Annotated in this window: 54 protein-coding genes and 1 pseudogene (1 of these 55 only partly in view); 24 read left to right on the top strand and 31 right to left on the bottom strand. The window is 34.1% G+C overall.

The window, feature by feature from the left end; translation table 11 throughout:
* The 5 genes and pseudogenes from CGEO_RS01665 to CGEO_RS01645 form a co-directional block, all read left to right on the top strand.
* Positions 1-263, top strand: partial view of a TonB-dependent receptor domain-containing protein gene (locus CGEO_RS01665; protein ID WP_075539830.1) — the 3' portion only. 1957 nt of this gene lie to the left of the window's left edge; the window shows 263 of its 2220 coding nt (coding positions 1958-2220); its start codon lies off the left edge, out of view; it ends in the stop codon at positions 261-263.
* Between the two features lie 11 nt (positions 264-274).
* Positions 275-2509 (top strand): TonB-dependent receptor domain-containing protein, encoded by a 2235-nt coding sequence (locus CGEO_RS01660; protein WP_075539831.1) that lies wholly within the window; start codon positions 275-277, stop codon positions 2507-2509.
* Positions 2510-2964: 455 nt separating this feature from the next.
* Positions 2965-3526: pseudogene (locus CGEO_RS10345) on the top strand (MotA/TolQ/ExbB proton channel family protein); the annotation flags it as partial.
* Positions 3527-3610: 84 nt separating this feature from the next.
* Complete coding sequence (locus CGEO_RS01650) at positions 3611-4009, top strand: ExbD/TolR family protein (RefSeq protein WP_075493620.1); 399 nt, start codon at positions 3611-3613, stop codon at positions 4007-4009.
* Between the two features lie 2 nt (positions 4010-4011).
* Positions 4012-4812, top strand: coding sequence for a TonB family protein (locus CGEO_RS01645; protein WP_075539832.1), 801 nt, complete (start codon positions 4012-4014; stop codon positions 4810-4812).
* A 44-nt stretch (positions 4813-4856) separates the two neighbouring features.
* Here the strand turns inward: CGEO_RS01645 and hemJ are convergent, their stop codons facing one another.
* The 3 genes from hemJ to CGEO_RS01630 all read right to left on the bottom strand — a co-directional run bounded on the left by hemJ (position 4857) and on the right by CGEO_RS01630 (position 8986).
* Positions 4857-5288 carry a protoporphyrinogen oxidase HemJ gene (gene hemJ, locus CGEO_RS01640; RefSeq protein ID WP_075493624.1) on the bottom strand — a complete coding sequence of 144 codons (432 nt, stop codon included), beginning with the start codon at positions 5286-5288 and terminating at the stop codon, positions 4857-4859.
* Between the two features lie 127 nt (positions 5289-5415).
* Positions 5416-8238 (bottom strand): excinuclease ABC subunit UvrA, encoded by a 2823-nt coding sequence (gene uvrA, locus CGEO_RS01635; RefSeq protein ID WP_075493626.1) that lies wholly within the window; start codon positions 8236-8238, stop codon positions 5416-5418.
* A 1-nt stretch (position 8239) separates the two neighbouring features.
* On the bottom strand, positions 8240-8986 hold the full coding sequence (locus CGEO_RS01630) for a sulfite exporter TauE/SafE family protein (RefSeq protein ID WP_340627425.1): 747 nt from the start codon (positions 8984-8986) through the stop codon (positions 8240-8242).
* 105 nt (positions 8987-9091) lie between these two features.
* Between CGEO_RS01630 and CGEO_RS01625 the strand changes: the two genes are divergently transcribed.
* The 9 genes from CGEO_RS01625 to CGEO_RS01580 all read left to right on the top strand — a co-directional run bounded on the left by CGEO_RS01625 (position 9092) and on the right by CGEO_RS01580 (position 19768).
* On the top strand, positions 9092-9532 hold the full coding sequence (locus CGEO_RS01625; protein ID WP_075493628.1) for a DUF302 domain-containing protein: 441 nt from the start codon (positions 9092-9094) through the stop codon (positions 9530-9532).
* Between the two features lie 140 nt (positions 9533-9672).
* Positions 9673-11262, top strand: a complete 1590-nt coding sequence (locus CGEO_RS01620; protein WP_075539833.1) for an anthranilate synthase component I family protein — start codon at positions 9673-9675, stop codon at positions 11260-11262.
* A gap of 378 nt (positions 11263-11640) precedes the next feature.
* Positions 11641-13248, top strand: coding sequence for an anthranilate phosphoribosyltransferase (gene trpD, locus CGEO_RS01615; protein ID WP_075531405.1), 1608 nt, complete (start codon positions 11641-11643; stop codon positions 13246-13248).
* A 228-nt stretch (positions 13249-13476) separates the two neighbouring features.
* Positions 13477-14247 carry a phosphoribosylanthranilate isomerase gene (locus tag CGEO_RS01605; protein WP_075539834.1) on the top strand — a complete coding sequence of 257 codons (771 nt, stop codon included), beginning with the start codon at positions 13477-13479 and terminating at the stop codon, positions 14245-14247.
* 98 nt (positions 14248-14345) lie between these two features.
* Positions 14346-14552: a hypothetical protein gene (locus CGEO_RS01600; RefSeq protein WP_133147225.1), complete on the top strand. Its 207-nt coding sequence runs from the start codon at positions 14346-14348 to the stop codon at positions 14550-14552.
* 515 nt (positions 14553-15067) lie between these two features.
* Positions 15068-15844 carry a substrate-binding periplasmic protein gene (locus tag CGEO_RS01595; RefSeq protein ID WP_075493642.1) on the top strand — a complete coding sequence of 259 codons (777 nt, stop codon included), beginning with the start codon at positions 15068-15070 and terminating at the stop codon, positions 15842-15844.
* A 1078-nt stretch (positions 15845-16922) separates the two neighbouring features.
* Positions 16923-18101: a tryptophan synthase subunit beta gene (trpB, locus tag CGEO_RS01590; protein WP_075539836.1), complete on the top strand. Its 1179-nt coding sequence runs from the start codon at positions 16923-16925 to the stop codon at positions 18099-18101.
* Complete coding sequence (gene trpA, locus CGEO_RS01585; RefSeq protein ID WP_075539837.1) at positions 18094-18843, top strand: tryptophan synthase subunit alpha; 750 nt, start codon at positions 18094-18096, stop codon at positions 18841-18843. Before trpB ends, trpA begins: the two co-directional genes overlap by 8 nt.
* A gap of 10 nt (positions 18844-18853) precedes the next feature.
* Entirely contained in the window at positions 18854-19768 is a 915-nt protein-coding gene (locus CGEO_RS01580; protein WP_075539838.1) for a hypothetical protein, read from the top strand.
* A gap of 735 nt (positions 19769-20503) precedes the next feature.
* On the opposite strand, the gene CGEO_RS01575 is transcribed toward CGEO_RS01580, so the two are convergent.
* The 6 genes from CGEO_RS01575 to CGEO_RS01550 all read right to left on the bottom strand — a co-directional run bounded on the left by CGEO_RS01575 (position 20504) and on the right by CGEO_RS01550 (position 27263).
* Positions 20504-21952 (bottom strand): Ppx/GppA phosphatase family protein, encoded by a 1449-nt coding sequence (locus CGEO_RS01575; RefSeq protein WP_075539839.1) that lies wholly within the window; start codon positions 21950-21952, stop codon positions 20504-20506.
* Between the two features lie 11 nt (positions 21953-21963).
* A complete protein-coding gene (locus CGEO_RS01570; protein WP_242647980.1) occupies positions 21964-23223 on the bottom strand; it encodes a sensor histidine kinase in 1260 nt (419 codons plus the stop codon).
* 11 nt (positions 23224-23234) lie between these two features.
* Positions 23235-23906: a homeostatic response regulator transcription factor HsrA gene (gene hsrA / locus CGEO_RS01565; RefSeq protein WP_075493652.1), complete on the bottom strand. Its 672-nt coding sequence runs from the start codon at positions 23904-23906 to the stop codon at positions 23235-23237.
* A gap of 77 nt (positions 23907-23983) precedes the next feature.
* Positions 23984-24301 carry a dihydroneopterin aldolase gene (locus CGEO_RS01560; RefSeq protein WP_075539840.1) on the bottom strand — a complete coding sequence of 106 codons (318 nt, stop codon included), beginning with the start codon at positions 24299-24301 and terminating at the stop codon, positions 23984-23986.
* A gap of 15 nt (positions 24302-24316) precedes the next feature.
* The gene (plsY, locus tag CGEO_RS01555) at positions 24317-24931 is read right to left on the bottom strand and encodes a glycerol-3-phosphate 1-O-acyltransferase PlsY (RefSeq protein WP_075493656.1); all 615 of its coding nucleotides are present in this window, start codon (positions 24929-24931) and stop codon (positions 24317-24319) included.
* Positions 24932-24974: 43 nt separating this feature from the next.
* Positions 24975-27263 (bottom strand): ATP-binding protein, encoded by a 2289-nt coding sequence (locus CGEO_RS01550; RefSeq protein WP_075539841.1) that lies wholly within the window; start codon positions 27261-27263, stop codon positions 24975-24977.
* 88 nt (positions 27264-27351) lie between these two features.
* Here CGEO_RS01550 and CGEO_RS01545 point away from each other — a divergent pair, with 88 nt between their 5' ends.
* Positions 27352-28260 (top strand): methylenetetrahydrofolate reductase, encoded by a 909-nt coding sequence (locus tag CGEO_RS01545; RefSeq protein ID WP_075493660.1) that lies wholly within the window; start codon positions 27352-27354, stop codon positions 28258-28260.
* Between the two features lie 629 nt (positions 28261-28889).
* Here the strand turns inward: CGEO_RS01545 and CGEO_RS01540 are convergent.
* Positions 28890-29486 (bottom strand): peroxiredoxin, encoded by a 597-nt coding sequence (locus CGEO_RS01540; protein ID WP_075539842.1) that lies wholly within the window; start codon positions 29484-29486, stop codon positions 28890-28892.
* A 178-nt stretch (positions 29487-29664) separates the two neighbouring features.
* On the opposite strand from CGEO_RS01540, the gene CGEO_RS01535 reads away from it, so the two are divergent.
* The 6 genes from CGEO_RS01535 to CGEO_RS01510 all read left to right on the top strand — a co-directional run bounded on the left by CGEO_RS01535 (position 29665) and on the right by CGEO_RS01510 (position 33022).
* Positions 29665-29949, top strand: coding sequence for a DUF362 domain-containing protein (locus tag CGEO_RS01535; protein ID WP_075539843.1), 285 nt, complete (start codon positions 29665-29667; stop codon positions 29947-29949).
* A gap of 132 nt (positions 29950-30081) precedes the next feature.
* Entirely contained in the window at positions 30082-30495 is a 414-nt protein-coding gene (ndk, locus tag CGEO_RS01530) for a nucleoside-diphosphate kinase (protein WP_075493665.1), read from the top strand.
* Positions 30496-30513: 18 nt separating this feature from the next.
* The gene (locus CGEO_RS01525; RefSeq protein WP_075539844.1) at positions 30514-30870 is read left to right on the top strand and encodes a DUF177 domain-containing protein; all 357 of its coding nucleotides are present in this window, start codon (positions 30514-30516) and stop codon (positions 30868-30870) included.
* Positions 30871-30882: 12 nt separating this feature from the next.
* Positions 30883-31029 (top strand): 50S ribosomal protein L32, encoded by a 147-nt coding sequence (rpmF, locus tag CGEO_RS01520; protein WP_075493669.1) that lies wholly within the window; start codon positions 30883-30885, stop codon positions 31027-31029.
* Positions 31029-32039 carry a phosphate acyltransferase PlsX gene (gene plsX / locus CGEO_RS01515; protein ID WP_075493671.1) on the top strand — a complete coding sequence of 337 codons (1011 nt, stop codon included), beginning with the start codon at positions 31029-31031 and terminating at the stop codon, positions 32037-32039. Before rpmF ends, plsX begins: the two co-directional genes overlap by 1 nt.
* Complete coding sequence (locus CGEO_RS01510; protein WP_075539845.1) at positions 32036-33022, top strand: beta-ketoacyl-ACP synthase III; 987 nt, start codon at positions 32036-32038, stop codon at positions 33020-33022. Before plsX ends, CGEO_RS01510 begins: the two co-directional genes overlap by 4 nt.
* 1410 nt (positions 33023-34432) lie before the next feature.
* Here CGEO_RS01510 and lysM read toward each other — a convergent pair.
* From lysM to lpxB, 20 genes are all read right to left on the bottom strand, one after another.
* On the bottom strand, positions 34433-34861 hold the full coding sequence (lysM, locus tag CGEO_RS01505) for a peptidoglycan-binding protein LysM (protein ID WP_075539847.1): 429 nt from the start codon (positions 34859-34861) through the stop codon (positions 34433-34435).
* A gap of 184 nt (positions 34862-35045) precedes the next feature.
* Entirely contained in the window at positions 35046-36122 is a 1077-nt protein-coding gene (serC, locus tag CGEO_RS01500; protein ID WP_075493677.1) for a phosphoserine transaminase, read from the bottom strand.
* A 9-nt stretch (positions 36123-36131) separates the two neighbouring features.
* Positions 36132-37301, bottom strand: a complete 1170-nt coding sequence (xseA, locus tag CGEO_RS01495) for an exodeoxyribonuclease VII large subunit (RefSeq protein WP_075539848.1) — start codon at positions 37299-37301, stop codon at positions 36132-36134.
* Entirely contained in the window at positions 37298-38014 is a 717-nt protein-coding gene (gene ubiE / locus CGEO_RS01490) for a bifunctional demethylmenaquinone methyltransferase/2-methoxy-6-polyprenyl-1,4-benzoquinol methylase UbiE (RefSeq protein ID WP_075493681.1), read from the bottom strand. Before ubiE ends, xseA begins: the two co-directional genes overlap by 4 nt.
* 10 nt (positions 38015-38024) lie before the next feature.
* Positions 38025-39431 carry a CYTH and CHAD domain-containing protein gene (locus CGEO_RS01485; protein WP_075539849.1) on the bottom strand — a complete coding sequence of 469 codons (1407 nt, stop codon included), beginning with the start codon at positions 39429-39431 and terminating at the stop codon, positions 38025-38027.
* A 61-nt stretch (positions 39432-39492) separates the two neighbouring features.
* A complete protein-coding gene (locus CGEO_RS01480; RefSeq protein ID WP_075493685.1) occupies positions 39493-39903 on the bottom strand; it encodes a Fur family transcriptional regulator in 411 nt (136 codons plus the stop codon).
* A 62-nt stretch (positions 39904-39965) separates the two neighbouring features.
* The gene (dxs, locus tag CGEO_RS01475) at positions 39966-41789 is read right to left on the bottom strand and encodes a 1-deoxy-D-xylulose-5-phosphate synthase (protein ID WP_075539850.1); all 1824 of its coding nucleotides are present in this window, start codon (positions 41787-41789) and stop codon (positions 39966-39968) included.
* Positions 41790-41817: 28 nt separating this feature from the next.
* A complete protein-coding gene (hisC, locus tag CGEO_RS01470) occupies positions 41818-42915 on the bottom strand; it encodes a histidinol-phosphate transaminase (RefSeq protein ID WP_075493689.1) in 1098 nt (365 codons plus the stop codon).
* Positions 42912-43991 carry a prephenate dehydratase gene (gene pheA, locus CGEO_RS01465; RefSeq protein WP_075531364.1) on the bottom strand — a complete coding sequence of 360 codons (1080 nt, stop codon included), beginning with the start codon at positions 43989-43991 and terminating at the stop codon, positions 42912-42914. Before pheA ends, hisC begins: the two co-directional genes overlap by 4 nt.
* Positions 43992-45197 (bottom strand): diaminopimelate decarboxylase, encoded by a 1206-nt coding sequence (gene lysA / locus CGEO_RS01460; RefSeq protein WP_075531363.1) that lies wholly within the window; start codon positions 45195-45197, stop codon positions 43992-43994.
* 57 nt (positions 45198-45254) lie between these two features.
* Complete coding sequence (locus CGEO_RS01455) at positions 45255-46316, bottom strand: LptF/LptG family permease (protein WP_075493695.1); 1062 nt, start codon at positions 46314-46316, stop codon at positions 45255-45257.
* Positions 46303-46863 carry an aminoacyl-tRNA hydrolase gene (gene pth, locus CGEO_RS01450; RefSeq protein ID WP_075531362.1) on the bottom strand — a complete coding sequence of 187 codons (561 nt, stop codon included), beginning with the start codon at positions 46861-46863 and terminating at the stop codon, positions 46303-46305. The genes CGEO_RS01455 and pth overlap by 14 nt, the downstream gene beginning before the upstream one ends.
* A 4-nt stretch (positions 46864-46867) precedes the next feature.
* The gene (locus CGEO_RS01445; protein ID WP_075493699.1) at positions 46868-47404 is read right to left on the bottom strand and encodes a 50S ribosomal protein L25/general stress protein Ctc; all 537 of its coding nucleotides are present in this window, start codon (positions 47402-47404) and stop codon (positions 46868-46870) included.
* A gap of 65 nt (positions 47405-47469) precedes the next feature.
* The gene (locus tag CGEO_RS01440) at positions 47470-48633 is read right to left on the bottom strand and encodes a type IV pilus twitching motility protein PilT (protein ID WP_075539851.1); all 1164 of its coding nucleotides are present in this window, start codon (positions 48631-48633) and stop codon (positions 47470-47472) included.
* Between the two features lie 9 nt (positions 48634-48642).
* Positions 48643-49635 carry a transaldolase gene (locus tag CGEO_RS01435; protein ID WP_075493703.1) on the bottom strand — a complete coding sequence of 331 codons (993 nt, stop codon included), beginning with the start codon at positions 49633-49635 and terminating at the stop codon, positions 48643-48645.
* Positions 49628-50251: a phosphoserine phosphatase SerB gene (gene serB, locus CGEO_RS01430; protein ID WP_075493705.1), complete on the bottom strand. Its 624-nt coding sequence runs from the start codon at positions 50249-50251 to the stop codon at positions 49628-49630. The genes CGEO_RS01435 and serB overlap by 8 nt, the downstream gene beginning before the upstream one ends.
* A gap of 32 nt (positions 50252-50283) precedes the next feature.
* Positions 50284-51000 carry a UDP-2,3-diacylglucosamine diphosphatase gene (locus tag CGEO_RS01425; RefSeq protein ID WP_075493707.1) on the bottom strand — a complete coding sequence of 239 codons (717 nt, stop codon included), beginning with the start codon at positions 50998-51000 and terminating at the stop codon, positions 50284-50286.
* Positions 51001-52008: an N-acetyl-gamma-glutamyl-phosphate reductase gene (gene argC, locus CGEO_RS01420; RefSeq protein ID WP_075539852.1), complete on the bottom strand. Its 1008-nt coding sequence runs from the start codon at positions 52006-52008 to the stop codon at positions 51001-51003. It abuts the gene before it with no gap.
* Between the two features lie 8 nt (positions 52009-52016).
* Positions 52017-52505 (bottom strand): transcription elongation factor GreA, encoded by a 489-nt coding sequence (gene greA, locus CGEO_RS01415; RefSeq protein ID WP_075493711.1) that lies wholly within the window; start codon positions 52503-52505, stop codon positions 52017-52019.
* A 26-nt stretch (positions 52506-52531) separates the two neighbouring features.
* Positions 52532-53605 (bottom strand): lipid-A-disaccharide synthase, encoded by a 1074-nt coding sequence (lpxB, locus tag CGEO_RS01410; protein WP_075493712.1) that lies wholly within the window; start codon positions 53603-53605, stop codon positions 52532-52534.
* A gap of 75 nt (positions 53606-53680) precedes the next feature.
* On the opposite strand from lpxB, the gene CGEO_RS01405 reads away from it, so the two are divergent.
* The 3 genes from CGEO_RS01405 to CGEO_RS01395 are packed head-to-tail and all read left to right on the top strand — an operon-like array spanning position 53681 to position 55651.
* On the top strand, positions 53681-54184 hold the full coding sequence (locus CGEO_RS01405; RefSeq protein WP_075493714.1) for a hypothetical protein: 504 nt from the start codon (positions 53681-53683) through the stop codon (positions 54182-54184).
* A gap of 43 nt (positions 54185-54227) precedes the next feature.
* A complete protein-coding gene (gene surE, locus CGEO_RS01400; RefSeq protein WP_075539853.1) occupies positions 54228-54998 on the top strand; it encodes a 5'/3'-nucleotidase SurE in 771 nt (256 codons plus the stop codon).
* Entirely contained in the window at positions 54986-55651 is a 666-nt protein-coding gene (locus tag CGEO_RS01395; RefSeq protein ID WP_075539854.1) for a tRNA threonylcarbamoyladenosine dehydratase, read from the top strand. Before surE ends, CGEO_RS01395 begins: the two co-directional genes overlap by 13 nt.
* Positions 55652-56764: 1113 nt before the next feature.
* Here CGEO_RS01395 and CGEO_RS01390 read toward each other — a convergent pair.
* Positions 56765-57532 (bottom strand): hypothetical protein, encoded by a 768-nt coding sequence (locus CGEO_RS01390; RefSeq protein WP_075539855.1) that lies wholly within the window; start codon positions 57530-57532, stop codon positions 56765-56767.
* Between the last annotated feature and the right edge of the window lie 139 nt (positions 57533-57671).

Raw genomic sequence — 57671 nt, 5'->3', positions numbered from 1 at the left:
AAAATGGAAAATTTAAAAAAGACACCATCGCGCAAGATATCCCAAAAATTCCAACTATAGTTGATTTATATGCGATGTATTCGCCATTGAAGGGATTAGATATTAAATTTGAAGTACAAAATGTAGCCAACAAAAACTACATGGACGCGCTTTATACTTACAACTCATCATCAGTAACCGATGTTTTAAACAACGATATAACGCTTTTTAACAATGCAGCTAGAGGCAGAAGTTACTTAGTTAGCTTTTCATATAGATATTAAAAGGAGAATATGTGGATAAATTTTTAAAATTTAGCTTAGTTGCAGCACTTGTCTTGCCGCTTTTTGGAGAGGATTTGGAGTTTGATACGCTTAAAGTATCTGGTAAAAAAATAAGCAATGATGAAAAGCCTTACATCACACCAGGTGCGGTTAGCTCGGTCGATAAGATAGGTTCATCAACGCAAAGCATAGACTCTCTTGTAAGAAGTATGCCAGGAACTTATACAAACACAGATCAGTCTCAAGGCACAGTTGCTGTAAATATACGCGGCATGACAGGACTTGGCAGGGTAAATACAATGGTCGATGGCGTTACACAAACGTTTTTTGGTACATCAGCAGATAATGGCAAATTTCATCAAACAGGCGTTGGCATGGGAACTTCTGTTTTTGGCGCGGCAGTTGATCAAAACTTTTTAGCTAGTGTTGATGTTGAGCGTGGAACTTTTAGTGGCGGTCATGGTGGGCTTATGGGAAGTGCAAATTTCAGAACCATAGGCGTAGATGATGTGATAAGTGATGGGAATAACTTTGGCTTTTTAGGACGTTATTCATATGGCTCAAATGGAGTTGGTCCAAGTTATATGGGAAGTGTAGCGAGTAAATTTAGCACTGAAAATGGCGGAAGTTATGGCGTTTTGTTTGGTTATAGCGCTAAAAAAATTAGCCAAAACTATAAAGTTGGTGGCGGTGGCAAAATCGACAATCTGCATTTTGAAGATGCTTATAATAAAGAAAATGATGTCAGCCCATTTAACCCAAAAGAGCTAACTCAGCGCCCAAAAGGGTATTTGTTTAAATTTGAAGCCAAACCAGATGAGAAAAACTCCGCCACGCTAAGTTATAGAAGATATGAAAACACCCTTGCTGGGCGAGATATCACAAATGATAATTATCAAATTGATTATAGGTTTAATCCAGATAACAATTTACTTGATTTAAATTTATTACTTGCTTATACAAAAAGCAATCAAAAGTATTCAAAAGATGCGATAGTTTTAACAAGAGGAGATGCAAAAAAAGGTTTAAGCGCTTCAAATAACGCTTTGACTTTTGATATTAGTAACAACTTTTTGTTTGATTTTAATGGCGATAGCAGCTTAAACGTAAAACTTGGTGCAAACTATCTTCAAAACGAATACAAAAACAGAATGCACATTTTCAAAACAGAGACAACCGCCTTTCAACCAAAAGGCGAACAAGAGATAAAAACGCTTTATTTAGATAATACTTTAAGCTATGATATTTTTGATTTGTATGTAAATTTAAACCTTGTAAACTGGGAGCTAAAAGGTCACAAACCAGAGTGTAATGCAAGCCCAACCTGCTTTCCAAAACGTGCGATGGATATCTCTAAAAAAGATACAAATTTAAACTACTCTTTTATGCTATCAGCTAACATCGATGAGCTATTTAGCCCATTTATCAGCTACTCTTTAAGCACGAGAGCGCCAAATGTGCAAGAGATGTTTTTTGCAAGTGATTATGGCGATAGCGTAAATCCTTTCTTAAAACCAGAAGAGGCAAAAACTTATCAAATCGGCTTTAACAGCTTCAAACATGGCTTGTTTACAAACGACGATAGATTTGGCTTTAAGCTAACTTATTACAACACAAGCGTTAAAGACTACATCTACAGCCTCTCTCTTACAGGCTCTGGCGCAAACAGATGGATGATTTATGCAAATAGCCTTGATGATGCCAAATTTAAAGGCATAGAAGCACAAATCACCTACGACATGGGCGTATTTTACACAAAGGCAAGTTATTCAAGACAGACTTCAAAACAACCAGTTAGCGAAACTTATGGAAACCGTGCATTTGGCTTTGGTAAAATCTCAGAACTCCCAAAAGACTACGCAACTATCGATATTGGAACAAGGCTAATGGATGAAAAACTAACCTTTGGTTCAGTTATAAAATACACCGGAAAAGCCAAAAGAGTCCATCCAAGCGATGGCGATGATGGAAGAGTTGATCCAAATAGAGTTTTATCGCAGAAAAAAACTCAAGATTTACCACAAATTCCTACGATTTTTGACTTTTATGCAACGTATAAACCAACTTCAAATTTAACTTTCAAAGTTGAGGTGCAAAATGCCTTTGATAAGAACTACTTAGATGCGCTAAATGCCTTTAACTCAATCCAACCAGAGCTTTATGATAAAAACGACAACAGCATATATTTGTTTTCTAACTCATCTCGCGGTAGAACGTTTTTAGCAAGTTTTGAATACAAATTTTAGGAGAGAGAATGAAATTTTTTATGATGATTTTTTTAGCTTTTGGTTTAGCTTTTGGCGATATAAATTTAACAAATTTAGATAACTTAGAAAGCAAAAACGCCCTTTTAGAGCAAAACAATACTCAAATTTATAAGCAAAACTTGCCAAATTTAGCACAAAACAGCTCGCAAATTTCGGTGCAAAACAAAAATTTAGAAAAAAGCAGTTCTAGCGCAAATAAAATGCAAAATTTAGAGAAAAATGCCTCTGAAATACCAAAGCAAAATGACTCGAATTTAGATAAAAACTCTGCTTTATTAAATTTGCAAAATTTAGAAAACAACGTATCAGGCTTAGAAAATCTTTTAAAACCTAAAGAGCAAAATTCCACTTTAGAAAACAACGTCTCCACATTAGAGCAAAACATCTCGCAATCTCTAAACCAAAGCGAAAAAAATGAGTCAAATTTGGCTGGGCTTTCTTTTTATTCACTCTATCAAAACGCCCATATAGTCGTAAAAATCGTCATATATATCTTGGTTTTATTTTCCGTTTTAACCTGGGCTGTTTTTGTGGCCAAATCTTTAAGATATCTTTTACTTATAAAAGAGATTAAAGCTGATAAAGAGGTCTTAAAAAATAAAACAAATAGTGTAAATTTAGATGAATTTAGCTCTCAAAGTCTTGCAAAAGCGCTATTTTTAGAAATCAAAGATGAGTTTAAAAAATCAAACATAAAAGATAACGAACTTAAAAACCGCTTTAAAGTCCGCTTAGAAAGCGCATCTTCAAGCATGATTCAAAAAGCAAGAAGCTTTGTAACCTTGCTTGCTTCGATTGGCTCATCTGCCCCATTTATCGGGCTTTTTGGCACAGTTTGGGGGATAATGAACAGTTTTATCGGCATCGCAAAAGCAGACAACGCTAGCTTAGCTGTCGTTGCTCCAGGGATTGCTGAAGCGCTTTTTGCTACTGCTTTTGGGCTAGTCGCGGCGATTCCTGCTGTGCTTTTTTATAACTATTTAACAAGGCTTGGAGCTAAATTTGCTAATGAGCTAAATGAGCTTATAACTACAATTTATCTAATAAGCGATAGAGAAATTTATGAAAAAAGGATTAAAGATGATAGTTTATAGTGAAAGCGAGTTAAGTGAGATAAATGTTACTCCTTTTATCGATGTCATGCTTGTTTTGCTTATCATTTTTATGGTTGTCACACCTCTTGTTACAAGTTCGCTTAAAGTCGAGCTTCCAAAAGCGGCGTCTAAATCGCAAGTCGATGAAAAAACTCCAACAATCATAGCTATAAATGAGCTTGGCGAGATAAAAGTCGGAAAAAGTAGTGCGAATTTAGACAATCTAACTTTTGTTCTAAATGGCATTACAAAAAATAACAAAGATGAGGTTGTTTACTTTTATGTAGATAAGGCTGTAAGTTATGAAAAACTCATAGTTGTTATCAATAAAATCAAAGAGAGCGGTTATGGCAAAATCGCCCTTTCTACCGAAGTTAAAGAGTAGATATGCGTAGAGTTTGGGTTGTTGGATTTGGGTTTTCTTGTTTGCTTCATCTTTGCATACTTTTAGCTATTTTTTATAGACCAACTAGTTTAGAAAGTGGCGGCGTTGGGGCCCAAGAGGGAGAGTTTAAAGGTATAATGCTAGTGTCAAATTTACCTATTGGTGAGTTAAAAGAGGTTAGTATCGAGCAGATAAAATCAGAAAAAAACGAAGAAGAATTTGATGAAACTAGCGATGAAGAGCTTTTTAGCGATATCGATGAAGACTTGGCAAGTTTATATGAAACCTCATCGCAAATAAATCTCAAAAAAAACCAAAAAACTGCGCAAAATGACAAGATAAAAAAAGAAAAAAAGCTTAAAAAAGAGAAAAAACCACTATCTAGCTTTAACTCAGATACAAACTCTAAATCAAAAGATAACGCCCAAAGCGCGCCACTTCCAGGCGATAGCGCAACCGTGCAAAATGGAACTTATGGCACAGGAGCAAACCAAAAAGCAAGCTATCAAAGCGCTTTAATGGCTCATCTTAACAGATACAAAAGCTATCCAAATGAAGCGTTGATTAGAGGCGAAGAAGGCGTTGTAATGGTTAAAATAACGATAGATAAATTTGGAAACGTTTTATCAAAAAGCATAAAAAAAGGCTCTAAATTTAGCGCTTTAGACTCTGCTACGCTAGAGCTTTTTCTCAAAGCTTCCCCACTTCCAAAGCCGCCAAATGAGTTTTTAAATGCTAGCGGAATGCTGACTTTTTCTTTGCCGATTTCTTATAATATACAAGAGTATTATAAAAACAGATAATTTAATGCCAAAAAAATTTGGCATTAAATTTAGAAGGTATTGTTTTAAAAAGGATTAACTATCATTATCCAGATAATAATAAGCATCGCGATTGTCGGTACTTCGTTGTAAAATCTAAAAAATTTACCAGATTTTGTACAGCGATCTTCTCTAAGTTGTTTTAGATATCTTCCCAAATCAAAGTGATATAAAAGCATTAAAAACACAACAGTAAGTTTAACGTGGATGTGTCCCATTTGCATTAAAGCTGGGTTTAGTATTATCATCACAATACCGCTGATAAGGCTTCCAAGCATTGCTGGCCAACCGATGAAGTTATACAACTTATCTTCTTGAATTTTGACAACCTTTACAAAACCTGGGTTGTCGATATGCTCCATGTGATACACATAAAGACGTGGCTGATAAAACAGCAAAGCCATCCATGAAATGAATGCTAGATAATGAAAATACTTTATATAAATGTAGTAATCCATCTAAAACTCCTATAATTAAATTTTTTAGCCAAAACAAAATAGTTTCATAATATTATCATTTAAAATTTTAAACTTAGATAAAATTTATTTTACCTTTGTAATTTAAAATTTTAAATTTATCTTAATCTCACTTATTACTTTTAAACTCGAGCGCTAAAAACTCGCCTGTAAAAGAGCCAGTTTTTTTATAATTTTTAGCAAGTACTTTTGGACTTCCTACAGCTATGATTTTACCACCCCTGCTTCCACCCTCTGGTCCCATATCTACGATATAATCAGCGTTTTTTATCACATCAATGTTATGTTCGATAACAAAAACTGAATTTCCAAGCTCAACTAAGTGATGAAGCACGCCAACTAGCTTATCAACATCAGCAAAGTGAAGTCCAGTTGTTGGCTCATCAAGGATGTAAAGCGTGTTTCCCGTGTCGCTTTTGCTTAGCTCTTTTGCCAATTTTACACGTTGAGCCTCTCCGCCACTTAAAGTAGTTGCATTTTGCCCAAGCGCAACATAGCCTAATCCCACATCTTGCATGGTTTTAATCTTAGTGTAAATTTTTGGAACAGCTTTGAAAAACTCCATCGCCTCATCAACGCTCATCGCCAAAACATCGGCGATATTTTTGCCTTTATATAGCACTTCTAAAGTTTGTGGGTTGTATCTTGCGCCATGACAAGCATCACAAACGACATTTATATCTGGTAAAAAGTGCATTTCTATTTTTATCTCGCCATCTCCACCACACTTTTCGCAACGCCCACCTTTGACGTTAAAACTAAAACGCCCTATTTTATAACCTCTGATTTTTGCCTCTTTGGTCTGTGCAAAAAGATTTCTTATATCATCCATTACGCCTGTATAAGTGGCTGGATTTGAGCGTGGAGTTCGGCCTATCGGGCTTTGATCAAGATAGATAACCTTATCTAAATTTTCTAAACCTTCAATATTGGCTCCGGCTACTTTTTTTATCTTTTTAGCGCGGTTTAGCTGCTCTTGTGCGACTGGAAGTAGAGTTTGGAGGATTAAAGAGCTTTTACCACTTCCACTAACTCCAGTTATGCACACAAGGTTTCTAAGTGGAAATTTAGCGCTTAAATTTGATATATTATTTATATTTACATTTTTTATCTCTAGCCAGCTCTCTTGTTTTCTAGCTTTTGCGTAATTTATCTCTTTTTTGCCATTTATATACCACGCTGTTTGCGTATCGCTTTTTAAAAGCCCCTCAACATCGCCAGCATAGACAACCTCGCCACCAAATTTTCCAGCACCAGGTCCTATATCTACGACAAAGTCCGCTCTTTCTATGGTTTTTTTATCATGTTCTACGACGATTACGGTATTTCCTTTATCACGCAAATCCTCCAAAGTCTTAATCAGCTTTAAAGTATCTCTTTCATGAAGCCCGATACTTGGCTCATCAAGTACATACATAACGCCACTTAATCCACTTCCGATTTGGCTTGCGATACGGATTCTTTGGGCTTCTCCACCGCTAATCGTGCGTGAGTCTCTGCCTAAGGTTAGGTATCCAAGACCTACATTGTATAAGAAATTCAATCTCTCTTTTATCTCTTTTAAAATAGGCAACGAAACGACTTTTTGCTGTTCGCTTAGATAGCTAAATTTAGCTTCATCATTATAAAATTTAACGCAGTTTTCTATACTCATATCAACAACCTCATCAAGCCCAAGTCCGGCGACTTTTACCGCTAAACTCTCTGGTCTTAAACGGTGTCCCTTGCACGCATCGCATTTTTTCTCGCTCATATACTCATCTAAGTCATTTTCGCCTTTAAGCAAGTCATAAGCGTATTTTACAACGCCTTCAAATTTTCTCTCTAGCTTATGGCGTTTCCATGTAAAGCTTACATCTTTTACATTTCCATATAAAATTAGCCTTCGCTCATCATCGCTAAGCTCTGCGTAAGGGGTTTTTATATTGATTTTATTTTGCTCACAAAAGGCGCAAAGAAATTTATAATAATAACTTTTGTTAAATCCATACATGATTTTTATAGCGCCATTTTCTATGCTTAAATTTTCATTTATAATCTTACTTAAATCAAGACTAAAGCTTATACCAAGCCCATCGCAACTAGGACAAGCGCCTTTTGGCGAGTTAAAACTAAAGCTAAGTGGCTCAAGTGGAGTAAAGGAAATTTTGCAGTCAAAACACGCCATATGCTCACTATAATGTATAAGTTTTTTCTCTACTCCAACCTCTTGAGCGTTGCTTATCTCGACTTCAAGTTCGCCATAACTCTCTCCAAGCGCTCTTTCGACATCTTGTGCGATTCGCTCTTTGTTTTCTTGATTTACCACGACTCTATCGATAACCACTTTTATCGTGTGTTTTTTGGTTTTGCTAAGTTCGATTTCTTCATCTAGGCGAACCATCACGCCATCGATTTGCGCTCTAACGTATCCTTTTGCTCTTAAACTTTCAAAAGTATCTACAAATGTGCCTTTTTTCTCTCTTGCGATTGGCGCATAGATTATGATTTTAGACTCTTGTGGAAGTTTTAAAACTTCGCTTATGATATCGCTTGCGCTCATTTTAGATATCGGTTTTCCACATTTATGGCAGTGTTGAACGCCGATTCTTGTGTAAAGAAGTCTGAAATAATCATAAATTTCAGTTATCGTTCCAACTGTTGAGCGCGGATTTTTACTTGTTGTTTTTTGATCAATTGCAATCGCTGGTGTAAGTCCATCGATTTTATCGACATCTGGCTTTCCAACACGGTCTAAAAACTGCCTTGCATAAGAGCTTAAACTCTCCATATATCGGCGCTGTCCCTCAGCATACAATGTATCAAAAGCAAGTGTGCTTTTTCCACTTCCACTAAGCCCTGTAAAAACTACAATCTTGTTTTTTGGAATCTCTAAATTTATATTCTTAAGGTTATTTTCTCTAGCCCCGGTTATTTTTATCAAATCGTTCATTTTATCCTACAATCGTCTTTTCTAAAGTTATTAAAAACATCAAAACATACATACCTAAAAGCAATCTTTTTTGCAACTTTTCCCCAACTTTGTGGCAAAATTTAACACCGAAATAAACCCCAACTAACGAGCAAATTCCAAGCATTGCACCACTTTTATACTCCACTAGTCCATGACTTGCAAGGCTTAAAAACCCGCCAAATGATGAAAATATCACGAAAAACAGACTCATCGAAACTGCTTTTTTGATATCATATCCTAAAAATCCAACTAAAATCGGAACGAGCAAAACACCCCCGCCAATTCCCATACTAGTTCCAAATGCGCCTATGAAAGCGCCTAAGATAAATAATAAAAGCTTTGAACTGATGTGTTTTTGCGCTTGTTTTGTGCTAAAAAACATCTTTGCGATACAGATAAAAAGTATAAGCAAAAGACCGATTTTAAGCCAAATTCCAGCCACATTTGATACGATAAATCCACTGAGTCCAGCCCCACAAAGTCCACCAACTCCTACTAAAACGCCCTCGCCCATCTTAAGCTTGCCAGTTTTGTAGTTTACGTATGAGCCAAAAATGGAGCTAAAAAGCATTTGCATGATAGAAATTCCAACCGCAGCTTTGATATCGTATCCTAAAAATAGCATCGATGGAACTACTATCGTGCCACCACCTATGCCAAAAAAGCCAGAAACAATGCCAACAATCGTGCCAAAAATGGCAAATTCTATAAAGTGTAAAATTTCCACAAATTTCCCATAAATTTTAAATTTTCAAAGCTTTAATTCTACCCAAAATTTGTTTATAATTTACTTTTTAAATGATATAATTTCTCATTTACGAAAGGTTAAACGATGAGAAAAACTTTACTTTTATTAGCCGTTTGCGCTACATTTTTACTAGGAGATAACAAGATGTTAACAACCGCTACTTCGCCACTAAGCGTTGATGAAACAGCAAGCAAACTTACAAATATTTTAGAGTCAAAAGGGCTTAAAATTTTTGGAGTTTTTGAGCATTCAAAACTAGCAAAAGAAGCTGGTCTTGATATGAGCGATACTGTTGTTGTTGCTTTTGGTGCGCCAAAGGCTGGAACTCCACTTATGCAGTGTGCCCCACAAATCGCGCTTGAGCTTCCGCTTAAGATTTTGATTTATAAAAATAGCGATGGAAAAACAACTGTTGCTTATGAAGATATCAAAGAGATAGCAAAACGCTACGATGCCCAAGACTGCGCGCCAGTTGAGAATCTAAGCAAAGCGCAAGCAAACTTTTTTAACGCAATTACAAAATAACTACTTTTTGCTCAAATTTGCTTAAGTAAATTTGAGCTTAAAAGCCTAAATTTAGAACTTTAACTTAGGTAATTTTAAATTTTAACCATTATAAAAGAACTTTTAAATTATAATAATCCATCAATTTTTTGGAGAATTTTATGCTTCTTTTAGAACCGGTGATTTATTATAAAGAGATTTTAAAACGATATAAAAACAGCTATTTAGCTGAAGATGACTTTCAAGCGATTATCGGCATTGACTGCGAATATGTCGAGGGCGAGGATATCAAAACCTTAGAAAAATACTTTGAGATTTGCAAAAATTCGCCTAAGAAAAACAGCGCTAAATTTGCTGGACTTTTTGGCGTTTTAAGTTATGAAATGGTTTATGAATTTGAACGCATTGCCAAGCTTAAAAAAAGCTTATATAATCTTCCTAAATTTTTCTACGCTAACGCTAAATCCTACCTTCACTACGATAAAATCAGCAAAATTTACACATTTTATGGCGATGATTTTTCTATTTATGAAAATTTAGAAAATTTCAAGCCTGAAATTTCGCAAAAAAAGTCAAATTTATACTATAAAATTTTAACAAATTTAGAAGCCGAAAAAAATCATTTTTATAAAATCGTCGAAGAAGCCAAACACTACATAAAACAAGGCGATGTTTTTCAAGTCGTTCCGGCTGAAATTTTAAGCCTTGAAACAAACCTCTCAAGCATCGATTTTTACGAGGTTTTAAAGGTTAATAACCCAAGTCCATATATGTTTCACTTCCCAACCAAATACGGCGATGTTGTCGGCTCAAGCCCCGAACTTGTCATGCAAATACGTGATGATGAGATACTTGTAGCGCCCATTGCAGGGACAAGAAAGCGCGGGAAAAATGCAAACGAAGATGAGGTGTTAAGGCGAGATTTGTTAAGTGATGAAAAGGAGTTGGCTGAGCATAAAATGCTAATTGACTTGGCGCGAAACGATATCGGGAAATTCGCCAAACCATCATCAGTAGCCGTTAAAAAGCCTATGCACGTGGTATTTTATGAAAGCGTAATGCACATCGTAAGCGAAGTCTATGGCAAAAAGAGGAAGGGCGTGAGCGCTTTTGAAGTTATTTCGACTGTTTTTCCTGCTGGAACGCTCTCTGGAACGCCTAAAATTCGCGCTATGCAAATAATTAACGAGCTTGAAAACTCACAGCGTGGAATTTATGGTGGTGGGCTTGGGTTTTGGCATTTTAACGGCGATGTTCAAATGGCGATTTTAATCCGCTCAGCGATGTTTGTGCCAAAATATGGGGAGAAACTAAAGCTTAGCTATAATGGCACTTGCGATATGAATTTAAATTCGAGTGAAAAATTTGATGAAAATTTAGTATTAAATTCAAATGAAATTTTAAACAATAACTCGAAATCTAGCTTAAATTCTACTTCAAATTTGAGTGTCAATTCGCAAGATACTTTAGATGAAAGCTCAAATTCAAACACTTCATCTAGCATTTTAGGTGAAAATTCCACTTTAAATTTATCTGAAAACCAGCGAAAAAATCTGAATTTAGATGACAATTTAAAATCAAATTTGGATAAAAATTTAGTATCAAATTCAAATGAAACTATAAATTTAGTCTTTGTTGGAGCAGGAGCTGGGATAGTCTATGATAGCGTTAAAGAAAACGAATACGCAGAAATCTGCAACAAGCGAGAATCTTGCGTAAAGGTTATAAGAGAGCTGTGCGAGGAAAAATAAGCTAAATTTACAAAATAAATAATAAAAATTCTAAATTCAGAGCAAATTTACATAGGTAACCCACGTAAAATATAACAAGAGCAAAGCCGCTTTAAACCTTTGTCTTTACTCAAATAATGGCTTTTATAAGAGCGAATTAGATATTACAGAAAGGTAGCTACTTATTTGTAGTGGATAAATTTAACTAAGCCCAAAAAGCTAAAGTCCAGCTTTAAATTTATTGTTTTTTACAAATTTCCATATCAAATTTACTCTCAACAAAGCCTAAATTTAATCAACTTCATATCCAACACTAGGTATAATACAACTTTATTATCTAAAAATGCAACTTAAATGAACAAATCAATGCCAAAGTTGCGTTTAAATTTAGGAAAAACTATGATTTTAATGATTGACAATTATGATTCGTTTGTTTATAACGTATATCAGTACATCACCGAAATGACCGATGAAGAGGTGCTTTGCGTTCGCAACGATGAGATAAATTTAGAAAAAATCAAAGAGTTAAACCCATCTCACATCGTCCTAAGTCCAGGGCCAAAACACCCACGAGATAGTGGCGTTTGCTTAGAGATTTTAAAGGCGGATTTAGACATTCCAGTGCTTGGAATTTGTCTTGGACATCAAGCCATCGGACTTGTTTTTAATGGCGAGATAAAACGCTTAGAAGTCCCACTACATGGTAAAAGTTCACTTATAAAAGTGCAAAATCAAGGCGTGATTTTATCAAACCTGCCGTCTGAATTTGAAGTCATGCGTTATCACTCACTTTATGTTGATGAAACGAGTTTGCCGCCATGCTTAGAAATCTTAGCCAAAAGCGAAAATGATGACATTATCATGGCTTTTAAACACAAGCAAAAGCCCATTTTTGGCATTCAGTTTCATCCTGAGAGCTACTTTACGCAGTATGGCAAAAAAATTATAGAAAATTTTATAAATTACGATAAAAAAGAAAAAACAAAGGAGAAAAAAGTGGTAAATTTATCACCATACATGGTAAAACTTCAAAAAGGCTTTCCGCTTGATAGCGCTGATTATGAGGTGATTTGCGCTGCAATTAACGACAAAGATTACGATATCGTTCAACTTGCTGGACTTCTTGTACTAATTAGCGAAAAGAGCCTTTATGCCGATAGTCTAGCCGCACTTGTTAAAAACATACTAAAATACTCAACCACATACAACGACCCCAGCGACATTTTCGACATCGTTGGAACTGGCGGCGATAGGCTAAAAACGATTAATATCTCAACAACAACCGCCTTTATCCTAGCAAGCTTAGGGGTAAAAGTTGCAAAGCACGGCAACAAAGCCATCACTTCAAAAAGTGGCAGCAGCGACGCTATAACCGCACTTGGCATACCATTTAGCGCAAGTATCGAAGAGAACAAAAATCTACTTGAAACAAAAGGACTCGCGTTTTTCCACGCTCCACTTTTTCATAAAATCACAGCCGAAGTCAAAGAAGTCCGCGATCGCCTTAAAATCGGCACAGTCTTTAACATGCTTGGACCACTTTTAAATCCAAATTTAGGGCTTAAATTCCAACTAGCAGGAAACTATCTTGAAGAGGTAAATGAGCTTATGGCGCAAACTTTGATGAATTTAGGACGCGAACACGCACTAGTCGTGCATGGAATGGATGGTATGGATGAGATAACGATCTGCGATGAAACGCTTATCCACGAAGTAAAAGATGGTAAAATTTTAGAGTATAAAATCACGCCAGAGCAATTTGGCTTTAGCCGTGGTTTTCACAAAGATGTCGAAGGTGGAAGCGGCGAAGAAAACGGCAAGATTTTAGAAGCGACTTTAAAAGGTGAGATAAGTGGAGCTAAATTTGATATAGTCGTGCTAAATTCGATGTTTGGTTTGTATTGCGCGAACAAAGTTGCAACTCCAGCTGATGCAAAAGATGTTATTTTAAAAGCTATCAAAGATGGCAAGGTGTGGGAATTCTACCGAAACTACACAGGCAAATAGGCTAAATTTTATAAAAATAGCTAAATTTGGTTAATTTTGGCTTAAGAATTTTGTAGTAATGTAGCTAAAATTAGTCATTTTGTTAGAAAATAGTAGCTTTAAATTTAGGCTTAAATGCCTAAATTTAGCTATTTTCCATATCGAAAAAGTTATAAATTTAAAACAATAAATATACTTTGCATAAAAAATTTGATTTAAAAATTTGTTTAAAGCTTCTAAGGAAAATGTATGGAAATAAAAATTTGCGGTATAAAAAACATCGACGAAGCGCGTGATGTAGCAAGACTTGGCGTGGATTACTTAGGCGTGATTTTTGCGCCATCGATTAGACAAGTTAGCCTAAGCGCAGCAACACAAATCGCGCAAATCGCCCATGAAAACGGCAAAAAATGCGTTGGAGTTTTTGTAGCAAAAACCGACTCTTTAGACGATACAGTCGAAGATAAAACTGCTGAATTTAGCAAGGATTTGTCTAGTTTGTCTGCATGCCAAAACACCAAATTTAAAGCCAAAAATCAAAACTCAGCTAAATATCAAAGTCATAGCGAATGCGACAACGGTAAACTTAGCGAAGATAAGATTTTAGAGTTTTGCAAAAGTGCAAATTTAGATGTAGCTCAAATTTATGGCAAATTTAGCGTAGATTTGGCAAAAAATTTGACAAAAAATGGTATTAAAGTCTGGAAAGTTTATAGTGTAAGCAACGTCTTGCCAGAGCTTGACAGCGCACTTTTTGATATGCCTTTGTTTGATTGTAAAGGGTTAAAACTTGGCGGAAACGGAACGAGCTTTGAGTGGGAAATACTTCGCAAGTTAGACAAACAAAAGTTTGTTCTAGCCGGAGGAATCGGAGCTGATAACATCACACTAGCCGCTACTTTCACCCCAGCCGTGCTTGATATAAACAGCAAAGCAGAAGATGAAAATGGTATAAAGTCAAGCCAGAAAATCAAAGAAATTTTAGCCAAAATCTCGCATTTAAGAACGAATTTTAACTAAATTTAGCAACTAAATGCGCAAATGTTAAAATAGTATTTAATTTTTTAAAAAACAAGCTTGAGCTTTTTGTTTATATTAGCGCTTTTTCTGTTTTGGTTATGCTAGTTTTTTACCTTATTTATCCTGTTTTGCTTGCTTCTATGCTAGTAAATTTTGTGCTGATTTTAATGCTTTTTGTCCTAGTTTTTATTTTAACTTATAAAATTTTACTTGGTAAAAAAGAAGAAAAACCGTACTACGAAAAAAGCGATAGTAAAGAGGTTAATTTTATAAAAATTTTTAACTATATTTCAAATCTGTTTTAAATTCCTTTTACCTTTATCAAGCTGTAAATCTAGCCTAAATGCTAAATTTAACCACTTCATTTTGTTACTTAGTATTAAAAATTTAGCCAAAAACTTATAATAAATAACTAAATTTTATAATAAATTACCATTTTTTTAAAGTTATCTTAAAAAAATTAAATTTGCTTCTGCTTTGAAGATTACTAAAAATTTCTTTTGACAAAAAAGTAAAAAACGAGCCAAATTTACGCTCTATAAACAAACTTTTAGATATTAAATCTTTATAATTTATTTAATTTTTAGAACTTTTAAAAACACGTTAGATGGCTAAATTTAGAAATATTTTATAATTTTATGGAAAATATATCAAAAACATAAAATTTTATTAATTATTTTATATTTATAGTATAAATTTAATACGTATAATTTAAATTTAATTAACCAATAGATTATTAACATACTTTATAAATAAATTTATTGAATAATAAGCATTTTTATATTATAATCTTAGATTCAATTTAGACTTAGGAAAACATATGAAGAAATTTTTATTATCTTGTTTCTTAACTTTTGCAGTTTTTGCACAAGCCAAAGAGCCGTTAAAAGTCGGTATAGATACCATTTATCCACCGTTTGAGTATCTAGCGAATGGAAAATTGGTCGGTTTTGATGTTGATTTTGCTGCTCTTTTATTTAAAGAGCTTGGACTTGAATACACGCTTGTCGAAACTCCATACGAAGATATCTGTTCTAAAATCACAGCTGGAGAGCTAGATGTTGGTATTTCAGCAATTGGCGTTGATGAATACACCATTGATTGCGACCACAGCATATCATACTATGAGAGTAAAAACTTATTTATAACCACAGAAGACAGCCCGATAAAGTCAAAAGCTGATTTAGCTGGTAAAAAAATAGGTGTTTTTAAAGATGATATTTTCGAAGAGATTATCGCTTCGATTCCAGATGCAAAGCCAGTTTATAGGGATCGCGTAAGCAGTATGGTTTTGTCACTAAAAGATGGTAAAATCGATGCGATGATAATCGACAGCACCGCGATACTTCCGATACTAAGCGGAAATCACGAGCTTCTTAGCGACACCGATAAACAAGCCTTTGATATGGCGAGTAGTTTTGGTATAGATAAAAAATTAGTTGTATTTGATGAGGACTTTTCTCACGAATCACAAACAACTGTCGCTCTTCCAAAAGATAGGTTAAAAGAGCTTAAACTTCCTATAAACAAAGCTATAGCGAAGTTTAAAAACGAAGGCACACTAACTCCACTTTTGAAAAAATACCACTTACATTAAAATTTAAAGGCTAGTTTTAGCCTTTAAATTTACATTTTAAACTAGAAACAAATTTAGTAGTTTTGAAATATTAAATTTATTTGCACAGAGTTTAACTTAAATTCTACACTGCGTATAGAAATTTCACTATCAAAATCACGCAAATCAACCTACCCTCAACTTAAGATTTGTAAAGTCTAATGGCTTTAAATAATTTTTAGACGCTTAGCGTATATGCACTAAAAATTTAACAAATTTCTTCTATCTTATTTAGATTTAGTAATAGCAAAATAATTTACTTGAAGATTAAACTCAACATTTCGGCTGTATTTTACGCTAAATTAAATTTAAAATTACACTCGCTCAAGTAAATAAATTTTACTAATCACTCGTGCCATCATCGGTTATAGCTGATTACGCCCATTGATATTATGGCACTCTAAGGCACCCAACAAATTCTATAAACGAAACATATCTGTATAATCACAAAAACAAAATTTTGATGATAAAATTACCTATATTCTTTATCACCGTTAAACAAATTTCTAAATCTGATTTTTTGCAATGATTGGAGTATTTTACTAAAATTAACGCACATCATAGCGCTTAAAAATATATCAATCAAGACAAAAACGCGCAAGGATATCTTATAGTTAAGCTAATTTATGCGCGATTGTTTTATTAGTTATCTGTTTTTTAAATTTTTAAGATTTACAACCAAACTTGGCGATGAGAGCAAAAACCGCCAAAGCGATCTCTAGCACTGCGGTTAAATTTATGCCATTTTGCGTTTAGCTTTTGCTGGATTTGTTAAGTAGCTAGCACTCGTAAATCTAACATTTTGCACCAAATTTGAAAATTGGTTTATGATAAATCATGCTTGTATTTTTGATTTTCATCTGCGGTTTGTATAAATTTAATCTTTAAATTTATCCTAAAACGTAAAAATTCTTTTTGAAACATACATTCACGATTTTACATCTTTTTTAATTCTCATATGGCAAAACTATGTTTACATCAGCGATTAAACTCTCGCTACAAAGCCAAATTTAACACTTTTTACTATATAATATAAAAATTTGTAAGAAGGAAAATTTATATGAAAAAGTCATATTTTGGCGAATTTGGCGGGCAGTTTATCCCTGAAATTGCCATGTTTGCGCTAGAAGAGCTTGAAAATGCCTATTTTAGCATAGCAAAAAGTGCCGAGTTTAGAGATGAGTTTGAGTATCTTTTAAAAGATTACGCCGGTCGTCCAACTCCACTTTATCACGCAAAGCGCTTAAGCGAGCATTACGGACATGAAATTTATCTTAAAAGGGAAGATTTAAACCACACGGGCGCTCACAAGATAAACAACGCCTTAGGTCAAGCCCTGCTTGCAAAAAAAATGGGTAAGAAAAAAATCATCGCCGAAACTGGCGCCGGACAGCACGGCGTTGCAACCGCCACAGCTGCGGCACTTTTAGGGCTAAAATGTGATGTTTATATGGGTGCAGTCGATGCGCAAAGACAAGAATTAAATAAATTTAGAATGAAACTTTTAGGCGCCGATGTTGTAGAGATACACGATGGCTTAAAAACGCTTAAAGAGGCGACAACTGCGGCGATTCAAGCATGGGTAAATGAGATAGAAGATGTCTTTTATGTCATCGGTTCAGCCGTTGGCCCATATCCGTATCCTTTGATGGTAAAAGACTTTCAAAGCGTCATCGGAAAAGAGACAAAAACCCAACTTGAAGAAAAAAATTTAAAAGCTGACTATATCATCGCCTGTGTTGGCGGAGGAAGTAACGCTATAGGCATTTTTAGCGCATTTTTAGATGATAAAAGTGTAAATTTAATAGGTGTTGAAGCCGGTGGACTTGGCGTTGAAACTCCATATCACGCAGCAACTCTTACAAAAGGAAGAGCTGGGATAATTCATGGCATGAAAACCATAGTTTTACAAGATAAATTTGGGCGAATCGAGCCAGTCCACAGCATCTCAGCCGGACTTGACTATCCAGGCATTGGCCCAGAGCATTCGCATTTACATACAAGCAAAAGAGCAAACTATCACGCTATAACCGATGATGAGTGCATAAATGCACTAAAACTTACAACTAAACTTGAGGGCATTATACCTGCGATTGAGAGTTCGCACGCGCTTGCTTACCTTGAAAAACTCTGCCCAACACTAAGTGGTAAAAAAACCATCGTTGTCAATGTAAGCGGTAGAGGTGATAAGGATATGAATACAGTTATGGAGTATAAAAAAGGAACTATTTATGGATAAGATCGCAAAAGCGTTTGAAAATAAAAAGGCAAATATCGGCTATGTCGTAGCTGGTTATCCAAGCCTTGATTACACAAAAAAGTTTATAAACTCGCTTGATGAGAGCTGTTTGGATATCTTAGAGCTTGGCATTCCATACTCAGATCCACTAGCTGATGGCAAAGTGATATTTGAGGCGAGTTTTTCAGCTGTGCGAAGTGGCGTGGATACGCAAAAAGTTTTTGACATGCTAAAAGAGTGTAAAACTAACAAATGCCTTGTTTTTTTAGTCTATTACAACTTAATTTTTGCTTACGGGCAAGAAGCGTTTGTAAAAGCTACAAAAGAGGTCGGTATCAGCGGACTTATCGTGCCAGACTTGCCACTTGAAGAAAGCGATGAGCTTTTTGATTTATGTCAAAAAAATGGCTTGAGCTTGATACCGCTTATTAGTGTAACTAGCGAACACAGGCTTGATAGACTGCTTGAAAAATCGAGCGGATTTATTTACGGCGTTGGCTCGATTGGTGTAACTGGTGGCAAACAAACTCCAGTCGAACGACTTAAAAATATGATAAATGATATCAAGAAAAAGACAAATTTACCCATAGCCGTTGGTTTTGGAATCCGCTCAAACGAAGATGTAAAACTTACGAAAAGTTACGCTGATGGCGCTATAATCGGCACTAGTATCGTAAAACTTACTAGTGAATTAGACGTAAAAAGTCTGTTAAACGAAATAAATAAATTTTTTAAAGATTAGGTGGAAGTGCGTGAAAAAGGTTATTTTAATTTTTATTTTGGTTATTTCATATCTAAATTCAGCCACTTTGATGAATCAAGAAGTCTATGACAATGGCTCAAGTGTGGATATAAAGCTGCTTTTTGACTCTGCTTTTAATGGTAAAATTTATCGCTCACAAGATGACTCAAACCTCGTTATAACGCTGGATAAAACAACATCAAATGAGAAATTTATAAACCAGCTTAACTCAAAAATAGTTAGCGAATTTAGCATACAAAACAAAAACGATAGCGTAGAAATTATAGTAAAAGGTAGCAAGGATTTAAAAGCAGAAGCCATACCTTCATCTGATAAGCTATCTTTAACGATTAAATTTACCGATAGCAGCATAAGCAGCATAGACACAACTCCAAAAGAGCAAACACAAGCAAGCAAGGAAGTTGGCGGGAATTTAAGTTTAGTTTTTGGCGTGGTTGTTTTGTTTATACTCGCGGTATTGCTGTTTTTTGTGGTTAGGAAATTTAAAAAACCAAAAGATGATTTTGAACTTTCGATTTTTGATGAAAAATTTGAAAATAGACAAAACGAGCTTGAAAATGATGAGAAAAATTTAGATGATGGTTTAGATGAATTTAGTAAATTAGACAATTTAAGTGAAGAAAATTTTGAAGCAAATTCCAGCACCAAAACCGCTCAGCAAGACAGATTTAGACAAGAAACTTTAGAGCAAGACCCAGAATATGATGAGATAAAAATAGTATATAAAGATAAAATAAGCGATGAAAAAGATGTGATTTTGCTAGATCATAACGGTCAAAAATATATAACTTTTTTAAGCAAGGATAACCAAATTCCACAAGATATTTTTGATGCGATGATGAAAGATAGGGATAAATTCGAGCAGTTTTTAGAAATCTGCAAAAAACAAAATAACCAAATTTAACCTTTTTGCTTGTGAATTTTAAATTTATATGAAATTCACAAGCTCTTAAAGCTAAATTACATCTAAGAATTAAAATAAATTTATTTATATATAAAAAGCCCTAAATTAGGCGATGATACAAACATAGCAAAAATATTGAATTTATAAAAATTTTACAAATCCAAGCCTAGTAAATTTTGCTTTGTGTTTGAGTGTAGTTTTGTAGCCTTTGCTGATTAGCATACGAAGTTATGGATATTTTTGCTTTTGTTAAATACACCTGTTATAAAGTATATAAATTTTTATATTATTTTAGTTAAATTTTATTTTAAACACGAAAAATCTATATTTTAACTGCCCTTTAATGGCGGAAAATATTAATATCTATATAAATTTCAAACGTGCTTAATCTATTGTTAAAATATTTCCTAAACTCGCCCATGATAAACTTCCTATGCCAAAAACCAGCTTTAGCTATCAAAATTTTATTTTTAAAATTTATAAATTTTAAAAATACATCGCGCGAGTTGTTATAAAATTATTTAAAGTATATAAAACAGTTTGATAGTTTTTATTTATATATAAAGATAAGTATTTTTACAAAAATTTGTTAAATTTACATTTTACTATACAAAAAACATATCTAATAAACAAAAATAGCAACAAAACAAATCTGCTTATCTAAATTTAATTCTAACTAAATTTAGATATTTTGCAAGCAAATCACAAAATATCTTAAAAATTTATTTTTATTCTCTAGTTAAAAGTTATCGCAAAAATCGCAGGTTTAAGCATCTTTTTAACACTATCTTTTACAAAAATCGCATCTTTTAATCCATAAATTTGCAAAGTAGAGTTTGAAAACTCAAAGCTAATGTTTGTTGTATCTGCCTCATCTAAAACCCTTGCAAGTTCTAGCATAAACCCAAGCCAAATCACGCTTTTAGCAGGTGGTAACAACTCATTAAGCTTTAAAAATTCCTCGCCTTCTAGGCTTTTTTTACCATGAAGTTTTATAATAGTTGCAATAAGCGCTTTTTGCTTGTGCGTGTAGCCGTAATTTAGCGTGCTTAAAATGATATAATTTGCATGAGTATGTTTTGAGTAAAAACCTATCTTAAGTCCGATATTTAGGAGTTTTGAAGCAGTTATTAAATCCTTTTTATAACTCTCATCAATCCCATGAAGCTCGCTTAAAACCTCAAAAATCCCCTTAGCAAATTTAGCGATATTTGGTCGCGCATCTACTATAAATCTATCTTGAACGCTTTTTAGGCTCGGATTAAAATTAGCTGGAAATTTGGCATTTTTTCCTATCAAATTTGTTAAAAACACGCCCTCTCTAACTCCAACTCCGCTTGTTTGAACACTTTTAGCGCCCAAAAACTCAACCACTTTTTTAAATATATACGCCCCACCTCGAATCGTATCATATCTATCTTTTTTTATCGGAAATTGGTTCAACTCAAGCGTTTTTGCTACGCTAATTCGCTCTATCAAGTCGCTAAAATCAGCGTATTTGTAAGAAAAACCATGAACTATGTTTAAAGGGTAGTTTTTTATCTGCATTATCGCGCTTGAAATCGCTCTTAAGCTTCCGCCGATTGCTATGATATTGTCACATTTAAAGGATTTTGGTACTAAATTTAGTGTCTCTTGGATAAAAGCTTCAAGCCCCTTAAGCTCTTTTTTATCAAAAAACAGCTCCTTAAGTCTTACTGTGCCAACATTTAAAGAGAGCGTTTCTACTACTTTGCCATTAACGATATGCGCAAGTTCAGTTGAGCCTCCGCCGATATCGATAGTCGTTGCTTCTTTTAAGTTAAAAAGTAAATTTGAAGCCGCAAAACCGCCGTAGTATGCCTCCATATTGCCATCGATTACTTTTAAATTTATACCAAGTTTTTTTACCATATTTATAAAAGTTTTCGAATTTGGAGCGTCACGAAGCGCTGAAGTGCCAACAGCTAAAACTTTATTAACCTTATATCTTGTAATCAATTTTTTAAACTCGATAAAAGCAGCAAGGCATTTTTGCATCGCATCGGCTTGTAAAACGCCTTCGTTTTCATAAGCGCCCTCGCCAAGCCTAACTTTCATCTTATACTCGCCTAAAATATAAAAACCAAGTCTACTTGTTCGCTCAAAAATCGCCATTCTAGCTGAATTTGAGCCAAGGTCTATCACCGCTACTCGTCTTGACATATAAAATCCTCTTAACTTAGTTTTTTAACTTTTTTTGGAAGTGGGAGTTTGATAGTTGCTATAGTTCCCTTTTTATCTTCTCTGTTTTTTAAAGAAATTTCGGCATTCATAGCCTGAGCTGCGCCTTTTGCCAAAAACAGTCCAAGTCCAGCGCCGCTTTCGTTGCCATATCGTTTAAAAGGCGCGAAAAGATCGATATTTTCATCGATTCCATCACCTTCATCTAAAACTTCTATGACAAAAAATTTATTTTCTATTTTTGATTGTATCGTAACAACTGCATTTTCTGGCGAAAATTTGATAGCATTTTGCACAAAATTTTGGATAATATGCATAAAAAGGGTCGGTTGAACAGTCATGAAAAGCACATTTGGAGAAAGCGATAGCTCTATATCTTTGTTTTTTCCGCGCGCTAGAATTTTAAAATTTGTCCCAAGCTCTTTAAGATAAGCTATCATATCTTTTTTCACGCCTTCTTCAAACTGTGCGCCCTCTTGACGTCCGATTTCAAGGATAGAGCTTATCATTTTATTCATCGTATCTATGCTTGAAATATTATTTTGCAGCGCTTCTATATATTTTTCACTCTCTCGCTGTTTTAAAAGAGTAACTTCGTTTTTGGTTTTCATAACCGCCAAAGGAGTTTTAAGCTCGTGAGCAACCCCTATAAAAAGCTCTTTTTGGTACTTTATAAATGTATGAATTCTATCAATTAGCCTATTTATGCCCTTTCCAAGTGGCAAAAACTCATCTGGTATACTTGACTCATCGATATGGCTTAAAACTGTTTCATTTAGCTTAGAAAGCTTGTTGCTAAGCGTTTTAATAGGCATTAAAAGTGATCTTGATAAAAACAGAGCGTAAAAAAGTATCAAGAGTATCATGGTTGCGTTTATAATAAGAATGTCGATTAAAATTTGCGAGATGATTTTGTTATAAAATGTTGTTTCAGTTTTAAGCGTGATAAGCCTATCTTTAGCAGGATACTCCAAAATCAAAAAATACTCATCTCCAAGCATTGTTTTTATATATCGTGGTCTTAAAAGATTTTCATCATTGTTGCTAATAGCGATTTCTACGCTATTACTTCCCGCTTCTTCGCGGTATAGTTTTAAATTTTCTATATCTAAAAAATCCATATTAGCTATTTTTCTAGCTTTTAGGTTTAAATTTTGCACTACGTTCTCATAAATTTCAATTTTAATGTAGTGATAAAGCATCGTAGAAAATATGATAATTAGCATCGTTGAGGCCGATGCTAATTGTAACATAAATTTAGTTTTTAGGCTTTTTTGGGAAAACAAAATCTGTATCCGCGTCTTCTTACAGTTTCGATTGTTGAGATGTTTAGAGGTTTATCCATTTTTTGGCGAATTTGATTGATTGCTACTTCGATGACATTTGGAGTTACAAGCTCTGGCTCTTCCCAAATCGCATCTAAAAGTTGTTCTTTACTAACTATTTGATCGCTATGTCTTGCTAAGTGAGTAAGTACCTCAAATGGCTTACCTTTTAGCTCAACTTCTTGACCTAAATATGTGATTTTCTCTTCATCTGGATCTATTATCAAATCATCTATTTTGATAACATTTGTACCGCCAAATCTCAGTCTTGCTTCGATTCTAGCGACAAGTATATCAAAATCAAATGGTTTTTTTATATAATCATCAGCTCCAGCTCTTAAAGCTTTGATTTCGCTATCTTTATCATCTTTTGCTGAGATGATTACAACTGATGTTCTAGGAGACTTTTGTTTGACAACATTGATAAGATCTATGCCATTTCCATCTGGAAGCATCCAGTCTGCAAGCACTAAATCATAATTTCTGATGCCGATATAATACTCCGCATCTTTAAAGCTCTCTGAGCTATCGGCTTGATAACCGAACTCCTGAAGTCCCTCGGCAATTGTTTTGTTTAGAGTAACTTCATCCTCTACTATCAAAATTCGCATTATAGTTTCCTTAATTTAAAAATTTTATAAGAGTATAGCAGAATTTAAGCATAAATTCAAGTTTTTTTAAAAAAATTTTAATAAAACTTTTCCAGCTCTGCTCCAACTTTTGCGTTTTTGATAATCTCTTTTTTTATAATTTTCATATAAAAATATTTAAGAGAGTTAAATTGTCTTTTAAATTTAACTTCAAAAAATTCAAGCGCATCTTCGACTTTTAAAAATTTATTTTCATTAAAGTCTTCTTCTAAAATTTGACAAATTTTTGCATAGTCCATAAACTCATCTGCTCTGAATTTGGCGCTTATAACCACTTTTTGAGGGGTGAGTCTTTCAAAGTTTAAAAGCCCTATTATCGTGCTAAACTCTAACTCTTCAACCAAAACAGTTATCATATCTTTACCTTAAATTTATATAACTTTCGCTTCTTTTCCCTCAAACAGGCGCTTGATGTTTGGTATGTGCTTGTAAACTACGATAATAGCGATGATTAAAATCGGCGCGTGAGTGTTAATGCCAGCTATATTTGGGTGGATTAAAAATGACGCAATCACCAAAGTAAATAGCCCAAGCAACGAAGCAAGGCTTGAAATTTTTATAGCTTTTCCAGCTACAAACCAGACAATCACAGCGATAACCGCCTCAAGCGGTAAGAAAAACGCAAGCACGCCAACTCCAGTTGCTACGCCTTTTCCACCTTCAAATTTTAAAAATGGCGAAAAACAGTGTCCCAAAACCGCTAAAACCGCCATGCTCCAAAGCACGTTTGCATCGACTCCTGCGACTTTAGCCACAACTAAAGGAATCAACCCTTTTAAAATATCGCAAACCACCGTTAAAATCGCAAGTTTTTTTGCTTTTTTAGGATCGGTTTGCTTTAACACTCGCAAAACATTTGTCGCGCCGATACTGCCACTTCCTTGGCTTGTGATATCAACTCCAGCGAAAAATTTGCCTATTAAAAGTCCAAAGGGAATCGAAGCAATCAGGTAGGCAAGTAGATAAATTATGATATTTTCATTCATTTTATAACCTTAAATTTAAAGCACGCATTTTACTAAAATTTGCCTAACTTTTCCATAAAAGCACAACCTCTTCATCAAAAATATCACTTTTTTTAAGAGAAATTTGCACTGAATTTATCTCTAAATTTCTTATATTATATCTATCTTTTAACGCTTCAAGCTGTTCGTTTGCGCTATCACTTAGTTTTTGGATATCAGCTTCGATGGTTTCAATGGCTTCTTGGGCTAGTTTTACATCAGCTCTTTCATCAAGCACTCGCCCAGCGCTTCTTGCACTAGTTGCAGCTTTTCCCATATTTGTTCTACTTAGTGTTTTGCCACCAAAAAATGCCCCTAAAATCGTACTTCCGATACTTATAATCGCATCAAGCCCTTTTGCCTTGACATCGCTTTTTTCTTTTTCAAGTTTTTCATAAGCTTTTTTAAGTTTAATCTCGAATTTAGCCTGCTCTTTTTTAAATTTCTCATCAAATTTAGACGTTTCAAGCTCTAAAATTTCATTACATTTATCGTGCAGTCTTAGCAAAAACCGATCTTTGCTCTCATCTGGTTTTGACGTCATATCAAGCGCACTAAAAAGCTCAAGTTTTTCATTTCTATAAATATACTCTTTTAGGTTTTTTGCCTCATCTTTTAAATCTTTTTTAGATGCGATATAGTTTGGAAGATGGGCGAATTTACTATTTTCTTTGGCTGTTTCTTGAGTGCTAAATTCTAGCCCTTCACTCGCCTGACTCCACTGTGTTTGGCTTGCTCCATCAAGCAAAAAAGCTAAATTTATATCTTTTATATACTCAAACTCTTTTGTAACATATCTAGCCTTTGCCACGCCCCAAAGATAAGGCTCTAAATCAAGCGAGAAGCTGTAACTAAAAAGCTCTTTTATGTTTGGCGAGATGATTGGCTTAGCATTTTCAAGGGATAAATTTAAAGTGGCTTTACTAGTTTTTGATGATTTTTTCTCACTCATTAAATTTGAAATTTGTTCGCTACTTAACGGCCCTTTTAAATAGCTCAAAGCCCATCTTGTCGAGATAACTTCAAGAGCGTCTTCGTTTATATTTTTAACCAAAAAGCTTCGTTTTTTCAAATTTGAGATTAGTTCTAAAAGCTCATTTTTATCCATCGAACTATCGTTAATGCCAGTTAGTCCGCTGATGACTCGCTCTTTATCTTGCGCGGTTTGAAGTCGTCCGATAAACCACGTGCCGATGTTTGACAGTCCTTTATAGTCTAAATCCACTGGATTTTGCGTGCTTAAAACACATCCAACGCCAAAAGCGCGAGCCTGCTTTAAAAGCGTAAGCATAGGCGTTTTGCTTGGCGGATTTGAAGTCGGCGGGAAAAAGCCAAAAATTTCATCCATATACAAAATCGCCCTAAGTGAGCTAGTTCCTTCAGTCGTTCTCATCCAACGAATTATCTCATTTAGCAAAATCGTTACAAAAAACATCCTCTCTGAATCGCTTAAATGGCTTATCGTAAAGATATTACATCTTGCCTTACCATTATCATCAAAAAGCATTTTTGATATATCAAGTCGCTCACCTTCGCACCATTTTGCAAAGCTTGGACTTGCAACAAGCGCATTAATCTTCATCGCCAAAGCCATTCTTTTATCGCTTGGATAGAAAGTATTTATATCAAAAACACCAACTTTTTCAAATGGTGGCGTTGCGATTTGGTTGATTAAATCGGCTATAGCGACATTTTTGCCGTTTTTAAAATTTGTTAAAAATATCGTCTGCACAAGAAGCATATCTGGCGAGCTTTCATTTTGCGTATCAGCACCAACAAGCGATAAAACCGAGCTTGTGATCGATAAAGCATAGCTGTTTAACTCCTCATCATTTAACCCAACTGGAGCTTTAAAATCACTTAGCAAGCTAACTCCAAGTCCAGCGCTACCTTTTGGCGTATAAATTCTAAAATCAGCACTATCTTTAAAAAACTTAACCCTATCTAAGCTTTGATAACTATCTTCAATCCCTTTTTTCCACATGCGCGCCGTATCTTCTGCCATCTTTTCGACGCTAACACCCTTGCTTGCAGCTTCATTTGCATCCATAAAGGGTAAAAAATCCTCTTTTTTCATATCCGAAAATGCGAGGGCTAAATTCGTCATATCGCCCTTTGGATCAATAATAATCGATGGGATGTTGTCGATACAAGCCTCTTCTAAAAGCGTGATTCCAAGACCAGTTTTGCCACTTCCTGTCATTCCGATGATGGTTGCGTGAGTGGTTAAATCCTTGTTTTTGTAAAGATATGGCTCATTTGAGTTTTTTAAACCAAGATAAAAAAGTTTTAAATTCTCTTGTAAATTTTTCATATTTTGCCTTAAAAGTGATTTTTTGATATTATACACAAAAAATTTAAAAATTATTTTGATAAAATTTGCCAAAAAAGGTAGCGTTTAAATGCTAATTGAAAAGTTAAAATCAAACCAAGCTGGAATTTTGCTATACGGCTTAACCCCGCCAAAATCGAACTTAGATAATGATGAGATAAAAAGAATTTCAAGCCTTCAAAAAGATAGGATAAACTCGCTTCAAATCGATGGGATTATCCTTTATGACTTGCAAGATGAAAGTGCTAGAACTAGCCAAAAACGCACTTTTGAGTTTATTCACACAATTGATCCTTACGTTTACTACACCGATTTTTTACATGTCACAAAACCAGCTATTATTTACCGAGCTGTTGGAAAGTACAAAAGTGACGAATTTAGCGATGTTCTAACCAGATGTAAAGGCTCAAATTTCGCCACCGTTTTTGTAGGAGCAAGCTCGAAAAATCAAAATGTAAATTTAAAACTCGATGAGGCTTACCGCATAAAAGAGCGTATCGCGCCAAATTTAGCTCTTGGCGGAATTTGTATCCCTGAACGCCACGCCAGTAAAGCAAACGAACATCTAAAAGTGGCTAGCAAGACCTCGCAAGGGTGTGAATTTTTCATCACTCAAGCCGTTTATAATGTAGAAAACGCCAAAAATTTCATCGATGACTACGCTAAAATGGGAGTTAAAAAAGTTCCCATTATCTTTACTTTTACGCCATGTGGAAGCTTAAAAACGCTTGAGTTTATGAAATGGCTTGGCATTTCCGTGCCACCGTTTTTAGAAACTAGACTTAAAAACAGCGTTGATATCTTACAAAGCTCAGTTAGCTTAAGCCTTGAGATGTTTGAGTTTTTATACAAATATAGTCAAGCAAAAGGCGTTAGTATCGGCGCAAATGTCGAAAGTATCTCAACAAGAAAAGTTGAAATTCAAGCCTCAATCGAACTTCTAAATGGGATAAAAAAGATAATAGATAAGAAATTTTAAGCTAGATTTAAGCGTTAATTAGGTTTTAAGATTTAGCAATTTTAGCTTAAAATGGTTTATTAAGGTATCTAAATTTAGGCTATATCAAAATTTAAAGTGCTTTTAAACTTGATTAAAAATTTACTTTAAATTTAGCTATTTAATTTAGTAAAACTTTGCTTTACAGATTTTTAATTTTTAAAAATTTAAAGCTAGTTTGTTTTAAATACTTTTGTGAATTTTGGATTTGAGCCTCAATTTAGCGTTTTGCAGTTTAATTTATAACAGTAAATTTAAAAACTTTTTTGTTTTATAAATATAGCAAATCCATTTAAGGGCTAATTATATTAAATTTAGAAAAATTTAATATAACTTTTTTATGTAAAATAAATTTAAACCTAAAATCAAACTTTTGTCAAACTAAATTAAAACCATATAAACGTCTAAATTTAGCCAAAACATAGTAAAAACAGCAATAAAAACATAAATTAAAATCACACGTTAAAGTAAAAAACAAAATAATATATAGATAAAAGCACCAAAACACGCGTAGTATAAATCAAAAAGAGTTAAATTTAGTAAAAATTTAAGAGAATTTTAGCAAGATAAAGTGGTTTCAAGAGCCTAATTTTAGACTCTTGAAGTGATTTTTATAGTTTGTCTGCGTTTTCGCCAAGGTAGTTTGCAACGCCATCTGGACTTGCTTTCATACCTTTTTCGCCTTTATGCCAACCAGCTGGGCAAACCTCGCCGTATTCGTTTGTAAATAGCATTGTATCAACCATACGAATCATCTCATCGATGTTTCTACCAAGTGGCAAGTCATTTACTACTGCGTGTCTAACCGTACCATCGCTATCTAGCAAAAAACTTCCTCTAAGCGCAACTGCGTTTGCATAAAGCACATCAAAGTTTTTAGCTATATCTTTTGTCAAATCCGCAACTAGTGGGAACTGAACGTTGCCTATGCCGCCATTGTTTACTGGTGTATTTTTCCATGCAAAATGGCTGTATTCGTTATCGCAACTTACGCCGATAACCTCTATGCCTCTATCTTTGAAATCTTTATATCTCTTATCAAATGCGATAATTTCGCTTGGACATACAAATGTGAAGTCTTTTGGATAGAAAAATACTACCGCGCCTTTTGGACCTATATTTTTATAAAGGTTAAAATCCTCAACTATCTCGTTGTTGCCTAATACAGCTGGTGCTGTAAAATCTATCGCTTTGTTTGTAACTACCATAATCTTTCTCCTAATAATAAATTTTATTAATAGCGAAATTATATCACTTTAAGTTTAAAAAGAGATAAAATCTCCTAAATATTTTTTACATTTTTTCAGCTATTTATTTTTATAAATTTAGGCTTTGTTAAACTCCAATATGTTATCATTTTTGGGTCAATTTTAATAAGGAGATAATATGGCGGTTAAAATTACTGATATTTGTATTAGTTGTGGCTCATGCATAGATGAGTGTCCAGTCGAGGCTATAGTTGATGATAGCGATAACCCAACTGGTGAGGATATATACTATGTATATGCTGATAAATGCGTTGAGTGCGTAGGTCATAATGACGAACCAGCCTGTGCGACAGCCTGTCCAACAGATGGCTGTATCGTGTGGAGCGATGTTGTTGAGGGTCAACCTTCAAGAGATGATATCGGCGCTGACTTAAGAAGTGGCAATACTCCAGCTGTAAGTTAATACTTTTATTATAAAAGCTCAAATCTTTTTTGGGCTTTTATTTATTTTTAACCTAAATTCTGCTAAAATCTTTCTCTTTGTAAAAATTTTCAAAATTTTATATAATAAATGTTTTAAATTAAAGGAGACCCCATGCAACAAACTTTATCTATCATAAAGCCAGATGCAGTTAAAAAAGGCGTTATCGGTAAGATTATCGACAGATTTGAGTCAAATGGCTTAAGAATTGCAGCAGCTAAAAAACTTCAACTAAGCCAAGCTGAAGCTGGTAAATTCTACGAAGTTCATAAAGAAAGACCATTTTATGGCGAACTAGTTGAGTTTATGACAAGCGGTCCAGTTGTTGTTATGGTTCTTGAGGGTGAAAACGCGGTAGCAAAAAACAGAGATTTGATGGGCGCAACTGATCCTAAAAAAGCTGAAAAAGGCACTATTAGAGCTGATTTTGCTGAAAGTATCGATGCAAATGCAGTTCATGGAAGCGATAGCTTGGAAAATGCAGCTATTGAGATAGCATTTTTCTTTGCAAAAAAAGAGATTTGCTAATTAGTCAAGAGGTTAAATTTGAAACTAAATTTTAGCAAGATAAATTTCAACGAATTTCCATTTGAAATTCAAAAGGCAAATTTAACATTTGCTGGAAATTTAAAAAGACAAAATGCCAAAACGGTAAAATGTGATGGTCAAATTTATGGTAAAGTTGAGTATAATTGCGACAGATGTGGCGATAATATTTTGCTAGATTTAGATGAAAAAGTAGATCTCGTGCTAAGTGATGGAATTTACAAGTCCTCGCAAGATGTTTTGGAGGATGTTGTTGAGTTTTTTGATGGCGAGATTAATTTTGATGAAATTTTACAAAGCGAAATAGAAGCTTATAAAAGCGACTATTTTTATTGTGATAAGTGTAAAAATTTATAAAGGAGAAAAGAAATGGCAGTTCCAAAACGTAGAGTTAGTAAAACTCGTGCAGCGAAAAGAAGAACACACTATAAGGTAACTCTTCCTGTTCCTGTTAAAGACAAAGACGGCAGCTGGAAAATACCACACCGCGCAAATAAAACAACTGGCGAATACTAATGACTAAAATAGCTATAGATGCTATGGGAGGCGACTTTGGGTGTGAACCGATAGTTGCTGGAGTTATAGAAGCTCTTAAAGAGAGAAAATTTCATGCGTTTTTAGTCGGTGATGAGAAATTAGTTCGCCCTTTAGTACCAAAAGAATTTGGTGAATTTGTTACGTATGTGCAAGCAGATGAAATTTTTGAGATGAAAGAGGGTGCGACTGACGCACTTAAAAAGAAAGAATCAAGCATCTATAAAGCTATTGAACTTGTTAGAAACAAAGAGTGCAATGCTGTTGTTTCTGCAGGACATAGTGGTGCGACTATGAGTTTAGCCACTCTTAGAATCGGTAGACTTAAAAATGTCATTCGTCCAGCCATAGCAACTCTTATGCCAAATTCGCAAGATAAAAGAACTCTTGTTTTAGATGTTGGAGCAAATGTTGATTGCAAGGCTGAGCATCTGTTTCAGTTTGCTATCATGGGCGAAGCTTACGCAAAAGCCATTATGGGCATAGAAAAACCTAGATTATCTATTCTTTCAAACGGAGAGGAAGATAGCAAAGGCGATGAAGTTACAAAAGAGGCAAGAAATTTACTTAAAAATCTTAAAAACTTTGTCGGAAATGCCGAAGGTAGCAATATCTTCGATGGCAGTGTTGATGTTGTAACTTGTGATGGTTTTATGGGAAATATAGTGCTAAAAACAGCTGAGGGCGTTGCTGGTGCGATGAATAAACTAATTAAAAAAGAGGTTAAAAAATCTCCTGTTGCCATAGCTGGAGCAGTTTTGATGAATAAGGTTTTTAAAATCGTTAAAAAAAGCACAGATTATGATGAATACGGCGGAGCGCCATTGCTTGGCATAAAAGACTGTGTTATCATAAGTCATGGCAAAAGTACTCCAAAAGCAGTAAAAAATGCTATTTTTCAAGCTTTAAAATTCTCAAATTCAACTATCGATAAGATGATAGAAGATGAGCTTGCTAAATTTACAGATATAAAAAATAAGGCTAAGCTATGAAAAAAGCGTCGATGATATCCATAGGAGCGTATGTTCCAGAATTTATTCTTACTAACCACGATCTTGAAAAAATGGTAGAAACTAGCGATGAGTGGATAGTAAAACGAACAGGAATTCACACTAGACACATCGCAAAAGATGAAGTTACTAGCGATCTTGGATATAAAGCCGCAAAACAAGCTATAGAACGAGCAAAGCTTGCTCCTAGCGATATCGACGCTATTATTTGCGCAACTATTTCACCTGATTATCTTTGTATGCCATCAACTGCGTGCAGAATTTCAAATCTACTTGGACTTACAAACGTTACGGCATTTGACATAAGTGCAGCTTGCACGGGCTTTATCTATCTTTTAGAGATAGCAAAAAGTCTTGTTGAAAGCGGAATGAAAAAAAATGTTTTGATTATCGGCGCTGAAAAGTTAAGTTCGATTACAAACTGGGAAGATAGAGGGACTTGCGTTTTGTTTGGCGATGGCGCTGGAGCAGCAGTCATTTCACTACGAGAAGATAACCATATCATCGATGTTCACACATCAAGCGATGGTAGCAAGGGCGAGCTTTTGATAACTCCAGGTTGTGGCAGCGTAAATCCTATGTCGCAAGATACTCTTGATAAAAAACTTCACTTTATGCATATGGCTGGAAATGAGGTCTTTAAAGTAGCTGTAAATACCCTAACTAACGATGTTATAGACATCTTAGCAAAAAATGGCATTTTATCTTCGCAAATTGATCTTTTTATCCCACATCAAGCAAATTTACGTATCATCAATGCTGTGCAACAAAAGCTAGGCTTAAGTGATGAACAATGCGTTTTAACCGTTGCTAAATACGGTAATACAAGCTCAGCTTCAATCCCGATGGCGATAAATGATGCCTTTGAAAGTGGACGCCTTAAAAACGGCTCTTTAATGCTACTTGATGCATTTGGCGGTGGATTTACGTGGGGTTCGGCGTTACTTAAATTTGGTGGTAAATAAATTTAGCTTATCTTAATAAATCTAAATTTATAACCATACTAACTATACGTGGCATTTTATAGCTTAAAATTTAATTACATTTAGAATACTTTTTTTTATAATTTATTTAAAAAGATTTTTCTATGTTTAAAAAGCTATTTTGTTAATAATTGCACTACTATTTTACGACCTATGCACCACAACTTCTCTTGGGTAGTCTGCTTCTGAATTTAGCAGTATCTAGCCGCTAAAAAAATATAATAATCACAATGTTTTATCGATATCAATAAGACAGAAAAATGCGCTAATGATGAGATATTTGAAACTCTAATCGATGAAATACACAAAAACAATATGAAAAAAATTTATAAATGAAAAGTAGTTACCATTTGATTATTGATAAGACTACATCTAAAATCACATAAAGCTAAAAGATGCTAGAGTCAAACCTTTCTTAAGCTAACGAAATATTTCAAAAGTGCAACTTTAAAAGCTTTTTGTTAAAGCAATTTTAAGGCTATTCTCAACAAAGAAAGATATAAAAAAATAATTTTTATAATAAATATCGATATAAATAGATTGTGAATGTCGCGGAGAAGCGAGTCTTTACAAGCACAAAAATAGCTAACTTTAATATCCCTAAAATCAAATCTCTTTAAATAAAAACATATTAGATAACAAAAACAACCAACTTCCGCGAAAGCATAATGAAAGTTTAGAAAAATACAAAGATGAAGTATCTGAATTTATACAAAATGAGTTAAAATAGTTAAATTTATAAAGCGCAGTTAAATTTAAACCTATGTTTTGAATTATTGCTCTTTTTTTATCTTTTTGCTTAATTTTTTTATAAATCTAGCGTATCGTTCATAACTTTTTGATAATCTCTGTCTAAAATTAGTTGAAATTTTTTAGTGTGGCTAATATGTAAAAATACTTCTATCTTTTATGTTAATTTTCGCCCGAATTTGGGTTTTTACGCCGACTAATCAAAAACGAAAACGAAAATGACCAAAATTTGATTATGTCGATACTGCTCGTTTTATCCACATATTTTGTTATCTAAGATGAAAATCCGCAAATGCTCTAGTTTCATTTTATTCACTGCGATATTTTCCATAGCTATATCTTTTTATAGCATATATATCTTTTCTTTGGCACTTAATTTCGCTTCTTATAGATAGATGATATAAAACATTTTTGAACTATATTTAAATTGCCTTTTATAAACAACGAAATTTACAAAAACAAGTTTTTTGAAAAATTTAATGTTTTGTTTGCTTTCAAATTTATGATTTTTAATGCAAATCAGCCTTTTAAAGCCAGATATTGAGCAAAAAAAGCAAGAACTATGAAAGCTGTTAAAATTAAACAATCTTTCCATATATAAAGAAAAACTCGACTAAAATATAGCCGAGTTTGGTTTAAAGCTTATTTTTCAAGCTTCGGAATGCGGATTTTTTGACCCGGATAAATCAAATCCATATCTTTGATAACCTCGCGGTTAGCTTCAAAAATTTTGTTGTATAAATTTGGATTTCCATAAAATTTCTTTGAAATTTTTGATAGATTATCGCCTTTTTGTATCTCATAGTAGTTTTCATCGCTCTCATCACGAACGCCCTCAAACTCGACCTTTTTAATCCCTTCGATATTTCCAGCGATTAACGCGGCTTTTTCTTTGGCTTCTTGTGAACCATCGCCTTTTAAGACAACAGTATCACCCTCAACTTTAACCTCAAGATTTTCAATCGGCATAGTTTGGCTACTTAGTTTAATCTCCTCTTTTATCTTGCCCTCATCATCGCCTAACCCAAGCAGTTTTTTGCCTGCATCGATAGCAAAAGATAGTAATCCCATGTTAATCCTTTAAAATAAATTTAGCAGATTTCTGCTAGCGTAATTATACCTTAAATTTATTTTAAAAAATTGAAATTTAAACATTTGTTATAATATTTACTTTATTTTAATAAATATATTTTTTGCAAAAAAAAGGGCTTTAAAATCAAATTTAAAAAGCCCTTTGTAGATAAATTTTTTAAATTTAGCCGTTTTTTCTAGCAAATTCTTTCATAAAATCTACTAAAGTTTCCACATTTTCATAAGTTATAGCATTATACAAAGAGGCTCTAATGCCGCCAAGATGACGATGACCTTTAAGCCCTATCATACCAGCCTCACTCGCCTCTTTTACAAATTTCATCTCCAACTCTTTTGATAAAATATTAAAGCTAACATTCATTAAAGAGCGCGAATCATCCTGAGCGTGACCTTTATAAAAGCCGTTTGAACCATCGATATAAGAGTACAAAAGATGGGCTTTTTTCTCATTTTTTTCATTTATAGAAGCCAAACCGCCTTGTTTTATAACCCAATCAAGAGTTAAATTTAGCATATAAATTCCAAAAGTGTTTGGCGTATTTGACATAGAATCAGCCTCTGCTTGCGTTTTATAGCGAAGAATGCTAGGCACATTTGCCCCAACTCTATCAAGCAAATCTTTTCTAACTACGACCAAGGTTACGCCAGCTGGGCCACCATTTTTCTGAATTCCACCATAAAATAGTCCGATGTTGCTGATATCAATCTCTCTTGCGAAAAGATCACTTGAACTATCAACTACTAAAGGACATTTGCACTTTGGATACTCTTTGTATTGAGTGCCGTAAATTGTGTTATTTGAGCAGATATAAAGATAGTCTGCATCGTCGCTAAATTTGATATCTTTTGGAATTCTATCAAATTTAGTCTCTTCGCTACTTGCGACAACTTCGTAATTTATACCTAAAATTTTCGCATCTTTTATAGCTTTAGTTGTCCAAACGCCAGTATTTACATACTGTGCTACGCCGCCATTGTATAAATTCATCGGTACTTGCGCAAACTGCAAAGTCGCGCCACCTTGCAAGAACAGTACATCATACTCATCGCCAAACCCATAAAGACTTTTTACCTTATCTCTAGCTGAAAATAAAACCTCTTCAAAAATAGGCGTTCTATGTGAAATTTCTATAATCGAACAGCCACATCCTTTGTAGTCTAAAAACTCTGCTTGTGCAGTTTGAAGCACCTCAAGCGGAATGCTGCTTGGACCAGCGCTAAAATTTATAACTCTACTCATACAATCTCCTTATTTAATAACTGCTTGTTTTTTATCATCTTGTGAATACAACTCAACCAAATCGCCACTTTTTAGCTCTTTAAGACTTATGTTTTTGCCATCTTTTTGCACTTGGATATAGTTTTTAACTGCGCTAAAAAGCTGATTTTTCTCTGCAAAAACCGCCTCTTTTAAGCTTAGTTCATTTTGAAATTTACTAAATTTAGCTTTAAAAAGCGAGTGAATTTTAAACCTTAAATTCTCTATATCTTTAAAACTTTGCTCGATTTTTTTACCCAACGCTTTGTTTTTAAGCTCGATTTCAAGGTGTTTTACCCAGTTTTCACACGCTAAAATCTTTTTATACACCATCTCATTTAACCTATCATAATCAGAGTCTATCTCTTGATACAACGACATTTTATCAGGCAATAAATCCACCATAGAAGCTGTTGGCGTAAGGCTTCTGTGATCACTTACAAAATCACTTATGCTAAAGTCTATCTCGTGTCCAACCGCGCTTATAATAGGCGTTTGCGATGCAAATATCGCTCTTGCTAAGCTCTCATCGTTAAAGCACCACAAGTCCTCTTTACTTCCGCCACCTCTTGCTATGACAATCGCATCATACCCAGCCTTATCTGCTTTTTGCAACGCTTTTATAACCGAATTTGCCGCGCTTTCGCCTTGCATAAGCGAGTTATAAAGATAAATTTGACAAAACTCACATCTATCTTTTGCCACTCTTAGCATATCTTGGTAGGCTGCTGAAGTTGCGCTTGTAATAATTGCGATTTTGGTTGGAAATTTAGGAAGCGGTTTTTTATGCTCTGGCTTAAAAAGACCCTCTTTTTCAAGCTTTTCTTTAAGTTGTTTAAATGCAAGTTCTAGCTCTCCAACGCCCTCAATTCTAAGCGAACTTGCTACGAGCTGATATCCACCATTTGGCACATACAGGCTTACTTTGCCTGAAGCTACAACTTTCATACCATCTTTTATGCTAAATTTAATCTTTTTGTTATTAAAACTAAACATCGCGCAACTTATAGCGCCTTTTTCATCTTTTAGCGTAAAATACCAGTGTTTTGAGCTTTTATTTTCTATAAATCTAGAAACCTCTCCGCTAACTTCTATACTACCGAAATTTGTTTCAAGCAAAGATTTGGCTTGTTCGTTTAACTCACTAACGGTTAAAATCATAAATTTCTAACTTTTTTTGCTATAAACATAGTTGAAACATCGAAACTAAAGCCTTTTACAACTTCCATTTCAAAGCCGCATTTTTCAAGCTCTTTGATAAAACTTTGCGTGTCTAAAAAATTTCCTATCGAGCTTGGAAGATACTCATACGCCTCTTTGTTTTTAGATATCATTTCGCCTATTTTTGGCAAAACTTTACTAACGTATAAATCTCTAAAGTATGTCACAATGCCTTTTTTTGGAGTTTTAGTAAACTCAAGTACGACAACATATCCACCCATTTTAACAACTCTGTTAAACTCTTCAAGCGCTTTAACTCTTTCAACCACATTTCTTATACCATAGCTAATACTAAGCACATCAACGCTTTCGTTTTCTAAAGTCGTATTTTCCGCACTTGCTTCAATAAATTCTAAATTTGCAAATTTCTTCTTAGCCTCATTTAGCATACCACTACTTGGATCGATTCCTACAAGTCTGTTTAGTTTAACGTTAAATCCCTTTGCCATATCGTGCCAAAGTCCTAGCATATCGCCAGTTCCACAAGCCACATCAGCGATACTTGCCTCACGGTTAATAAATTTAGAAAGTATAACTTGACACGCAGTTTTTCGCCAACTCGTATCAAGCCCAAGGCTTATAGCGCGATTTGCCTTATCGTAAGTTGGCGCAATCGCGTTAAACATTTCGACTATTTTTTCTTGTTTTTGCATTAAATTTCCTTTAGTAATATGCTTTTAAAATTTTTGAAATTTTTCTTATTTGTTTGATAAATTTAGGTTTTTTATCAAGAATTTGACCTCTTAGCTTAAACATTTGCACTGAGATTTCACCCTTTTGAGCCTGCATAAAGTGCGCCATTTCACCCTTATCATACATATCAATGATATCACACCAGACATCTCTATCTTGAAGCTCGCCAAACACAACTTGCATCTTTTTAAGCCTTGCAAATCCATCATCAAACGCCTCTATATCAAACATTGTTTTAAAACTTTCAAAAAGATACCTTAGCTTTTTAAGCTCGATTCTTGTAGCGTGAAAATACTCATTTTCCCTTTCATCATCGAGTTTTGCAAACCTTTTTTCAAGTCCTATTATCTCTTTTCTTATAATAAAAGCGATAAATTTCTTCATCACTTTGCTATCTTTTTTATAAAATCCACTATCGTCGCTTAAGAAATTTTCATAATCTAAGAAAAATTCTTCAACCTCTTTTGAAACCAAAAACTCGCCAACATCTCCTTGTTTGCTTTGACTTACGAACTCAAGGCTTTTTAAAATCTCACTAGAATTTTCAACATCTTTTAAATACTGTATAAAAACATCAAAATCTCTTTTTTCATTTGTCCTGTTTGCTACCATTTTAAGCCCATTTAAAATCTGCGCGATAACTCTTTCATCATATAAGCTTCTAGCAAGCTTTAAAAGGCTTCTACTTTTTCTTAAATTTACCCTAAGTTGATGTAAAACCTCAGCATCTGGCGAGTCTATATAACTTTGTTTTAATGTTTTAATCTTTTGATAAATTTGGTTAAAAAGTAGTCTAAACCCATCGCTTGCATCGATGTATGAAGGAAATTTAAGCTCTAAATTTGGACTTTTTTTAATAGCGATTAATGCTTTATTGCACTCAAATTCGCACTTTGGATTAGCATATAGTGATAAATTTTTGTTTTTATATCTTTCATCTTGAGTTATCTCTTTTTTAACCACATTTTCAAAAATAGTGTCAAATTTAAACTCATTTGCATCTTCTACGCTTTTAAATTCGATTTCTAAAGTTACAAGTGGGGACAAAAAATCGTGATAAACATCTAAAAAATACTCAAGTTCATCTAAAAAAAAGCTATATCTATCTTTTGATATGATGTGAGAAATTCTCTTGTTTTTAGCCTCTTTATACTCATTTTTTGAGATAACAACCTCAAGTTCATCTCGCACTAAGCCAGCTCCTGCTTTGTTTGTGAGATAGTAAATTTCATCTTTTTTTCTATATCTGATTTCGCTAAATTTAGAAATTTCGGTATAGAATTGTTTTATAGAGGTTTTATATATAGTTACGTTTTTTTCAAAAAGTAGTTTTAGCAAAGAAGAGTCTTCAAGCAAAAATTTGCGTTCAATCTCCATATATCACCTCCTAGTTAAAGTGAGTATATTTTAGCAAATTAGTGCTTAAAGAATAAAGGGTTTATCTACAATGCTCGCAGTCAGGCACAGTTGCTACGATGTTTAGTTTTTTTACGATATTTCCAACTGCTCGCTCAATGCTTTGATGGCACTCTTGTATAGCAAATTCTTTAGCATCAAAGTCTCTTACAAATCCGCATTTTTCGCACACAACGTGAATGTGCGGATACTCATAAATATCAAATTTAGACTTTTGGTTTGGTATACTAACTTCAACGACTAATCCTTGCTCTATGAGCGTATTTAAGTTCTTATAAACCGTAGCAAGTGATATAGAAGGATAATCTTGTTTTATATCATCATAAAGCTCATCTATAGTTGGATGCGTGTGCTTTCCTAAAACCTTAAGAACGCAAAGTCTTTGAGGAGTAGCTTTTAAACCGCAATCTTTTAAAAGTTCGATATGGCTCATATGGCTCCTTTATTAATTTTGCGAAATTGTATCATAAAATTATTAAACTAAGTTTATATTTGTTAAGATTTTTTATTATTTAGTATTTTTTCAGAAAGACTGCGTGCGTCAACTCCTAAATTTCGCTCTACATCTGGCGTTTTACCGTGCGGGATGAAGATATCTGGAAGTTCAAAAGATATAACTTTAACATCAAAAATTTTCTCATCTTGCAAAAATGATGATAAAATTTCGCCAACTCCACCTTTTTTAGCTGAGTCGCTAAAAATATACCAAATTTTTGAATATGATGCTAAATTTAGCAAAAACTCTCTATCAAGTGGTTTTGCAAAGACTAAATCAATCAAATTTGGCTTTAAATCAGTTAAAATTTGCATAACTTCATACGCTCTTCCAACTCCATTACCATATCCTATAAAGCTTGTGTTTGAGCCGTTATCAACAAGTAAATTTGCCTTTGCAAACTCTACATTCTCACAGCCAAACTCATCATCTAAGATAAAATTTCCTCTTGGATAACGAACCGCCAAAGGTCCACAATGCTCGTATGAATACTCAAGAATTTTTGCAAAACTCTCTTCGCTTCTTGGCGCACACATCGAGATATTTGGCACTGCATTTAGATAACTGATATCAAAAACACCCTCATGTGTTTCGCCGTCCTCGCCAACGATTCCAGCTCTATCCATCGCAAAAACAACATTTAAATTCATAATCGCACAATCATGTATAACTTGATCATACGCGCGTTGTAAAAATGTCGAATAAATCGTAATGTATGGTTTAAAACCCTCTTTTGCCATCGCCGCCATCGAAGTTACTGCATGTTGCTCAGCTATCGCCACATCCCAAAACCGCTCAGGATAGACCTCTATAAGCTTATCAAGCCCCGTTCCATTTGGCATAGCAGCTGTTACGCCAACTATATTTTTATGTTTTGCGGCTAAATTTAGTAAATTTTGAGCATAGATTGTGGTTGCATTTTTTCTAGCTACTTTTTTTATAAATTCGCCACTTTCGATATCAAAAGGCCCTACTCCATGCCAGTTTTCATCATATCCCTCAGCTTTTTCATAGCCTTTTCCTTTTAAGGTTTGAGCATGAACGATAACCGGTTTTTTCATCTCTTTTGCTACTTTGAAAGTCTGGATTAGCCCCTCTATATCATGCCCATCGACTGGACCTATGTATTCAAGTCCTAGCTCTTCAAAGAGCATTCCTGGAGTTATAAGCTTAAATCCCTCTTCAAAACGCTTTGCCATATAAGCGGCAGTATCTGGCATATATGAGAGAAATTTATTAACCTTATCTTTAAATCTTTGATAGCTTTGTCCTGCCATAAGCTGAGAAAGATACTTGCTAAGCGCTCCGATTGGCTTTGAGATAGACATCTCATTATCGTTTAAAATGACAACACAAGGATACTCTTTATCGCCTAGTTCATTTAGCGCTTCATAAGCCATTCCAGCGCTCATCGCCCCATCTCCGATAAGTGCTACTGGAAGTCTGTCTTCGCCCTTTAGTTTTATCGCTTTTGCAGCACCAACAGCAAGCGAGATAGAAGTAGAGCTATGCCCTGCTACAAAGTAGTCATACTCGCTCTCATTTGGCTTTGTATATCCGCTAATACCGCCAAACTGACGCAAGGTGCTAAACTCATCCCATCTATCTGTTAAAAGTTTATGTGCGTAACTTTGATGACTTACATCGTAAATAAATGGGTCTTTTTTTACATCAAAAACATAGTGCATCGCCACTATTATCTCAACTGCGCCGATATTTGAGCTAAGGTGTCCGCCGTTTTTACTAACGACATTTAAAATTCTCTCTCTGATATCGCTACAAAGCGTTTTTAACTCATCTATGTTTTTATCTTTTATATCCACTACTTTTTATCTCCACTTTTTAACGTTTTTACAAAAGCTCTTTTAATGCTTTTAAAACTCTTTGATTATCTTTAGGAAGTCCTATGGTAATGCGAATGGCGTTCATTCCATAACCTTTTAAATTTCGCAAAATTATGCCCTGTCTTAAAAGCTTGTCGCAAATTTCGCTTGAGTCTTGTTTTTTAAACAAAAATGTTATGAAATTTGTATAACTTGGGATAAACTCAAGTCCATTTTTCTTAGCAAATTTCTCGTACTTTTTCATCTCTTTTAAGTTGTTTTTCAAAGTATCTTCTACAAATTTCTCATCTTTTAAAACTTCAAGTGCAGCAACTAAGCTTGGAGTCGTTACGTTAAATGGCGCTCTTAGCTTTGAAAGTGCTTTTATAATCTGCTCGCTTGCGATACCATAACCTATGCGCATTCCGCCGAGTCCATAAATTTTAGAAAATGTTCCAAGATATAAAACATTACTAAATTTATCTAATAAATCTTTTGGTTTTATCTCTTTTTTGCTATCTTTAAAAGTGGCAAACTCGTTATAAGCGCCATCGATGATAACAAGCACATCTTTATCAATGCTTTGGATAAATTTATACACATCTTTTCTATCCAAACACTCGCCTAATGGGTTGTTTGGAATACATAAAAATATGACTGAAATTTCATCTTTTTTCTCTTTATAAATTTTACTAAATTCATCTAAATCATGCTGTTTTGACTGAGTTTTATAAATTTTAGCGCCCGTATGTTTAGCATAAATTTCATACATCGCAAATGTCGTTCCAGCCACCAAAATAGCATTTTTTGAGTTTGTCTTTGCATGCAAAGCAAACTCTATAACTTGATCGCTTCCAGAGCCGATGATGATATTTTCTGGTTTGATTTTATACTTGCTAGAAAGCGCGTCTTTTAGCTCAAACATACTATCATCTGGATATAAATGTGCGTGAGCGGCTGCCTTTTTCAGAGCTTTTTGAACTTTTTTGCTAGTTCCCATTGGATTTTCGTTACTTGCTAGTTTTAAAACATCTTTTTCTTTTACGCCAAATTCTCTAACAACAAGCTCAATCGGTTTTCCAGCTTCGTAATTTGTCAAATTTTCTAACACATCGTTAAATTTCATCTTTCATCTCCATTCATATAACTTCCAAGCCATGAGATCTCATGACCCTCTTTTTTAGCCATTAAAAGAACCTTTTTTACCCTCTCATCATCTATATGACCCTCAAAATCTATATAGAAATTTGTCTTAAAATCTTTCTTTTTTATCGGTCTGCTCTCAAGTTTAGTTAAATTTATACCCTCATTTCTAAACATCTGCAAAAGCTCAACCAAAGCGCCTGGTTTATGATCTGTTTTTGCCATAATCGAAGTTTTATCGTGGTTTGTTTTGGCGTTTTTAAAATCGCTTAAGATAAAAAACCTTGTTCTGTTTGCTAAGTTATCTTCAATCGTTTCAAACATCATCGGCACTTTAAAAATATTTGCAGCAATCTGCGAACAAATAGCTGCTGAATTTGGAGTTTGCGCTGCCATTTTTGCTGCTAATGCAGTTGATTTTGTAGGGATAAATTCTATCTCATTTAAGCCATGATCTTCTAAGAATTTTAAGCACTGATTATAACCTTGAGGATGAGAATAAATTTTATCTATATCTTTTATATTCTCTTCATTGCTTACAAAACAGTGGTGGATATCCATATAAATTTCAGCCACGATTTTTATACCTTCATACTCGCCAAGACAATCAAACGTCGCTCCCACGCCACCTTCAGTGTTGTTTTCTATAGGAACTACGCCATAACGAGCTTCTTTGTTGTCAAGCTCTTTAAAAACCGCTTCAATCGAAGCTAGCGGAAGATAGGTGCTAACTGCGCCAAAACGGCTCTTTGCGGCTTGATGAGTGTATGTTCCAAAAGGTCCAAGAAAAGCTACAACTTGTGGTTTTTCTAAATTTCTTGAAACAGAGAAAATCTCGAAAAATATCGCCTCAATCGCCTTTTTACCTAAGTTATAGCTATGCTCACTTTCTAAGCGGCTGATGATAGCTTTTTCGCGTTCTGGTCTGTATATAGTCGCTCCACTGGAGTTTTTTAGCTCTCCAATTTTTTTAACATAGCCCATTCGCTCATCTAAAAGCTTTAAAATTTGGTTATCCACACCATCAATGCAGCCTCGTAAATCATCGATATTTTGCACTTATTCTCCTATAAATTCGATTTCGTTTGCGACCAAATCTTCAAATTTTTCTCGTTTTCTAATAAGCCTAGCCTTGCCATCTTCTATAGCAACTTCTGCGGCTTTACACCTTGAGTTGTAGTTGCTTGCCATGCCAAAACCATAAGCTCCAGCGCATTTTACAACAAGCAAATCGCCACTTTTAAGCTCTGGCATATCTCTATCTTTTCCTAAAAAATCGCCACTTTCACAAATCGGGCCAACGATATCGCATTTGCTTAAATTCAAGCCATCCGCCAAAGCTTCAATCTCATGATAAGCGCCATATAGACTCGGGCGCAAAAGATCGTTCATCGCGCCATCTACTACGACAAATCTTTTATCGTTATTAACTTTTTCATATAAAACTTTTGTCAAAAGCACGCCACTTTCGCCTACGATAAAACGACCTGGCTCACACACGATAGTCTCATCTTGACCTTTAAGCGCTGATAAAATTCCTTGTGCATACTCGTATAAATCGACATTTTTTTCATCTTTATAACGTATTCCAACGCCACCGCCGATATCAAAAAATTTAATATCAATTTCTAACGCTTTTAATTCTCTCATTAAATTTGACACGATTTGCGCTGCTTCATGAACTGGCATGATATCAATAAGCTGGCTTCCTATGTGAAAATGTATGCCAATCGGATTTAAAAACTGACTATTTTTTGCTTTGATATACATCTTTTTTGCTTCATTTATATTCACACCAAATTTGTTTTCGTTAAGTCCAGTTGAGATGTATGGATGGGTTTTTGGATCGATATTTGGATTTACTCTTATGCTGATTCTTGCTATTTTATCTAGGCTTTTTGCGATTTCTTCGATTCTATCAAGTTCGGCGCTACTTTCGACATTTATCATCAAAATGTTTGCGTTTATAGCATCTTTTATCTCACTATCTTGCTTTCCAACTCCTGAATATATTATCTTATATCTATCAGCTCCTGCTAAAATCGCTCTTCTAACTTCGTTAAAGCTAACGCAGTCAAATCCAGAACCTAAATTTGCTAAAAGCTTTAACAAGCTTAAATTTGAGTTTGCTTTTACAGCGTAACAAACTAGAGATTTTCTTCCTGCAAATGAGTTTTTAAGCTCTAGATATCTCTTTTTTATCTGATTAAAATCATAAATGTAAAGTGGTGTTTCGTAAGTTTTGGCAAGCTGTTTATAGTCCATATAAATCCTCTTGAAAATAAATAAATATAGATTTTACAATAATTTACTTAAAAAATCTTAACGGTGCTTTAAAACAAGATAACAAGCATAACAAAATAGCAAAATTATAGGCAAAATTATCCCAACTTCTGGGATTATAACTCCACTAAGCGCAAATCTTGTCATCACAAAAAGCACTCCCCATAAAGATAGCGTAACTATAAAAAATCCAAAGCTTAAAAGCGCAAGGTTAAAAAACCGCCCACTTGCTGGAAGATAGTAATACAGTATCAAAACCATAAGTGGCGCAAACAAAGGCGTGAAAATTAGTGAGTATAAATTTGCTTTTATGCCGTCTATATTTACGCCTTGATTTTTAAACGTTTTTATAGAATTTAGCGCATCTTTAATCGAGTAAATGTTTGATGAATCATAAATTTTTTCTATACTTGTTGGATCAAAACCGGCTAAATCTTCAAATTTTGTGCTAAATTCATACTTCAAACCATCATTCCCAATGGCTAAATTTGATGGAATTGTTGTAGAATTCACATCGTAAAATGTCCATTTTTTCGCATTATAGGTCGCTGTTTTAACATCGGTTAATTTGGTTAAATCGCCATTTTTTAAATAAAATATCTTTATATCTTTAGCTGCATTTGCTAAAGAATTTAACTCTTTTACATATATGTATTTATCGCCATATTTTAGAAACATTCCGCTACTGACTTTGCCAACTGCATTAAAACTTGATAAGTTATTTTTATACTCATTTACATAGGCAAATGGCGTTGAGTTTAGATAAATATATAAAAGACTAATTGCTAAAGCTATAAAAAATGGCACTTTTATAATGGCATTTCTACTTATACCAAGAGAGTAAAAGCTAATAAGCTCATTGCTTCTTATCATATTAAATTTAGTTATAATCATCGCAAAAATCAAGCTTAATGGAAGCGTGTAACCAATCGCGCTAAGAGCTGTAAAACCAAGATAAAGTAGCTGTAAATTCGCACTTTGCGGGAGATCTTTTAAGTTAGTAAGAACATCTATACCAACGTAAAAAAGCTCAAGCGCAATGAATAAAATAAAAAGATATTTTAAATAAACATATCCGATGTATCTACTATATAACTTCATTTTGTATATCTTTTATGCTAAATTTTGCTCTTGTGGTTTCTAAATCAGACTTTAGTAAAAATTGGGTAGCTTTTTTGGTGTGAGATAAAATCGCTTCTAGCTTTTTTTGTTCATCATCTTCAAATTTAGACAACACAAATCCAGCCACATTGCCTTTTCCTCGTCCGATACCAACTCTAACCCTTTCATACTCTACGCCGATTAAACTATCGATTGATTTTATACCGTTGTGTCCGCCACTGCTTCCGCCGATTTTAAATTTTACAGCTCCAAAATTTAAGTCTATATCATCATGAACTACTATCACGCGCTCTGGTTTATAAAAGTCTTTAACCATTTTTACGCTATATCCGCTGACATTCATATAAGTTTGAGGTTTTAAAAGAAGAAGCGAGCCTTTTTTATAAAGCTCGCCTTGAAATTTACTTGAACTAACATCGGTAAAACCGTCATCTTCAAGCATTTTATCTACTAGCATAAAGCCTATGTTGTGCCTTGTATCAGCATACTGTGCGCCCGGATTTCCAAGACCAACAACAAGTATCATACGCTTACTTAGCTGTCAAAACTCCAACAACAGCTACGCTTGCAGACTCAAGCATAGTAACATTTTGTGGAATTTGAATATCTCTAACTAGGATTGAATCACCAGTATCAAGCTCTGTAACATCTAAAACAAACGCGTTTGGAAGATCTTTGCCAGCGCATTGAACCGGAAGTCTTCTTTTTGACTGAACTAAAACACCTTTGTTTTTAAGACCTTTTGCTATACCTGTTACTTTTACAGGAATGTAGTATTTTGAAACTAAATCATCTAAAACAACTCTTAAATCAACATGAGTTATCATGTTTGTCACTGGGTGTTTTTGATACTCTTCAACTACTACTTTATATGTATTTGCGCCAACTTTTATATCAAAAGCCAAATTCTCTTTATCTCTTACAAATTTGATAAATTCATTTGTTTTAAATGCCGCATTGACATTTTCTAATCCTTTCGCATAAATATTAGCGATTAGATAACCATCTCTTTTTAAAGCCTTGGCAGACTTTTTACCGATACTCTCTCTAACTATACCTTCTAGCATAATTGTCCTTTTTTTGAAGTAAATTATGATAATATCAAAAATTTAATAAATTTAAGATGAATTTACTAAACATCTTGTAATTTTATATCCTCTTTGTATTCATCGCCACCACTTTGACCATCAGCTTTTTGTTTTAGCATAATGTTTTTGATACCTATATTAAGATCGCTTCTGTTTGTACTCTTATCAAGTGCTTCTTCTTTGCTTATGATTCCAGCTGTATAAAGCTCTAAAAGGTGCTGATCAAAAGTTTGCATACCATAAGTATTCTTACCATCTCTAATCGCGTCAGTCACTTCACTATATCTATCAGATAAAATCATATCTTTTATACGAACATTTTTGCGCAAAACCTCAACTACTGGAGTTCTTCTTCCATCTGTTGTTACTGCAAGTCGTTGAGAAATAACGGCTTCTAAAACAGAGGCAAATGATATCTTTATCCTTGATTGCTCGCTTGGTTCAAACATACCGATTATCCTATTTATGCTCTCTTTTGCATCAAGTGTGTGCAAGGTAGAAAAGACTAAGTGTCCAGTTTCAGCTGCATGAAGCGCGGTTTCAATTGTCTCAAGATCTCTCATCTCGCCAACAAAAATTATATCTGGATCTTCTCTAAGTGCGGCTCGAAGTGAGTCTGAAAAGGTGTTACAATCTTGCCCTAAAGCTCTTTGATTTACAATACACTCACTATCTTCAAAGACAAACTCAACTGGATCTTCAATAGTTACTATATGACTTGCTCTTGTGTTATTTATCCTATTTAGCATGCTTGCTATGGTGGTTGTCTTACCGCTTCCAGTTGGTCCAGTAACTAAAACTAGCCCTCTCATACTCTCATCGCAAATCTTTTTTAAAACTTGTGGTAGCCTTAAATCATCAATGGTTGGAATTTTCGTAGGAATAGTCCTAAAAACAGCGCTCACGCCATCGATTTGAAAAAAGATATTTACACGAAATCTATACTCATCATTTAACCTATAGGTAAAATCTAAGCTTTTTTTCTCTATAAACTCATCAAATCTTCCTCTTAAAAGCTCTTTTGCTAAAGCTAGAGCTTCACTTTTTGGAAATGGTTTTTGGCTAAATTTAACTATATCGCCATTAATCCTACCTCTAATTTGAGAATTTGATTTTATATGAAGGTCGCTTCCTCCATGTTTTATCAAAAAATTTAAATACTCATTTAGCTTTTTTTTCTGTATATCTTCAGAATATATATTTGACATAAAAACCTCCTATTTTAACGCCTTTAAAATATCATCAAACGCCACTACAAACTGCTTTAGCCCATCATCAAGCAGCTCTTTATACGCACCTTTTAAGTCTATCTTTGTATCTTTTACTGACTTAAAAAAAGCATCTATTTCTTTAAGCGAAGTTGGCTCTTTAAGCACTTTTTCGCCCTTTATAAACTCTTTTATAGTATCAAGCGGGGCTGTATTTATGCAGTTTTTAAACATCAGTTCATCGACATAATACGACTTTTTAAACTCATCACCTTTCACGCCAGTGCTTGCAAAAAGTGCTCTAGTGTTTTCTAAATTTGCCTCTTGTATCATATGGTAGCATTTTGTTGCGTTTAAAATGCCGATTTTACCAGCTTCAAGACCATTTTTTTTCATCTTTTCATCAAGCATTCTATCAAAACGACTCACAAAAATACTAATCACAGCTTTTGGTAAATTCGCCTTTACAAAACGTTTTTTAAAAGCTTTAGTTCCTTCTTTAAACGCTTCTAAGCACTCAGCTGTTTGATCTGGAGAGAAGATAAGAGTTGCATTTACATTTATCCCTTTTTTTATAAGCTCGCTCATCGCCTCATATCCACGCTTTGTAGCTGGAACTTTTATCATCACATTTGGCATACCAATCGTGCTATAAAGGCGTTTCCCCTCTTTAAAAGTGGCCTCAGAATTATCACTTAAATTTGGATCAACTTCTAAACTAACAAACCCATCATCGCCATCTACGTAATTTTTAAGCATAATATCAGCCGCAACTCTGATATCTTGCGTTGCTAGAATTTCATATAGCTCTTTTGATGATTTTTTACTAAATTTATCTTTGCTCTCTTTATAAGCTGGCGAGTTTAAAATCGCATTTTTAAAAATCGCCGGATTTGATGTAGCGCCGTTAAAAACGCCATCATTTATAAGTTCTCTAAATTCACCATCGATAAAATCGCGCTCTAAAAAATCACACCAAAGCGAAAAATTTCCACTATACATACTTCATCAACTCCTTTAAATCCTTAGTATCCACGCAAAAATCAGCCTCTTTTTTAAGCACTTCGTTAGCACAAAATGCGATTTTAAGACCAGCTTCTTTAAACATTGAGATGTCATTTGCTCCATCTCCAACTGTCATAACCTCTTCTTTTTTAAGCCCCATTAAAGCTTTAAGCTCTTTTAAAACCTTGCCTTTTGAGTAGCCAAACATCATCTCGCCACCAGCAAATCCAGTCGCAACACCATCTTTTATATGCAAGTAGTTTGCAAAACTAGCGTCATATCCAAGCTTTTCTTTTGCCGCGTCTGTTGCGATATGATAACCTCCACTAAAAACTACAACTTTAATGCCTTTGTTTTTTAAATACTCTATAATCTCTTTAGCGCCTTTTATAAATGGCAAATTATTAGCTATCTCTATCGCATCGCTCTCTTTCATACCCTTTAAAAATGCAACTCGTTTAGTGAAACTCTCAAAAAAATCAAGCTCGCCAGCCATCGCTTGTTTTGTGATCTTAGCTACCTCTTCTCCAGCTCCCATTTTTTTAGCAAAAAATGTGATAGTTTCGCCATCCATAAGCGTCGAGTCAAAGTCAAAAACGCAAAGTTTTATCATAATTTTCCTTTAAATTTAATTTGTCATTATATCTAATTTAAGCTTTTAGCAACTAGTTTAAATTCCCCATTTTCAAATTTCGCCTCATAATACTTTTGCTCAACAGCGTATGAGTTTAAATTTATATAAACTCTCTTATCAAAGTTAAAAATTTCATCTTGATGATAGTGTCCTTCGATGATAAATTTAGCGCTATAGTTGTGAATTTTTTGCTCTATTAAGGCTTTGAAATTTGGATGTTTTTTATACAAAATTTTCTTTTCTTGATGTTTTAAAATCGCTTTTGTAATCTTAAAATTTATAAGATTATCTATGAAATTTAGCGTCTTTAAAAACGCCTTGTTTCGCAAAAGCATCAAAACCTTAAAATCAATTTTTGGTATAAATCTATCGCCATGCAAAAGTTCGCAAATTTCGCCATTTTCAAGCAAGAATTTAACAGGCTGAGCGAAAATATCAAAAACTTGCACATTTGGAAAAATCTCGTTTAAATTATAGTCGTGATTTCCCTCAAAATAAAAGCAAGGCACGCTTTTAGAAATCTCATTTATAAGCAAAATTTGCTTAGCGTAAAACTTGCGCGAATAATCCGTAAATGAGAGATAATCAAACATATCGCCCATCAAAAAAAGCTGAGTTGGGCGAATTTTACCACTTTTTACAGCTTCTAAAAACTCTAAAAAATAGAGCTTTTTTTCATTTTCGTGAGAGTCTGAGATAAAAATCGCGCCACTTTTTATAATTTGCATTTAAATTCCATAAGCTAAATTTGGGATTCCTAAACCCTCGTCAAACCCGCACATCAAATTTGCATTTATCACAGCTTGCGAGCTTGCTCCTCGAAGCAAGTTATCAATAGCGGAATTTACCCAAATTTTGCCATCTAATTTTTTTACAAAAATATCACAAAAATTTGTTCCAACTACGTTTTTAACCTGCACAGGCTCATTTCTTACTCGCACAAATTTCTCATCTTTATAAAACTCGCGCAATACTTCTAATTCATCTATTTTTTCGTTTAAAACTCCAAAAACACTTACTAGCATTCCACGAGTTAGTGGCACAAGATGAGGAACAAAAAGCGTTGAAATCGGCTCTTTTTTAGCTAGTGAGATTTGCTCTTTTATCTCATCGGCATGGCGATGGGATAGTGGCGAGTAGGCATTTATATTTTCGTTTACATTTACAAAATGACTTGTTTGTTTTAGGCTCTTTCCAGCGCCACTTACGCCACTTTTTGCATCTATCATCACGCCAAATTTAGTATCTAAAAATGGCAAAAATGGCAAAATAGCCAAAATCGAGCAAGTTGGATAGCAGCCTGGATTTGCTACTAAATTTGTAGTCTTTATACGCTTTCTATGAAGTTCTGGAAGCCCATAAACCGCGCTAGCTAGGTTTTTTTTGTCTTGGTGAGTTGTATAATTTTTCTCATAAAGTTCTAAACTAAGACGATAATCAGCCGATAAATCAACCACTTTTGTCGTTCCAAAACTTAAAATTTCACTAGCAAATTCCATCCCCTTTTCATGCGGCAAAGCTAAGAAAACAAGATCGCACCTCAAGCTTGCTGTTTTTGCGTTTGCAACTTCGACTTTAAGTTCGCAAACTCCGCTAAGTTGTGGAAAAATTTCATCGATTTTTCCTTCGCTTGTCGCTGCTAAGTAACTTAACTCAAACTCTGGATGATTTAGCAAAATTTTAACCAGCTCAACTCCAGTATATCCGCTTACTCCGATGATTCCAACTCTTTTCATTTTTAACCTTATGTAAATTTGATAGGTTTATACTCTACACTTACAATCTCAACTTCGCTTATGCCATTTGGCAAGTGAAGCGTGATTTGATCGCCCTCGCTTTTGCCAAGAAGCTGTTTTACAAGAGGGGTGTTTATGTTAATCAAACCTTTTGAGATATCACTTTCGCTAACGCCAACGATGATGTAGGTTTTTTCAAGCTCTGTATCAACATCCATTATCGTAACAGTTGAGCCAAATTTAACCTTATCGTGCTCGTATTCGCTTGGATCAATCACTTTAGCTCTACTTACAATATCGCTGATTTCTGCGATTCTAGCTTCGATAAATGCTTGTTTTTCTCTTGCTGCGTGATACTCTGAGTTTTCTTTTAAATCCCCATGACTTCGCGCTATGTCTATCTCTTCAACGATTTTTGGGCGTTGAACTGTTTTTAAATCTTTTAGCTCTGATGTGATTTTTTCATAACCATAAATGGTCATTGGTTCTGCTGTCATTTTTATCCTTAAGAATTTTGTTGTAATTATATCTTTGTATCGTTAAAATTATCTTTTAATAGCGCTAAGACATTTTTTGCACTACCAAATTTCAAATACTCTCTAAGCTCCTCACACGCTTTTATAAATTTAGTCCTATCGCAGTTTAAATAGGCATTATAAAGATTTTGCGCGTTTGCTTCATCTTGCAAAAATTCCTCATGCAACGGCTCTTTTTTCATAAAATCAAACATTATATTAGCAAGCCCAACGTGAGTTAAATTTACTAATCTTTTAGCGATAAACATATCAATCGCTTTTGCTTTATAAGCCAAAACTAAAGGCGTGCCAACAAGCGCGGTTTCAAGCGTCGCAGTACCTGAACAAACAAAGGCAAACTCGCTTTCATAAAGCGCTTTTGGAGCGTCATTTGTGATACTAAACTCACTAACATCGCCATAAATTTCATCTACTTTATCCATTAGATGAGCTGGGATTGGAAGGATTTTTTCTTTATCTTTAAATTTAGTCGCCAACTCTTTAAAAACTGGCATCAATCGAATTATTTCAGAACGTCTTGAGCCTGGCAAAAAGGCGATTTTACCGCTATTTATAGCTTCGTGTTTTTGAAATTTTATCTCATCAAGAAGCGGATGTCCAACATAAATACTACGGTTATAAAACTGCTCATCAAACGGCAAAATCGAAGCTAGGTTATCGCAGTATTTCTCAACCTTTTCGACTCGTTTTGGCTTCCACGCCCAAACTTGCGGAAGTATGTAGTAGGTGATTTTAGCTTTTACTTTTGCCTTTTTTAGCGCTTTTGCCAAAGGAAGGTTAAAAGCTGGCGAGTCTATAAGCAAAACGCCATCGCACTCTTTAGCTAACTCTACCATCTGCTTAAGCGCCTTTTTCGCTTTAAAAATAAGCGGTAAAATCTCGACAAACCCCATCGCCGAAAACTCACTGCTAGCATAAATCGGCTGTGCAAATTTAGGATCAAAAATTCCGCAAATTTCAAACTCTTCGCCAGATTTTGCGCTTTTTTTAAGCTCTTTTAAAACCTCACCAAAATGCAAATTCGCCGATGGTTCAAGGCAAGAAATAAGGTATTTTTTCATCTTTTTTCTCTTTTTTTATTTTTATGCTTATTATATCAAAATATGCTATAATAGCCGAGCTTTCAAGGAGATAACATGAAAAATTTAGCATTTTTACTAACCATTTTATTTATTTTAACAGGTTGCGCAAAAAGCCCAAGTTATGAAAAAAAGGAGATTTATCAAGATCCAAAATTAATAAGTTATTATGAAAATTTATTAAAAGATAAAAGCCCAGAGGAAGCTGCAAAACTAGCAGTAGAGGATACAATTAAATTAATTAAGTTAAATTATGGAGGAAATAAAAAGATTCAAGTAGATAGATTTATTATATTTGAAGATATTTTTGCACAAACAAATAATATAGTTTTTAACTACTCATTTACTCCTAATTTTACCGAACTTTCACAAAACGAGCAGATAAAAGCCGCTAAATTTATGCAAGTAGATTTGGTAAATAGAGTTTGCAACTTAAAAACAGCTAGAAATACATTAAAACATGGTGCTAATGAAGTTCATAGATACTTTTATGACTATCCCGATAAGGCAGCTTTTGAACTTTTAGTAAGCGAACAAGTCTGCCAAAAAGCTGGGCTTTAAGCGCTTAAATTTTACTAATTTTAACTAGATTAAGGACATAAATTTGAAAGAAATTCTTATCACAAACGATGATGGATTTGAAGCTGATGGGCTAAAAGAATTAGCAAGAGCCCTAAAAAGCATAGCAAGAGTTACAGTTGTAGCTCCAAGTAGCGAAAAGTCCGCTTGCGCACACTCGCTAACCCTTACAAAACCGCTTAGATTTATAAAACTTGATGATGGATTTTTCAAACTTGATGATGCAACACCCGCTGATTGCGTGTTTTTAGCGCTTCACTCTTTGTATTCTAAAAAACCAGATTTGATAATCAGTGGCATAAATCATGGCGCAAATGTCGCAGAAGACATCACATACTCCGGCACTTGTGGTGGCGCTATGGAGGGAGTTTTGCATGGAATTCCTTCTCTTAGCATTTCGCAATTTTACTTAAATGATAGTTTGGATAAATTTGGCTTTGACTTAGCGTGCGAAATTTCGCTAAAAGTTGTTAAAAATATCTTTGAAAACGGCTACCCGTTGCCTGAAAAAAAGTTTTTAAATTTAAACATTCCAGCTGTTAGCAAAACTGATTATAAGGGGCTAAAAGTGGTCGCAGCTGGAGAAAAAACATACTTAACTTCAGCTCAAGTTAACAGAAACCCAAGAGGACTTGAGTATTTTTGGCTAGGTCAGATGAACATAGACTTTGACAAGGATAAAAACACAAATTCTGACATAGGAGCGTTGGTTGATGGTTATGCAAGCTTGACGCCGATAACTTTAAATTTAACATCGCATAACGAGCTTGAAAGCGTGCAAAAATGGATAAGATAGATAGATTTACTCGCCCAAGATGGCTTTTTAACGATAGTTTTGACAAGCTTCAAAACGCAAAAGTGCTAGTTTGTGGGTGTGGAGGCGTTGGTGGAGCGTGCATAGAAGCGCTTTTTAGAAGTGGGGTTGTAAATTTAACTGTGATTGACTGTGATTGTTTTGAGATAACAAATCAAAATAGACAGTTTGGAAGTGAAAATTTAGGTATGAAAAAGGTCGATGTTTTTAAAGAAAAATTTCCACATATTGAGCCTTTATGTATAAAGATAGATGATGAGTTTATAAACAACTTTAAGTTCGATAAATTTGACTTTGTTGTTGATGCGATTGATGATATTCCAGCAAAAGTTGCACTTGCTAACAAAATCGCTAACAACACTAACAAACCTAAATTTGTTAGTTCAATGGGTGGAGCAAAACGGCTAAATCCCGAACTTATAAAACTAACTAACATCTGGAAGACTAACACAGATCCGTTAGCTAGAAAATTTCGTTATGAGCTTAAGAAAAGTGGCTTTAAAGGCGATTTTGACGTAGTTTACTCAAGCGAAGAGCCAAATTGCGAAAAGCTTGGAAGTTTTATGGGAGTTACAGCTACTTTTGGTATGTTTCTTGCGAGTTATGTTATAAGAAAATTGTTAGAGAAAGACTAAATTTTAGTTTATTTTTAAATTTAGTTTACTTATAAAAATTTGTTAAATTTCACAGCAAATTTAACAAATTTAAATCATCCAAATAGTAAAATTTATAGTGATTTCATAGCTAAGTTTATAATTTCAAAGTACCAAATTCTTGTAAAATTTGATATCGTTTTTGCAAAACTTATTCAAACAAAAAATTTATCTTTTAATGACTCGAAGTATTTTCTAGTTAAGTTTTATCATTTTTAGTGCAATTTAGTCTATTTTTATAGAGGATAAAATAATCAAAAAGCAATGGCTGCACCCTGCATATAGTTAAAATTTTTCTTTTAGGATTTTAAAAGCATGGTTTTATCTAAATTTTAGTCAAATTTTTTGACTAATTTTATTTAAATTGCTAAATTTTAACTTATCATAACTATAATTTCTTGATTAAATTTTACAAGTATTTAATGCTATCTTTGGTTTTTATCTTTAGCGTGATGTTAAATTTATTATTTGCCACAAAGTAAGCTAGTAAGCTACGATGGATAGATTTGTTTGCTAAATTTCTTTCGGAAACGATTCGCATTTATTATATATTTGCTCCAATTTTTTAAATTTATCATTTTATAATTTAGAGTAAAAATAAAATATCACTTTATAAAGTGTGTAGTTAAATTTATTCTTTATAAGATTTTGGCCTTAAATATTTGCTAAAACCTATCTCTTTTAGAAAATAAATACGTTTTTGCACGATTTAAAATATACTTTTTAATTTTATTTTCAACATTACATTAACTAAATTTATATTTTTATATATTTAAATTTTATAAAAATAGATATAAAAATTATTTAAACTTTTATTTTGTCATGTATCAGAAGCCAAATTCAGTAAAAATTTATAGCTAAATTTAAGTTAGTTTAAACAAAATACCTAAGAGTTGCAAATATGCTTTTAAATTTTAAATATAGCAGATTTGGGTTTAAAACCAAGCTTTAAATTTAAAAATCATAATGGTGATTTTAATAAATTTTTGATATCAATCTTAAATTTATAAAAACACATTTATGCTTGATTTTATGTTATGTATTATTAAGAAGGGACGGAGAAGCCCGTTAAAAGCTTCTCGATGGTATTAATGATTAGTTGCCCGCGTCCTCATCAACACCTCTAAAGTCGCCAGTAAATCTATAGACTACATATAAGCTACTACTCATACCATATTTGCTTACACCCAGTTTATAATCCACTTTTGAACTTGCTACATCGTAAGCATCTGCAAAATTTTGACCTGCTTTACCACCCGTACCATCCTTGCTTAGTTCGTCAAGGGCTTTCTTACCATCGATACTGTTACCGTTTACAGATTTATATACGGCTTGGATATTGCTTTCTTCAAGTCCTGTAACAACAAGAACATTCATGAATGTAGCTGCGGGTTCAGGGTTTGCTGTATTAACAAGCGGTTTAACCTCACCATCTTTTGTGATAGAAGCCCCAATAATAATACCTTGTCCAAGTGCGGCTTGTAAAACATCGGGTGCGCCTGGCATAACAGCTGGACTTGTAAGATATGGACCAGACCAGCGAGTTAATACACCCGCATCTTGAGCACCTGCTCCGGCAATTAAAGATACACTGTCATAACACATATTACTTGTAGTTGCTGTGCCGTCGCCCACTATTTTACTAGGGTTCTCCCATAAAAACCTAATGTTACACGGATATGTACCAGTATCAGCAAAATAATTTGACAATGCGGTTTCTACTGTTTTTAGCTGCATACTAAGATTAAGCGCCTTTGCTGAATCTGTTGCTGGTGCTATAAATCTAAATGTCAGGAATGACATAAATAGACCGATCAATACAACAACAATGATGACCTTAATCAACCTAAAACCTTTTTTCATACTCTTATCTCCTTTTTGACTAAAAAGTCTTGGTTATTTTAGTAATATTCTAACTAAAAAAACAGTTATTTCCAAACATATTCAAACATAAAACAAGCAAAATAGTAACTTGCTAACAAATAATCAAACACCACCTACT

Origin of the sequence: Campylobacter geochelonis (assembly GCF_013201685.1) — a bacterium.
In the GTDB taxonomy this organism is placed as follows: domain Bacteria; phylum Campylobacterota; class Campylobacteria; order Campylobacterales; family Campylobacteraceae; genus Campylobacter_B; species Campylobacter_B geochelonis.
This window is presented reverse-complemented; position numbering and strand designations above follow the sequence as displayed.

Excerpts from the sequence above, each read along its gene's own strand:
- CGEO_RS01650 (WP_075493620.1), top strand. The coding sequence starts at position 3,611 with ATGATAGTTTATAGTGAAAGCGAGTTAAGTGAGATAAATGTTACTCCT.
- CGEO_RS01645 (WP_075539832.1), top strand. The coding sequence starts at position 4,012 with ATGCGTAGAGTTTGGGTTGTTGGATTTGGGTTTTCTTGTTTGCTTCAT.
- hemJ (WP_075493624.1), bottom strand. The coding sequence starts at position 5,288 with ATGGATTACTACATTTATATAAAGTATTTTCATTATCTAGCATTCATT.
- uvrA (WP_075493626.1), bottom strand. The coding sequence starts at position 8,238 with ATGAACGATTTGATAAAAATAACCGGGGCTAGAGAAAATAACCTTAAG.
- CGEO_RS01625 (WP_075493628.1), top strand. The coding sequence starts at position 9,092 with ATGAGAAAAACTTTACTTTTATTAGCCGTTTGCGCTACATTTTTACTA.
- CGEO_RS01620 (WP_075539833.1), top strand. The coding sequence starts at position 9,673 with ATGCTTCTTTTAGAACCGGTGATTTATTATAAAGAGATTTTAAAACGA.
- trpD (WP_075531405.1), top strand. The coding sequence starts at position 11,641 with ATGATTTTAATGATTGACAATTATGATTCGTTTGTTTATAACGTATAT.
- CGEO_RS01605 (WP_075539834.1), top strand. The coding sequence starts at position 13,477 with ATGGAAATAAAAATTTGCGGTATAAAAAACATCGACGAAGCGCGTGAT.
- CGEO_RS01600 (WP_133147225.1), top strand. The coding sequence starts at position 14,346 with ATGCTAGTTTTTTACCTTATTTATCCTGTTTTGCTTGCTTCTATGCTA.
- CGEO_RS01595 (WP_075493642.1), top strand. The coding sequence starts at position 15,068 with ATGAAGAAATTTTTATTATCTTGTTTCTTAACTTTTGCAGTTTTTGCA.
- trpB (WP_075539836.1), top strand. The coding sequence starts at position 16,923 with ATGAAAAAGTCATATTTTGGCGAATTTGGCGGGCAGTTTATCCCTGAA.
- trpA (WP_075539837.1), top strand. The coding sequence starts at position 18,094 with ATGGATAAGATCGCAAAAGCGTTTGAAAATAAAAAGGCAAATATCGGC.
- CGEO_RS01575 (WP_075539839.1), bottom strand. The coding sequence starts at position 21,952 with ATGTCAAGACGAGTAGCGGTGATAGACCTTGGCTCAAATTCAGCTAGA.
- CGEO_RS01570 (WP_242647980.1), bottom strand. The coding sequence starts at position 23,223 with ATGTTACAATTAGCATCGGCCTCAACGATGCTAATTATCATATTTTCT.
- hsrA (WP_075493652.1), bottom strand. The coding sequence starts at position 23,906 with ATGCGAATTTTGATAGTAGAGGATGAAGTTACTCTAAACAAAACAATT.
- CGEO_RS01560 (WP_075539840.1), bottom strand. The coding sequence starts at position 24,301 with ATGATAACTGTTTTGGTTGAAGAGTTAGAGTTTAGCACGATAATAGGG.
- plsY (WP_075493656.1), bottom strand. The coding sequence starts at position 24,931 with ATGAATGAAAATATCATAATTTATCTACTTGCCTACCTGATTGCTTCG.
- CGEO_RS01550 (WP_075539841.1), bottom strand. The coding sequence starts at position 27,263 with ATGAAAAATTTACAAGAGAATTTAAAACTTTTTTATCTTGGTTTAAAA.
- CGEO_RS01545 (WP_075493660.1), top strand. The coding sequence starts at position 27,352 with ATGCTAATTGAAAAGTTAAAATCAAACCAAGCTGGAATTTTGCTATAC.
- CGEO_RS01540 (WP_075539842.1), bottom strand. The coding sequence starts at position 29,486 with ATGGTAGTTACAAACAAAGCGATAGATTTTACAGCACCAGCTGTATTA.
- CGEO_RS01535 (WP_075539843.1), top strand. The coding sequence starts at position 29,665 with ATGGCGGTTAAAATTACTGATATTTGTATTAGTTGTGGCTCATGCATA.
- ndk (WP_075493665.1), top strand. The coding sequence starts at position 30,082 with ATGCAACAAACTTTATCTATCATAAAGCCAGATGCAGTTAAAAAAGGC.
- rpmF (WP_075493669.1), top strand. The coding sequence starts at position 30,883 with ATGGCAGTTCCAAAACGTAGAGTTAGTAAAACTCGTGCAGCGAAAAGA.
- plsX (WP_075493671.1), top strand. The coding sequence starts at position 31,029 with ATGACTAAAATAGCTATAGATGCTATGGGAGGCGACTTTGGGTGTGAA.
- CGEO_RS01510 (WP_075539845.1), top strand. The coding sequence starts at position 32,036 with ATGAAAAAAGCGTCGATGATATCCATAGGAGCGTATGTTCCAGAATTT.
- lysM (WP_075539847.1), bottom strand. The coding sequence starts at position 34,861 with ATGGGATTACTATCTTTTGCTATCGATGCAGGCAAAAAACTGCTTGGG.
- serC (WP_075493677.1), bottom strand. The coding sequence starts at position 36,122 with ATGAGTAGAGTTATAAATTTTAGCGCTGGTCCAAGCAGCATTCCGCTT.
- xseA (WP_075539848.1), bottom strand. The coding sequence starts at position 37,301 with ATGATTTTAACCGTTAGTGAGTTAAACGAACAAGCCAAATCTTTGCTT.
- ubiE (WP_075493681.1), bottom strand. The coding sequence starts at position 38,014 with ATGCAAAAACAAGAAAAAATAGTCGAAATGTTTAACGCGATTGCGCCA.
- CGEO_RS01485 (WP_075539849.1), bottom strand. The coding sequence starts at position 39,431 with ATGGAGATTGAACGCAAATTTTTGCTTGAAGACTCTTCTTTGCTAAAA.
- CGEO_RS01480 (WP_075493685.1), bottom strand. The coding sequence starts at position 39,903 with ATGAGCCATATCGAACTTTTAAAAGATTGCGGTTTAAAAGCTACTCCT.
- hisC (WP_075493689.1), bottom strand. The coding sequence starts at position 42,915 with ATGAAATTTAACGATGTGTTAGAAAATTTGACAAATTACGAAGCTGGA.
- lysA (WP_075531363.1), bottom strand. The coding sequence starts at position 45,197 with ATGGACTATAAACAGCTTGCCAAAACTTACGAAACACCACTTTACATT.
- CGEO_RS01455 (WP_075493695.1), bottom strand. The coding sequence starts at position 46,316 with ATGAAGTTATATAGTAGATACATCGGATATGTTTATTTAAAATATCTT.
- pth (WP_075531362.1), bottom strand. The coding sequence starts at position 46,863 with ATGATACTTGTTGTTGGTCTTGGAAATCCGGGCGCACAGTATGCTGAT.
- CGEO_RS01445 (WP_075493699.1), bottom strand. The coding sequence starts at position 47,404 with ATGCTAGAAGGTATAGTTAGAGAGAGTATCGGTAAAAAGTCTGCCAAG.
- CGEO_RS01440 (WP_075539851.1), bottom strand. The coding sequence starts at position 48,633 with ATGTCAAATATATATTCTGAAGATATACAGAAAAAAAAGCTAAATGAG.
- CGEO_RS01435 (WP_075493703.1), bottom strand. The coding sequence starts at position 49,635 with ATGTATAGTGGAAATTTTTCGCTTTGGTGTGATTTTTTAGAGCGCGAT.
- serB (WP_075493705.1), bottom strand. The coding sequence starts at position 50,251 with ATGATAAAACTTTGCGTTTTTGACTTTGACTCGACGCTTATGGATGGC.
- CGEO_RS01425 (WP_075493707.1), bottom strand. The coding sequence starts at position 51,000 with ATGCAAATTATAAAAAGTGGCGCGATTTTTATCTCAGACTCTCACGAA.
- argC (WP_075539852.1), bottom strand. The coding sequence starts at position 52,008 with ATGAAAAGAGTTGGAATCATCGGAGTAAGCGGATATACTGGAGTTGAG.
- greA (WP_075493711.1), bottom strand. The coding sequence starts at position 52,505 with ATGACAGCAGAACCAATGACCATTTATGGTTATGAAAAAATCACATCA.
- lpxB (WP_075493712.1), bottom strand. The coding sequence starts at position 53,605 with ATGAAAAAATACCTTATTTCTTGCCTTGAACCATCGGCGAATTTGCAT.
- CGEO_RS01405 (WP_075493714.1), top strand. The coding sequence starts at position 53,681 with ATGAAAAATTTAGCATTTTTACTAACCATTTTATTTATTTTAACAGGT.
- CGEO_RS01395 (WP_075539854.1), top strand. The coding sequence starts at position 54,986 with ATGGATAAGATAGATAGATTTACTCGCCCAAGATGGCTTTTTAACGAT.
- CGEO_RS01390 (WP_075539855.1), bottom strand. The coding sequence starts at position 57,532 with ATGAAAAAAGGTTTTAGGTTGATTAAGGTCATCATTGTTGTTGTATTG.